Here is a 57,671-nt window from a genome sequence, read left to right as displayed (position 1 = left end):
TCGTCCCCGGTCCACTTCTCGAGCCGGCCCACCAGATCGGGGGCCACGTACATGACATACGCCTCGATCGTGTCCCATGCCTCTTCCCCTGAGACGACCAGTTTCGAGAAGTCCTCGTTGAAGACATCCCGTACCACCTTGATGGTGAGGTCGGGTTCGCCGTAGAGGAGCTCCGGGGCGAGGGTCTTCGTGGACGCCGAGGCACCCTCGATCTGCTCCCACTGGGACCGCAGCCGGTTGATATCGTGCGTCAGCTCTTCCTCGCTGGCGCCCTCCGCCGCCGTGCGGACGATGACCCCGGCGTTCTCGGGCAGCCGGTCCTTGAGGATGCGCTTGAGCCGGTTGCGCTCGACGTCGGGCAGCTTCCGGGAGATGCCGGTCATCGAACCGCCCGGAACGTACACCAGGTACCGCCCGGGAAGCGAGATCTGGCTGGTGAGCCGCGCTCCCTTGTGTCCTACGGGATCCTTGGTCACCTGTACCAGGACGGCGTCGCCCGACTTCAGGGCGAGTTCGATGCGGCGCGGCTGGCCGTCGAGGCCCGCGGCGTCCCAGTTCACCTCTCCGGCGTAGAGCACCGCGTTGCGCCCGCGTCCGATATCGACGAAGGCAGCCTCCATGCTGGGAAGCACGTTCTGGACCTTGCCCAGGTAGACGTTGCCGATCAGGGAGTCCTGCTGCGTCTTCGATACGAAGTGCTCAGCGAGGATTCCGTCCTCGAGCACTCCGATCTGGATCCTGTCGTCGCGCTGGCGGACCACCATCTGCCGGTCGACCGACTCGCGCCGTGCAAGGAACTCGGCCTCGGTGATGACCTGCCTGCGGCGCCCCGTGTCGCGGGATTCGCGCCGGCGCTGCTTCTTGGCTTCGAGGCGCGTCGAGCCCTTGACACTGGTGACCCTGTCCGACACCGGTTCACTGCTCTGCCGCGGTGCGCGCACACGCGTTACGGTGTTGGGCGGGTCATCGTCCTCGCCGCCTGTCAACTCCAGGTCCTGTTCACCCCGGCGGCGACGACGACGACGGCGTGACGTCACGCCGTTCGGCGACTCGTTCCCTGACCCGCGGTCGGAATCCCGGTCCTCCGACGCGTCGGTGTCGTCCCTGTCGGTGTCGTCCCTGTCGGTGTCGCTCCTGGCTGGAGCGTTCCTGTCGGAGCCATTGCTGTCGGAGGAAGTAGCGTCCGCGCTATCGGCCCGGCCCCGGCCCCTGCTGCGACGGCTTCGCCGCGGTTTGCGGCCCGAATCGTCGTCGCCGTCATTGTCGTCAATACCGTCCTCGGCAGGACCACCGGTGGGAGACGCCGCGACCTTGACGGGCTGCACGGCTGCAGTGAGGTCCGGAGCATGGAAGAGCAGTGACAGGGGCGACTCCGGCACGGCGAAGGGATTGGCGTGGGAGACCCGCGCCGGCTCTGCGCCCCGACCCGAACCGGTGGAAGGGTCCTGCGTGGCGGCGCCGGCACCATCCGGGGCAACGCCTCCGGGAACGGCGTCGGCGCTCGCGGCGCCGGCACCATCCGGGGCAACGCCTCCGGGAACGGCGTCAGCGGTCACGGCGGGGTCTTCCGACGATGCTTCGACGGAGGCCTGACCGGCGGCAGCACGGCGGCTGCGGGCCACCCTCCGGGTCCGGGTGGGCTTCTCGGCACCGGAGTCCACGTTTCCAGTGCTGTCGTCGTTACCGGCACCGGTCGTTTCGTCAGCGTTCGACTTCGGGGACGCAGCATCGGCGGACGCATCGGGCAGATTTCCCGGTTCGACGACGCTCACCGGCGCCGCCGGACCCGCTTCGGCCGTGGCAGCACGGCGACGGGTCCTCGGAGCCTTGGCCTTCGGGGCAGCGTCTGCACCGGCCGGCAGTGCGTCTGCCGGAGCGTCGGCTTCAGCGTGTGCCGGAGCGTCCGCCGGCGCCTCATCGGTCGCGGCCGAGTGCGATGAATCAGGCAGGTCGACGGCCGGCGCAGCACCGGCGTCGGCAGTCGACTCTCCCGCCGCTTCGACCGTGGGCTTGCGTGCACGGGAGGCCCGCTTGCGCGGTGCCGCTGGAACCGTGTCGTCAATGGCCTTTTCGTCCGCCGCGGGGCCGGTCGATGCCGGTCCGGTAGGCCCGGTATCCCCGGTCTGGGTGGGCTCGAGGGGTGTGGGCTGAAGAACAGCGGGCGGAGCGCCGGCCGGCGAGCTTGCCTTGCGCCTCACCCGTGGCGCCCTCTTCGCGGGGGTAGCGGTGCCGGCCTCCTGCGCGTCCGCCGTTGCCGGCCCTGATCCTCCTTCGAGTTCAAAGATCGGTTCGTTGATCTGTTCGCTTGGCTGCTGGTCAGTCTGGTTCATGGGTATGCGGCTCCAGCCCTTGCGGCGCCGGCCACATCCAAGCACCCTCGGGGGCAGTATGTCGGCCTGCCGCGGGCATCTTCCCCGAGGCGGTCCGGAAGTCGTTGTCATTGCCATCCGAGGTCGCACCGGCAATGGGGTGCGGCATCACTCGAAGACCAGTGGCGCTTTTCCAACTTGACCGTCGAAATGGACGGAGAATCTGCGAGGCGGATTCCCGGCAGCCAGCCCCGATTGGGAACTGATGATGCCGGGCGCATCGCCCGCAGAGCGGAAGCCTGTCACTGGACCAGCGGGGAAATGTGGGTTCCCCACCGACCACGGCAATTGTCTCACACCGGCATCGGGATCTCCGGTTAGGGCGATGTCAGAGCGTCGGGAACTGGCCGGTCGCCGGCGCTTCCTGCCCGGCCAGGGGCCGGGCGACAGGTACCTTGGTGCCCAGCACCTGCGCGACGACGTCGTGGGTCACCTGCTGTGCGGTCAGCCCCACACGCTTCAGTACCTGGCTTCGTGAGCCGTGGTCGAGGAATTCGACCGGGAGGCCCACTTCGTTGAGCGCTGTGTCCACTCCCGCCGACCGCATCTCCTGCCGGATGCGGGATCCGACGCCGCCCGCACGGACACCGTCCTCGATGACGATCACGATCCGGTGCTCCGCCGCCATGCTGATCACCGATCGGCGCACGGGCAGCACCCACCGCGGGTCGATCACCGTGGAGCTGATGCCCTGTGCTCCGAGGCGGTTCGACACGTCGAGGGCGAGCTCGCTCATGGCACCGACGCTGACGATCAGGACATCGTTCAGCCGAGAGCCGGCGGGGCGTCGGAACAGGACATCCACGCCGTCGTCGAGCCGTTCGATCGCCTCGACCTCGGCACCCACCGTGCCCTTCGAGTACCGCACCACGCTGGGTGCGTCGGAAATCTGCACGGCCTCCCGGAGTTCCTCGCGCAGCCGTGACGCGTCGCGCGGCGCGGCGAGGTGAAGTCCAGGCACTGCCTGCAGCAGCGACATGTCCCACATGCCGTGGTGGCTCGCGCCGTCGGGTCCGGTGACACCGGAGCGGTCGAGCACGATTGTGACCCCGGCCTTATGGAGGGCCACGTCCATGAGCAGCTGGTCGAAGGCCCGGTTCAGGAACGTCGCATAGAGGGCGATCACCGGATGGAGACCGCCGAAGGCCATGCCTGCCGCGCTGGTCAGAGCGTGCTGTTCGGCGATGCCGACGTCGAACACGCGGTCCGGGTGACGCGCAGCGAACCGGTGTAGTCCGACGGGGATGAGCATGGCGCCGGTGATGCCGACGACGTCGGGGCGTTCGTCCGCGATGTCGGCGATCTCGTTCGCGAACACCGACGTCCAGGATTGTTTGCCGGCGGCGTCGACGGGCTCACCGGTTTCGGGGTCGATGATGCCGACGGCGTGGAACTGGTCAGCCTCATGGGCCCGCGCGGGTGCGTACCCGTGGCCCTTTTCAGTGATCGTGTGCACGATGACCGGTCCCTCGTAATTTCGCGCAAGGTGGAGTGCCTGCTCCACGGCGCCGAGGTCGTGCCCGTCCACGGGTCCTACATACTTCATGCCGAGGTCCTCGAAGAGGCCCTGCGGGGCCCACCAGTCCTTGACGCCCTTCTTCATGGCGTGGAGGCTCTTGTAGCCGAATTCCCCGACCGGCCCGCCGTTCTGGAGGCGTCCCTTGAACCAGTCGAGGGTCCGCTCGTAGACGCGGTGCGTCCGCACGGAGTCGAGGGCCGGGCGCAACGACGCGAGGTAGTCGGCGACACCGCCGATGGTCGGAGCGTAGGAGCGGCCATTGTCGTTGACCACGATCACCACGCGGCGCCGCTTGTCCGCGGCGATGTTGTTGATGGCTTCCCAGGCCATGCCGCCGGTCAGGGCGCCGTCGCCCACGAGGACCACGGTGTAGCGGTCGCCCTCACCATTGAGGACGCGGGCACGGGAGATGCCGTCGGCCCAGGACAGGGACGACGACGCATGGGAGCTTTCAACGACGTCGTGCGCCGACTCCGCCCGTGAGGGGTAGCCGGAAAGGCCGCCCTCCTGGCGGAGCGTACTGAAATCCTGGCGACCGGTGACGAGCTTGTGCACATATGACTGGTGCCCGGTGTCGAAGATGACACTGTCGCGCGGAGAGTCGAAGACCCGGTGGATGCCGAGCGTCAGCTCGACCACCCCCAGATTCGGGCCGAGGTGCCCGCCGGTCCGGGACACGTTCGTCACGAGGAAGGTGCGGATCTCCTCGGCGAGGGCGGTGAGCTGATGCTCGGAAAGCCTGCTCAGGTCCTGCGGGCTGCGGATTGTTTCCAGAAGTCCCATCGGCGCCTCCTCCGTTTGTGGCCACGGCGGAGACTCCGCCGATCATCTGCATCAATGATTCGCGTTAACTCTAACGTTCGGCACCCCGGCAGGGTGCCATTGAATCCGCGCCCGACGTCGGAGGTCCTCCGACGCAGCTCGTTCAGGTATGCGACGCCGCCGGGCGCTTATCCTGCAGGCGGGCTCAGCACTGCGAAGGACTCCATGTGGTGCGTGTGCGGGTACAGGTCGAAAACCCTCAGCTGGTCGAGGGACCAGCCGCGGGCAAGGAACAGCCCGAGGTCCCTGGCGAACGATGCAGGGTCGCATGAGACGTAACCGACGGCGCGGGGTTTCGCCTCTGCAAGCTGCGCGACGACGCGCTTTCCCGCCCCCGCCCGTGGGGGGTCGAGGAGCACCACATCGAGAGGCCCCTCCCAGGAATCCAGCACGGTGTCCACCCGGCCCTCCACGATCGACACGTGGTCCTGTCCGTGGAGATTGCGGCGGGCGTCCTTGCTCGTGCCTGCGGATCCCTCCACCGAAAGGACCGATCCGCCGCCGCCGACAGCCGCCGCAAGCGGAACGGTGAAAAGCCCTGCCCCTGCATAAAGGTCGGCCACCTTCTCCCCCGGAGCAACCTGAAGGCCGGCCAGCACTGCATCCACCAGCACCGACGGCGCGCCACGGTGGATCTGCCAGAACCCGGCACCCGTCACCCGGTAGTCGGAATCGCCGACTCGCTCCTGCAGCCAGGTGCGCCCGGTGATGCGTTGCACACGCCCGGATTCGACGTCGAGCACTGCCACCGATGCGCCCTTGAGTTGCGCAGCGATGGCTGCAGGACGCCGGGCCGGCGTGCCGGCCGCGGGCACGAGGAGCACCAACGGCACCCCTCCCCCCGAGCCGGCCGCAACGTCGACGCGGTCCATTCCCGAGAAGTCGATCTTCCACAGCCCGAGCACGTTGATGGCGTCAACCGCAAGCGGCATCGAGGCGACGGGCACGAGGTCGTTGGACCGGTGGACGTGCATGGCGAGCCGGCCGGAGGCTGTGACTGCGAAGGCGGTGCGGGTACGCCAGCCGAGCCCATCGGGGGACTCGGCGGGTACGGCTTCCACCTCGACGGGCTGCTCGACTCCGGCGAGGCGCGACAGCTGCTCGGCGAAGATCTCACCCTTGAGTCGGCGCTGCTCCGCAAGGGCTATATGGCCGAACTCTGCCCCGCCCACCGGCGCCCTGTGACGGGCAGCACACTTGAGAGAGTCGGCCAGCGGCCAGGGGTGGACAACCCGGTGCGGCGAGGGCTCAAGGACCTCGACGGCGTCACCACGCCAGAAGCTGGCGTCGACGTCCTGCTCGGTCAGCCGGACCCGCACCGTCTCCCCCGGCAGCGCATGCCGGACGAAGACCACCCGCCCGTCGATCCGCGCCACGAAATGGCCGCCGTGCGCGGGGCGTTCAATCCGCGCTTCGAGCACCGGGGAACCGTCGAAGGGCAGGGAATCAGGGGCGGCCTGCTGCGGAGCTGGAGTGTCGGATATGGAAGTCATTGCCTCTACTTAAGGTTCTGGAAGTTCTGGGTGGCATCGGATGACGCCAGCTGCCAGGGGACGCTGGCCACCATCACTCCCGGAACGAAGTGGAGGCGTGTCTTGATGCGCAGTGCTGTCTGGTTGTGGACGAGCTGCTCCCACCATTTGCCCACCACGTACTCGGGGATGTACACGACGATGAGGTCCCGCGGGGAGTCCCTGCGCATCGTGCGGATGTATTCGAGGATGGGCGTGATGGTGTCGCGGTAGGGCGAGGCGAGAACCGTGATGGGAACGGGGATCTCGAATCTTTCCCAGTCCTCAAGGGTACGCCGTGTCTGCTCGGGGTCGACGTCCACGATGACGGCATCGAGCTTGGACGGGCGGGAGGCACGCGCGAAGGCGAGCGCCCGCAGCACGGGTTTGCGGACATGCGAGACGAGCAGGACGGCGTGGACGCGCGAAGGAAGCGCCCGGAGCCTCACGGCGTCATCGATGGCGAGCTCCTCCGCGACGGCGTCGTAGTGTCGCTTGATGCCGCGCATCGACACGAACAGCACAGCCATGGCCAGCAGGGCGATCCATGCACCGAACTCGAACTTCGTCACGAGGACCACCACCAGGACCGCCGCGGTGAGGACGAAGCCGAGCGTGTTGATGGCCCGTGACTTCTGCATCCGCCGCCGCTCGGGCTTGTCAACAGTGCTGCGCAGGTTTCGGGTCCAGTGTTTGATCAGCCCGAGCTGGCCAACGGTGAAGGAGACGAAGACGCCCACGATATAGAGCTGGACGAGCGCGGTGACGTCGGCCCGGAAAGCCAGGATGAGCACGGCCGCGCCAAGCCCGAGTGCCAGGATGCCATTGCTGAAGGTGAGGCGGTCGCCGCGCGTGCGCAACTGGCGGGGAAGGTAGCCGTCGGCCGCGAGGATCGATGCGAGGACCGGGAAGGCAGTGAACGCAGCGTGACCCGCGAGCAGGAGGACCAGGGCGGTCGCAGCGACAATGAGGTAGAAGGGCACGGAGTCGGCGGAGAACACGGTGGACGCGAGCTGGCTGAGAACCGGGTGCTGGATGTACTCCCCCGCGACGGGCCTGCCGTCCAGCAGGAGCTGCGCGGCCGGGTTCTGCACCACGTGGACCCTGGCGGCGTTGGCGAGGTAGATGACGCCCGCGAGCATGGCCGCTGACACGACTCCGAGCACGAGGAGCGTCGACGCGGCGTTCGGGCCTTTGGGTGCCTGGAAACTCGGCACATTGGAGCCCGGCCCCTCGACGCCGGTAAGCGCTGCCGCTCCGGCGGAGAAGGCCCGCAGTACCAGCAGTGCCCCCGCCAAGCCGACAAGACCGGCATCGAATGCCGGGTCCGGAATGATCTCGAACCTGGCGCTGGGGGCTTCCCGCAGGGTTCCGGCGAGCACCTGGACAAGACCTGTCAGGCACAGGCCGGCGACTGCTGCCAGGAAGATGTAGGTGGGAACGGCCCTCGCCCGCGCTCCGCCGACCGACCCCCTCAGGTTGAGAAGGACCAGGATCGCCACTCCCGCAATCGCGAGGGGCACCCGGAACTCTACGAGGCCCGGCGCCAGCGCCACGAAGTACTGTGCCGCTGCGGAGACGGATACCGTGACGGTCAGGACGTAGTCGACCATGAGGGCAGAGGCCACCGTGGCCCCGGCCCGCGGACCGAGGTTCCGTTTGGCGATCTCGTAGTCGCCGCCACCCGTCGGGTAGGCGCGCACTCCCTGCCGGTAGGACGCGATGACCACCAGCAGGACCACGATCACCGCCAGCCCGACCCACGGGGAAACGGCGACGGCGGCAACTCCGGCGAGGGCAAGAGTGAGGAGGATCTCGTCCGGTGCGTAGGCCACCGACGAGAAGGCATTGGCGGAGAACACCGGCATGGCCAGCCATCGCGGCAGGCTGCGCTGCCGCAGCCGGTCACTGGCGAACGGCTTGCCCACCAGCACCCGCTTGGCGGCCTCGAAAAAAGTCAGCACAGCCCACAGACTAGCGCGTTTGCGCCCGCTCCAACCCATTAGGCTTGAGGCAGGTGGCGCAGCCGGAACGGTCCGGATGGCCGCCGCACAACGCAGCAGACAGGGGTGCCCTCGGTGGCTCATTTCGTGATCATGGGATGCGGCAGGGTGGGCGTCAGCCTGGCTCATACGCTCGACGAGTCCGGCCATACGGTCGCCATCATCGACCAGGACGACCGCGCGTTCCGCCGGTTGCGAGGCTCCTTCGGGGGGAGGAGGGTCACCGGGGTGGGCTTCGACCGCGACACGCTCAAGCAGGCCGACATCGAGAAGGCCTATGCCTTCGCCGCCGTCTCCAGCGGCGACAATTCGAACATCCTGGCCACGCGGGTGGCCCGTGAGACCTTCCACGTGCCCCACGTGGTAGCGCGCATCTACGACCCGGGGCGTGCGGAGATCTACCAGCGCCTCGGCATCCCCACCGTCGCCGCGGTGCGTTGGAGCGCCGACCAGGTGCTGCGACGCATCCTGCCGGAGCAGAGCATCAACGGCGATTTCCGCGAGACCTCGGGCCGGCTGATCCTCGGTGAACTTGCTCTCGACGATGCCTGGCTGGGCCGTTCCCTCCGGGACATCGAGGCGGCCGGCGGTGTCCGCATTGCATACCTGACGCGCTTCGGCGAGGGCATTCTCCCGTCCGAGGAAACCAGCTACCAGCAGGGCGACATCCTCCACGCGATGATGAAGACGACGGCGACCGACGAGATTGCACGCGTGCTCGCCAAGGGACCGCAGGAGGAAGCCGAATGAGAGTGGTAATCGCCGGGGCGGGAAGTGTCGGGTCGTCCATCGCCCGGGAACTCCTGTCCAACAAACACGAGATCCTGATGATCGACGAGAAGCCCGAGGCGGTCGGGCGCAGCGGCCTCAAGGGCGCGACCTGGCTCATCGGCGACGCCTGCGAGCTCACGACGCTCAAGGACGCACGGTTGGACGAGGCGGACGTCGTGGTCTCCGCAACCGGTGATGACAAGGTAAACCTCGTGGTGTCGCTACTGGCCAAGAGTGAGTTCGGTGTAGGCCGCACCGTGGGGCGTGTCAATAATCCGAAGAACGACTGGATGTTCGACGATTCGTGGGGCGTCGACGTCGCTGTCAACACACCGCGCCTCATGACGGCGCTCGTTGAGGAAGCCGTGGAGATCGGCGACCTCGTGCGGCTTCTGACCCTGCAGGCCGGGGTGTCGTCGATCGTCGAGTTCACGGTGCCGCAGGACTCGCCGCTGGTGGGCCATACCGTGGGCTCCATCTCGCTCCCCGAGGACTGCGCTGTGGTGGCGATCCTGCGGGACGACGCCCCCATCACCCCGAGCCCGGACGACGTGGTGGAAGCCGGCGACGAAGTGTTCTTCCTTGCGGCGATAGCGGCGGAGGATGCGCTGCGCGTCGCTCTCTCGGCACGGGACGGAGCTCGGGACGGAGCACGGGAGGGAGCGCAGGAGGAGGACGCACCTGAGAGCGCGCCACCCGATCGCAGCGGTTCCTCAGCGGTGCTCTGACCGAACGGGTGGTTTGGAGATCAGCCACGCGAACCACAGCCCGAGGGCGTAGAGCGGCAGCCCCATGGCTACGCGCATCGATCCCAGTGCCGCGATGTTCTCCGCCAGGTACAGCGGAAGCTGCACTGCCAGCCGGAGGGCCAGCACCGCCACAAGGATCCAGGTTGCCGTCGCGTAGGCCCGGACGCGGCGGGAGTCCTTCCGCCATTCGGCCCCTTCACCGCGGAGGAAGCCGAACAGCAGCCCGGCGAAGGGCCAGCGAACCGCGATCGAGATGATCATGGCCACGATATAGGCGCCGTTGACGTAGAACCCGGGCAGGAAGAAGTCCTCGGCGTTTCCGGTGCGAAGCGCCACGAAGGCACAGATCGCCACGCCGATAAGTCCCGACAGTGCCTGGGTGAGGGGCTTGCGGGACACCAGTCGGATTCCCGAGAACACTGCGGCGGAGGCGAGCGCAGCGATGAGCGACACGGTGAGATCGCGGGTGATGGTGAAGAGCACGGTGAACAAGAGCCCGGGGATGACGCTCTCGGCGAGGCCCTGCTTGCCGCCGATCGAGGACAGCACGTCGATCTGCCCGGCGGCGTCGCGCTTGACGCCCGACTGGGCAGCGTACTGCGATGCGAAACCGGCGGCGCCGTGTTCACCGGTGCCGGGAACGCTTTCCGTGCTGTCGTGCTGGTTTTCATTGTCCGGGTTCTCGTCGTGCTGGTGCTTTTTCAACGCGTCGCGCCTGTCCACTAGTGTTCCTCCGGCCGTCCGATGATCTCGTAGCGGGGATTGTAGATGGTGGGGACCCCGTCCACCTGGCTCGCCATCCCTTCGAAGGCCAGCTCCACACCGGCCACGATCCCCGGCACGCGCCGCTGGCCCATCCAGACGAGCCGGATGCGCACCGCGGGCGAACCCGCACTGCCGGAGAGCTTTACGGTCGCCGCGAACTGGGGTGCGCTCGTCGTCGGCTGGATAGTCACGCGGTCGATGAAGCCGCGGCCGGCGAAGCGCCCCCTGGCCGCGGGAGCCGGCGAACCAGCGCGCGAGCGATGCGCCCCAACCCGCAAACCGGCCACCAATCTCTACCTGATCTCGGTGATCTCGGGGCCGCGCTCGAGGGGGTTGAGGTCCGGGCGGGCAGGTGCTTGCGGAGGCGGCGTCGTCTGCGCATCCTTGGGCAGCCGCAGCGGCAGGAGCTCCCGCGGGGGCAGCGGATGGTCGCCGCGCACCACCACGACGCTGCGGAAAAGCGCCTCGACGGGTGCCGCATTGTTGGCGTCGATCGCCGCGCGTCCTCCGAAGACACCCCGAAGGAACCATCGCGGACCGTCCACTCCGACGAATCGCGCCACACGGTGACCGGGCTGGCCGTCGGGCAGTTGCGCCGGCAGCTTCGCCATCAGTTCAGTGCCGAAGGTTCCGCTCTTCTCCTCGACGGTTCCGCCCTGTGACCCGACCGACCGTCCGATCTGCTCGCGGATGTCGTCCCAGATGCCTCCCGTGCGCGGAGCGGCGAACGCCTGCAGCTGGAGAGTGGATCCGTTGAGGTCCAGTGTCACGGCGATGACCCGCTTGGTTTTCTCCTCGACCTCCAACCGGAGCTGGAGGCCCTCTGCCGCACCGATGCGGAGCGCGCCGAGATCGATGTAGCCGTCGAGCGCTTCCTTCTCGGCGGAATCGAACGGCCCGCTGTCGCGAATGAATGCGGCACTGACCACTTCCGTCCCGGCGTCGGCCTTCACCGCGTCTCCAGCGTCAGCTGCCTGCCCATCGGCGGGTCCCGCAGCCGCCTCGTCCTGCTTGTTCTTCTTCAGGCGCCCAAAAACCATGAGTGGGTTCCTTTCCCTTGACGATTGTGTCCTCGATGCTGGGTGCACGCCATCCGGTGCGCACCATGAAACAGGGTGAAAGTCATGTCCGGCTGCTCTCGTCCCTCCGGAACCCGTCCTGTTCGGCGGGTGATCCGGTGCCCGCGGTGAACCCGCCCGTCGAACCGAATCCGCCCGTGCCCCTGACCGACTGCGGCAACTGGCTGACCTGCTGGAATTCGGCGCGGGCCACCCGTTGGATGACCAGTTGGGCAATGCGGTCGCCTCGGGAGAGATGAACGGTGTTGCCGCGGTCGGTGTTCAGCAGGCATACCTTGATCTCGCCGCGGTAACCTGCGTCCACGGTGCCGGGTGCGTTGACGATCGTGAGCCCGTGCCGCGCGGCGAGTCCCGAGCGGGGGTGGACGAAGCCTGCGTATCCCTCGGGCAGCGCGATGGCGACACCCGTGGGGACGAGGAGCCGCTCCCCCGGAGCGAGGGAAAGATCCACCCGGCTGCAAAGGTCCGCGCCGGCATCTCCGGGCGTGGCATAGGCCGGAACCTCGAGGCCGTCGTCGAGCATTCGAATCTGGACCGGCAGGTCCTCTTGTGTGTCAGGCACCAGCGTCTCCAACAATCGGGGGTCTAGGCAATCGGGTCTCATCACAGGTGGGGATTTTGCGCACCCCCAACTTTCGCTCCTCACCGCCGGAACACCCGGTCCGCCGGGACCGCGGCAGGTACAGGGAATTACTTTAGCCCCTTTGCCCTACCGTCGCCTGGTGGCCGGGATGAAACCCGCCGGAAAAGATGGAATGGTTGGAGCATGCCAAACGCCGCAGAAGGATCCGCCGACGTCGTTCTCTACGAGGAGAAGCTGTGGCCGTCCCCGTGGATCTGGCTGATAGCGGCGGGAGTCTCCAGCGCCGCGATCGTGACGTTCGCGCCGATCGACATCAGCATCGGCTACCTTGCCGCCGTAGTTCTGGCCGGAATCATCACGACCCTGCTCATCCTCTCCACCCCGCGCATCGCGGTGACACGCTCGACGCTGACGGTTGGACGGGCCACCATCGAGCGGCGCTACCTGGGATCCGTGGAGCTGTACCGGGGGGAGGACGCCACCCGCGAACGCGGCACTTCCCTCCACGGGCTGGCCTACCTGTGCATCCGGGGCTGGATCTCCCCGGTCGTGAAGATCGAGGTGGTCGATCCCGAGGACCGGACCCCCTACTGGCTCACCTCCACGCGGAAACCGGAGAAGCTGGTGGCGGCGCTGGCCTCCTGAGCGGGTTCCGCCGGCTCAGCCCCGACAATCCAGGCAGTAGAGCAAGCCACCTTCGTTTTCTGCGATCTGGGAGCGGTGCCGCACCAGGAAGCACGACGAGCACGTGAATTCGTCGGCCTGGGCCGCCAGGAACTCGACCACCGGTTCATCGCCCGACATGTCGGCGCCCGGCAACTCGAAGGAATCCGCTGCTGCAATCTCGTCCTCATCGATCACCGGGGACTGGTCTGTCATCAGTTTTCCTGCCGCCTTTCTTCTGTCCTGCCATTGGAGTCCAGCATTATTGTTCAGCATTTCTGCCGTAATCCACACCGTGGCGCCAGTTCCGCGCCACGCCACCGGGTGTAGTAGGAATGGGAGCCATTCAATGGCACAGTTTCACCTAGAGATAACTGTCGGCTGGAGGATTGAATGCAGGAGCTACGTCTGGTGGGCGTCCATGAGAATGGCGCACACCTGCTGCTCAGCGGCGACGAGGGCACTACTTTCCGCCTGCCGATCAACGAAGCGTTGAGGATCGCGAGCACACGGCCGTCGACCCGTGTTGCCCCCCTTCCTCCGACCAATGGACAGGCAGCCGTGCATCTCACCCCCAAGGACATCCAGGCACGCATCCGAAGCGGTGCAAGCGCCGAGGAAGTGGCCGCCGAATCGGGCCTCGAACTCGATCACGTCCTACGGTACGAGGGACCCATCCGCGCGGAGCGCGACTACATGGCGTACCTCGCCCAGCGCGTCGAAGTAGCTTCCCCCGTGCCCTTCCACGACGGGTACCGCTCCGCCTTCGGCAACAACCCGGCACAGCTCGGCGACATGGTCGCGTTCCGTCTACAGGCCTACGGGATCGACCCGGCCGGCGTCGACTGGGACTCGTGGAGGCGGGCCGACGGCGTGTGGCTCGTGGTGGCGCGCTTCGCGCTACCCGAAGGCAGCACGGTGTCCATCGGTGAGGACCCTCCCGCACAGTGGACCTTCAATCCGACGCGCCGCATCCTCACCAATGCGAACCGCTGGGCGCAGGTCCTCAGCGAGCTCGAACCGCTCGACGGGCCGCTTCCGGCGCGGCGGCTCAGCGCCGTCGCCGACCGCGTCTTCGACTTCGAAGCGGAGAAGGACGACGACGGCCCCACGGCGGGTTCCGACCCCGACGGTCTCCTTGACGTCCTGAGGTCCCGTCGCGGCCAGCGCCTCGGCGCTGACGAGGAGGGCGACGACGCACTGGCCGAACTCCTCACGAGGGGCAGCATCCCCGCCGCCCACCCGCGGAATGAAGCGGATGACCGCGACTCCGCGGACAACGCTCCGGACCACGCCGCCGCGGAGTCGATACCTGCCGGGCTCGGACTGGCCCCGGCGCTGCCGGCGGACGACGACAGCGGAACACGTCACGAGGACGGCAGCCCGAAACTGTACGACGGGGTCAGCGCAGATACACGCGAGATCAGCATCTTCGCCAGGCCGGCAGGATCGGGACGAGACGGCGGAAAATCCGTGTCGGGACCGGCCGCACAGGAAAGCCCGCACGATGAGGCAAAGCCTTCCGAGGAGCCGCAGACCCGGAAGAATCAGGGAGTGGCACCCGCTAGGACCGATGAGCCTGCGGACCGCCGCAACAAGCCCAAACGGTCAAGCGTCCCCAGCTGGGACCAGATCGTGTTCGGCACGAAGGGCGACTAGCGCTGGGCTGGGCAGCCGGGTATGGATCGGGAACCAGTGCTGGGGGACGGAGGTCCCCTTGCCCTCCATCGACCTGAACAGTGACGTCGGCGAATCCTTCGGCACCTGGATCCTGGGCGACGACGCCGCCGTGTTCCAGCACGTCTCCAGCGCCAACGTGGCCTGCGGCTTCCATGCCGGGGACCCCAGCACCATCGCGCGGACCTGCCGCGACGCCGTCGCTGCCGGAGTGACCATCGGCGCCCACGTGGGGTACCGGGATCTGGCCGGGTTCGGCCGGAGGTTCCTGGACTGCTCGGCCACGGAGCTCGCCGACGACGTCCTGTACCAGCTGGGCGCACTCCAGGCCCTCGCGCAGGCCGCAGGAGCCGGGATCAGATACGTGAAACCACACGGCGCGCTCTACAACACCATCGTCCACCACGAGATCCACGCCCAGGCGGTGGTCGACGCCGTCCACGCCTTCGACCCCGGACTGCCGCTGCTGCTCCTCCCCGAGGCCGTGGCACGCTCACGCGCCGAGGCAAGGGGCATGAGGGCGCTCTCCGAGGCCTTCGCCGACCGCGCCTACAACCCGGACGGTACCCTGGTCCCTCGTCAGGAGGACGGCGCCGTGCTGCACGACTCCCGGCAGATCGCGGACAACATGGTGCGCCTTGCTACCCAGGGACAGATCACCGCGCGGGACGGTTCGGTGTTCGACGTCCGCGCCGACAGCATCTGCGTGCATGGTGACACGCCCGGCGCGGTGGCGATGGCCGGCGCGGTGCGCACCGCACTCGAGGAAGCCGGTGTATCCGTTCGGAGCTTCGTGTGAGTAGCATCGCGGTGCGCTGGGCAGGCCCTCGGGCAGTCCTCGCGGAGGTTTCGACCCTCCCGGACGTGCTCGCCCTGCACCGGCGGCTCACCGCGCAGCCGCTGCCGGGGCAGCTCGACGCCGTAGCCGGCGCCCGAACGGTGCTGGTCCGTTTCTCCGGCCACGAGGCGGCGGTCTCCGCCGCTGCGGCCCTGCCGCACCTGGATCCTCCGACGTCCGGCCGGCCCGGCGGGCGCGAAGTGACGATCGAAGTAGTGTACGACGGCGTTGACCTCGACGAGGTCGGGCGGCTCACCGGCCTCGGCCGCGACGGCGTGATCAGCGCCCACACCGGCCAGCCGTGGAGCGGTGCGTTCGGCGGATTCGCCCCCGGCTTCACCTATCTGGTCGGGGAGGACCGGCGCCTGCACGTTCCGCGCCGCACCACCCCCCGTACCGCCGTTCCGGCGGGATCCGTAGCACTCGGCGGCGAGTTCTCCGCGATCTACCCGCGCCGGTCCCCCGGCGGCTGGCAGATCATCGGAACGACGGCGGCGCGGATGTGGGACCTGGAGCGGGAGCAGCCGGCCCTCGTCCGGCCCGGCGATACCGTGCGCTACCGGGCGGTCCGCGAACTGGCCGACCTCGGGAATTCCGCTACGCCATCGGGCAAGCGACGAGAACCCGCCGGGCCCGACGCCGGACTCGAGGTCGCGTCCGCCGGCCTGCTGTCCCTCCTGCAGGACCTCGGCCGCCCCGGCAACGGTGACCTCGGCGTCTCCCCGTCCGGTGCGGCGGACCAGCCGTCGGCACGCCAGGCCAACCGCCTCGTCGGCAACCAGGCCGGTGCGGCCGTCGTCGAGAACCTGCTGGGCGGGCTGTCGCTTCGGGCGCACGGCGACCAGGTGGTCGCCGTCACCGGCGCCCCGGTTCCGCTCCGCGTTTCGGGCCCGGGAACCCCGCGGAAGCCTGCCATGGGCCACCCCTTCGCACTGCTCGACGGTGACCTGCTCGCCCTCGGCACACCGACTGCAGGGCTTCGCAGCTATGTCGCAGTGCGCGGCGGGTTCGATGTCCTGCCGGTCCTCGGCAGCAGATCATCCGACACACTGTCCGGAATCGGGCCCGCTCCCCTGGCGCCGGGTGCGGTGCTTCCCGTCGGAGCCGTGCGGGGGCTCCCGCCCGTGGGTTCCCCCGAGGAGACGATGCTCCGTCTGGGTGCCGGGACCATGGAGCTGCGGATCACCCTCGGCCCGCGGAATGACTGGTTCACCGACCAGGCCATCAAGGCTCTCCTCACCCGGGAATGGAGGGTGACGAACCAGTCGAACCGCGTGGGCGTGCGCCTGGCGGTTTCGAGCACCGACCCCGCCCGGACGGAGGAGGCAGGAGTGCTGGAAAGGGCGCGGTCGGGGGAGCTACCCAGCGAGGGCACGGTGGTCGGGGCGCTCCAGGTTCCTCCCTCGGGGCAACCCGTCCTGTTCCTGGCGGACCAGCCGGTCACCGGTGGCTACCCGGTGATCGGTGTGGTGGCGGCCGAGGACGTCTCCCTCGCAGCCCAGCTGCCGCCAGGGCAGCTGGTCCGCTTTCTGCTCGTGGACCCGGCCACCCTGGCGCCTTCGGCAATGACGGCTGGGTAGCAGCGCAGGCAGTTCAGGCTGCCCCGAACGGCAGTGGCATCTCGTTACCCTGCAGTGACGGGACGGTCCGGGCGGTCTGCCTGCGCATATGGTGCCTGCGGCACAGGGTTTCGTAGCCGACCGACGTATCGGCGGCGCCCGGCCTGCCTCCGGATCCCGAGCTCGGGTGTCCGTAGGCCTGCATGCCGCCGTCCTCCTGCTGATCCACGTTGCCCACCACCATCTGGTCGCCCTCGACCACCATCACACCGTCCACGACCCTCGCGTTGTGCGTGGCGCGACGGCCGCACCAGCAGAGCGCTTCGACCTGCAGGACCTGAATTCGGTCGGCGAGCTCGATGAGGCGCTGCGACCCGGGGAAAAGGTGCGTGCGGAAATCGGATGTGATGCCGAAGGCGAAGACGTCGATCGTCATCTCATCGACGATCCTTGCCAGCTGGTCGATCTGCCGGCTCGTGTAGAACTGCGCTTCGTCGCAGATGAGGTAGTCGACGCGTGCACCGTTGGTCAGCCGGTCGGCGATCTCGGTCCAGAAGTTCGACCCGGGGCGCACCTCGACGGCGTCCACCTGAAGACCGAGGCGGCTGGAGATTATCGATTCCCCAGCGCGGTCATGGGAGCTGAACAGCACTCCCCGGCGCCCGCGTGCCCGATGATTGTGGTCCATCTGGAGAGCGAGCGTCGATTTTCCGCAGTCCATCGTTCTCGAGAAGAAGACCAGCTCAGCCACGGGAGGCGCCTGCCGTCCGGCCGGCACGGACCGCCGGCTGCAGCGGCTTGCCGGGCCGGGCGAGTGTCAGCAACGGCACCTCGCGCTCGGCTCGGGTCCAGGAGCCGTGCTGGCCCACCACTTCGCGGGCGGATTCCGAGGACCGGCGCGCATCGAACAGGGCGATCGGCTCCCGTGCGGCGATAAGCAGGTCCCCGATGCGGGGCAGGACGGTCGGAGCCACGGGTCCGAAGAACCCGCCGTTCACCGCCTCATCCCGTGTCAGCACCCACGCGGACTTTCCGTACGCTTCCTGCCACCGGGAGGAAAGCCCGTTCCGTCCGGCTGCATCGAGCCCCGGTTCACAGTACAGATGCACGAGCCGCGGCTCGCCCGCCGTATGCGCGATACCGTCCACCAGGGACTCCTGGGCCGAGAAGTCGAATCTCTTCGAAGGCTCGACGTCGACCATGCCGTGGTCGGCGGTGAGGAGGACGAGCGTGTCCGGCGGGACCTGCTTCACGAGGGAGCGCATGGCGAAATCGAGGTCCTCCAGGCGGCTCAGCCATTCGGCCGAGTTCGCGCCGTACCTGTGGCCGGCCTTGTCCAGATCATTGAGGTAGAAGTACATCAGCATCGACTCCGACCCGGCCAGCTGCTCCGCCGCGAGCCGGATCCGCGCCTGGACCGTGTTCCCTCCCGCGAAGCCGCCGCCGCGCAGGGCTGCCCTGGTCATCGGTGAGTCTGCGAACCGTGGCTGGCTGACCGTGAGGACCGGCAACTCCGCGGCGACCCGTTCGAAAACCGTGGGATGTGGCTGCCAGCGGAGGGGGTCCACCTGGTCATCCCATCGGCCCAGCATGTTGACCACTTTGTCCTGTGCCGGGTCGAGGACGTCGTACCCCACCATGCCGTGCTGACCCGGGGGCAGCCCGGTGCCGAGGCTCGCCAGCGAAGCCGCCGTCGTCGAGGGAAAGGCGGCGCTGAGGCGTTGCCCACCGTCCAGCTTCTGGCGCAGGAAAGGCGCGTGGCCCGCGTACTTCCTGAGCAGCGACAGTCCGAGGCCGTCCACCATCACCACGCACACCCGGCGTGCGGCGGGAAGCCCGAGGGCATTGGAGAACGTCTCGAGTCCCAACGCGGCAGCGGCACTGGTCAGTACCTCGGCAACCGTTCCCGTGCCGAAGGGAGGGGGCGGGGGCAGCGGCTCGTCGGCGTTCGAAGGCACCACGACTACCGCTGGTGGTGCGCACGCGTGAAGCGGCCGCCGAACCCTGGCTGGCGGCGTCCACCGGCGTCGGAGGTGAGGACCAGCCCACCGCCGGTCGAACTCGCGGTATTCACCTGGCGCAGGGCCCGGGCGAAGGACTTGGCGTTCTGCACGGCCTGCACGCCGTCGGCCTCGGCGCTGACCCGGAGCACGATGTCCTCCTGGGCGACGGTCCCGGTGTACCCGTGGTCGGCATCGCACTGGGCGTCTCCGCAGCTTGCGGGTCCCATGTCGAGGCGCTGGCCTCCGGACCAGGCGATGGCCAGGGTCATCTCGCGCGTCTGGTCGGACGGCTTGTAGTCCTGCGGCTGCGCGTAGAGGTAGCTGAGCACCACGGAGCGGATCTGGCTGACGGGCACCGATTCCGTGGAGATCTGGGCCATGACCTGCTCGCCTGTTTCGTCGAGCTGCTGGTCGTCCACATGGGTGATCACGAGCATGTCCTCGGTGAGGACCAGCACCGTGATGTGACGGTGGACTTCGGTGCGTTCGAAGTGGGTCTCGAGGTGAGCCACATGGGAGAGCGGCTCCCGGCCGTCAAGGGCGTCGTGGACCACGTCGGCGACCAGGCGCGGATAGAATCCGGCACGCTCAAGGGAGGAGTCGAGGTCGCGGCGCTGCGCGGAAAGCGAAGGGGTCATGACTCAAGCCTACCGGCGAGGCACCCTAGTCCCGCATCGCCCGGCGGGCACTGTCGGTGCGCTGTTGGGGATTGCCCACGTCAATACGGGCCCCAAGGATGGACAGCCCGGCGGTCGACACGAGTACCGGATTGAATTCCAGCAGCGCGATCTCCGGGTGGCGGTCCTTCAGCAGCGCAACCCGTGCGACGAGATCCTCGATGGCACCGACGTCGGCCGGCGGCAGGCCCTGGTAGCCGAACAGCCTCCGCGACGCCCGGGGGGTCCGCACGAGATCCGAGACGTCGACGGTGCTCAGCGGAGGAACGGCGTGGCCCCAGTCGTCGAGCAGGTTGACGGCGTCTCCGGCCATCCCGAAGGACACCACGGGGCCCAGGAGCGGATCCTCAATGGCCCGGAGCGTGCAGGCCTGTCCCGCCGGCACCATGGCCTGGATTTCCATGCCGAAGCTGCCGAAGGGCGCCAGGACCTTTTCCATCTGCCCGATGTTGTGCTCCAGCGCTGCCGGGGTATCGATGTTCAGCCGAACGCCACCGAGGTCCAGCCGGTGACGGAGGTGCTCGTCCATGGTTTTCAGCGCGACCGGCCACCCGAGCCTGTCGGCGGCCGCGACGGCCTCTTCCACGGACTCGAACCGCATCGCCGGTACCAGCTCGATGCCGTAGTGCATCATCAGCTCGGCGCTCTCGTCGGGCGCCAGGCGGGTCAGCCCGACACCGGTGACGCGGCGGAGGATCCCCGCGAGCTGAGCCGAGGCGGCGTCGGAATCGGTACCCTCGGGGTCGATGAACTCGCCGTGGTCCCGCACCCGCCACTGCGTGTACTTCGCCACCGCCCCCAGGGCAGCGAGGGCGGCTCCCGGGCTGGGGAAGCAGGGGATGCCGTGTTCGATGCCGTCGGGCTGCAGCCGCTGGTCCAGGACACCGGTGAAGGAAGCGACGACGGGCTTTCCCGCCCTCTCCCCGCAGCGTCGCAGGCATTCGGCGATCGCTTCGGCACTCAGGCCCCGCGCGGGCAGCGTGGTGACGACGGCGCCATTCACCGCGCCGTCAGCGAGCGCGGCGGAGACGGCGTCCTCGAGTGCCGGCAGGGCAACCGACATCCCAGTGTCCAGGTCGAGGTCGGTGACAAGCCGTGCAACCGTCAGGGACTGCGCCGCGACGGCGTCGGCCACCACCTTCCCCAAACCGGAGGAATTGCTGAAAACCGCGATGTTTGGTCCGTCCGGCAGCGGCTGGGAGGAGACGATCTGGGCCACATCCATGAGTTGCTCGGTCGTTTCGACCCGGATCACCCCGGACTGCCGGAGCATCGCATCGAGCGCTCCGCCCGGAGCCTGCGTGGTGCGGACGGCGTGGCCGGGCGGGAGTTGCAGCCCGGTGACGTCCGATTTCGCCACGATGACCGGTTTCGTCAGCGCCAGCCGGCGCGCGATGCGTGAGAACTTGCGCGGGTTACCGATGGACTCGAGGTACAGCCCCACTGCGCCGGTGGCGGCGTCGTCCTCCCAGTACTGCATGGCGTCGTTACCGGAGACGTCGGCACGGTTGCCCGCCGAGATCACCGAGGACAAGCCGAGCCCGCGGCGGCTCGCCGCGGCGAACAGCATCACGCCGAGGCCGGCGGACTGGCTGAACAGGGCCAGGTTCCCCCGGCTCGGGAGGGACGGGGCCATGGACGCATTCAGCCGCACCGCCGGATCCGTGTTGACGAGGCCCAACGACGCCGGCCCCACCACCCGCATGCCATGGGCCCGTGCACGGTGCACGAGTGCGCGCTGCTCGGCAATCCCTCGTCCGTCGTCGGCGTAGCCTGCGGTGGCGACGAGCAGTCCCTTCACACCGGCGGCGGCACACTGGTCCACCACGGCGTCCACCTGCTCGTGCGGCACGGCGATCACCGCGAGGTCGACGGGCTCGGGCACCTCGGCGAGGGTGGCATGCGAGAGCAGTCCGTGCAGTTCGAACGCTTCGTGGTTGACGGCGTACACCGTTCCGGTGAAACCACCCTCAACGAGGTTCTCCAGGAGCGCGTACCCTACGGTCCCCCACTCGCGGCTCGCACCGATGACGGCGATGGTCGACGGCGCCATCAGCTCGGCGACGCTGCGCGCCTCGGCGCGGTGCTCCCGCGCCTCCATGACCGCGCGCGATTTGGCGGTCTCGTCGATGTCGAAGCTCAACATCACCACGCCGTCGTCGAAATGCCGCTTCACCTCGTAGCCGGCCTCGGCGAAGACGGTGATCATCTTGCGGTTCTCGGGAAGCACCTCCGCGGAGAACCGCCGGATGCCGTTCTCACGCGCTGCGGCGGCCAGGTGTTCAAGGAGGATCGATCCGAGCCCGCGGCCCTGGTGGGAGTCCGACACGTTGAAGGCGACCTCGGCTTCCTGCGGGTCCTCGAGCCGGTCATAGCGCCCGATCCCAAGGATGTCGGAGCCCCGCGTGATGACGAAGGCCACGCGGTCGTGGTGGTCCACCTCGGTGAACCGCTTGAGCTCCCTGGTGCTCAGCTTGGCCTTGTAGGTGAAGAACCGGAGGTAGATTGAGTTCTGCGACTGGCTGACGTGGAAGGACTGCACGGCGTCGGCGTCGGAGGGTGAGATTGGCCTCAAGTGCCCGGTTCCGCCGTCCCGCAGGACGACATCCGCTTCCCAGTATTCGGGGTAATGTCCGTCGGCCGCCATAGACTCACCCTAGTGGGCATCGCCTGCGCGCGTCAGCGCCGGGCTGGATGTCCCGCCCCGGACCCACCGATCACGTTGAGGAAGCACCATTCCTATGGCAAGGCGCCAAACCACCGCACCGCCGGCAGATTTCACCGAGAAGATCATCGATATCGACGTCGAGGCGGAAATGCAGGATTCGTTCCTCGAATACGCCTATTCGGTGATCTACTCCCGGGCGCTGCCCGACGCCCGGGACGGCCTGAAGCCCGTGCAGCGCCGCATCCTCTACATGATGACCGACATGGGGCTGCGCCCCGACCGCGGGCATGTGAAGTCGGCCCGCGTGGTGGGCGAGGTCATGGGCAAGCTCCACCCCCACGGCGACACCGCCATCTACGACGCCATGGTGCGGATGGCCCAGGATTTCTCGCTCCGGCTTCCGCTCATCGACGGGCACGGCAACTTCGGCTCGCTCGACGACGGCCCGGCGGCCCCCCGGTACACGGAGGCCCGCCTCGCGGCTCCGGCCCTCACGATGACCAACCACCTCGACGAGGACGTCGTGGACTTCGTGCCGAACTACGACAACCAGCTGATGCAGCCCGAGGTGCTGCCCGCAGCGTTCCCCAACCTGCTCGTCAACGGCGCCAGCGGCATCGCCGTCGGCATGGCAACGAACATGGCTCCGCACAACCTCGGTGAGGTCATTGCGGCGGCACGCCACCTGATCACCAACCCGGATGCCGGGCTCGACGACATCCTCCGCTTCATTCCCGGCCCCGACCTGCCCAGCGGCGGGAAGATCGTCGGACTGACCGGCATCCGCGACGCCTACGCCACCGGCCGCGGTTCCTTCAAGACCCGCGCCACGGTGAAGGTGGAACAGCTTTCGGCACGCAGGACCGGCCTGGTGGTGACCGAACTCCCCTACACCGTGGGACCGGAAAAAGTGATCGAGCGGATCAAGGACGCCGTCACCTCGAAGAAGCTGCAGGGCATTTCGGACATCGTGGACCTGACGGACCGCATGCATGGCCTCCGGCTGGTCATCGAGCTCAAGAATGGCTTCAATCCCCATGCCGTCCTGGACCAGCTGTACCGCTACACGCCCATGGAGGACTCCTTCGGGATCAACAATGTGGCGCTGGTGGACGGACAGCCGCGCACACTCGGCCTCCTCGAACTCCTGCAGGTCTACATCTCCCACCGCATGCTGGTGGTGCGACGACGCACCGCGTACCGGTTGCAGCGTAAGCTCGACCGGCTGCACCTGGTGGAGGGCCTCCTGATCGCCCTGGTCGACATCGACGAGGTCATCCAGATCATCCGCTCCTCCGATGAGGTCGCAGCCGCACGCGAGCGGCTCATGTCCATCTACGACCTCTCCGAGATCCAGGCCAACTACATCCTTGAACTCCGTCTGCGGCAGCTCACCCGGTACTCACGGGTCGAGCTCGAGAAGGAACAGGAGCAGCTCCGGCTCGACATTGCCGAGCTCGAGGCCATCCTCGGCTCGGAGGGCCGCCTGCGGACCCTCGTCTCGGACGAGCTCGCCGCGATCTCGGAGCAGTTCGCCACGCCGAGACGCACCGTGCTGCTCGAATCGGAGGCCTCTGCTCCCGTGAGGGGATCGGCGTTGCCGGTCGCCGCAGGCAAAGGCGCCAGAGCCGTCCTGCCCCTCGAGATCGCCGACGACCCGTGCTGGGTCATCTTCTCCGCATCGGGCCAGCTTGCCCGGACCTCCGACCGGCAGCCGTTGAACGACGGCCAGCGCATCCGACATGACGCGTTCCGCTCCATCCTCCCCATCACCGCACGCGCCGAGATCGGGGCGTTGGCGTCCTCAGGCCGCATGATCCGGCTGCAGGTGATGGACCTGCCCGCCCTGCCGCCCACTGCGGGCATTCCGAACCTCGCTGGGGGCGTACCGGCGAGAGATTTCATCACCCTTCAGCGCGGGGAGACGCTGGTCGGGCTGGCACCGCTCGACGCCGTCCTCGCCCTGGGGACGGCGCGGGGAATCGTCAAGCGCGTGGTGCCCGAGTACCCGCTCAACCGCGACGACTGGGAGGTTATCTCCCTCAAGCCCAAGGACGAGGTGGTGGGCATGGCCGCGGCACTGGACGACGACCAGCTCGTGTTCGTCACACGCCAGGCGCAGCTGCTGCGCTTCAACGCCTCGGCGGTGCGGCCCCAGGGCCGTACCGCCGGTGGAGTGGCCGGCATCAAGCTCGCGGCCGACGATACCGTTCTCCACTTCGGTGCGGTGGCGGACGGAGCGACGGACGGGGTGGTGGTCACGATAGCCGTGCAGGGGGACGCACTGCCCGGCAGTTCACCCGGATCGGTGAAGGTCACGGAATTCGACGAATATCCCGCGAAGGGACGGGCCACCGCTGGGGTCCGCGCCCACCGGTTCCTCCGCGGCGAGGACCGCCTCTCCCTGGCATGGGCCGGCCCGGGGCCGGCGAAGGCGGCGGCCGCCAACGGGGTTGCCAGGGCGCTGCCCACTGAACACGGCCGACGCGACGGTTCCGGCATCGCCCTCACCCAGGAGATCGACGTCGTCGGACCCAGCCTGACGGGACTGATGCGGGCCGCCGCACCACCGCTGTCCACGGCGGCTGGGGACGGTTCCACCGGCTCAGGGCCCGCCGACGGACAGGACACCCTGCTGTAGCCGGGTATCTGCCGGGGGTCGGACGTCCCGCCATCGAGGGCTCCTGGCGGCAGGGCGCGCCGGCGGCGCCCTGGTCAGGGGACGGGCGCCACGAGCGGGAGGTCGAAGACGATCGAACGCTGTGTCGGCTCGTACCCCATCCGTTCATAGAGCCCGAGAGCTCCTGACGGGTTCTCCGTGTCCACGCCGAGCCCGGCATTGTCCATGCCGGCGGCCCGGTACCGTTTCATGGCCTCGGCGAGCAGGGCGGGTGCGAGTCCTCGCCCGCGCCACGTGCTGCGCACACCGAGTAGGTCGGTGTAACCCTCGGTATGGCCGAGGAGTTCCTTCGAATCGGGGTCATGGCTCGCGAGTTGGTAGGCGGCAACCTCACCCTTGGCGCGGTCCACGAGGGCCAGGCTCCAGTCCGGCCGGAACTCGGGGTGGCTGACCGTGAACTGCCACGACTCCTGGTCCCGCGGCTCGCTCCCCCAGTGATCCTGAAAGGCGTCATTGTGTGCGAGGCGTACCAGTTCGGAGATATTCCGGTCCGCTGCATCGGCGAAGCTGATCAGCTCGAGCTCGGGAGGAAACGGGAACTCGGGGATGGGCTGGTCCAGGGGCCGGGTCATCTCGGTGAAGTACCGCACGATCGAACTTCCGCTGCCCTCGAGCAGGGCAAGGTGCGACGCGTTGCGTTCCTCCACGTAGTTGCGAAGGACGCCGTCGGTCAGGCCGTTCTCCTGCAGCCGGACGGCGGAGCGCCACGCCTGCCAGCCGAAAATGGCCCGCCCGATGCCCTTCCTCCGCCACTCGGGATCCACGCCGCCAGACCCATGCACCAGGGAGGAGCCCCTGTTCATCGACACGCGTCCAAAAGCATGCAGGACGCCGTCGGGGCCGAACCCGGCGATGGTGTCCCTCCGTGCGTCGTTCTTCGACGCTCGGAGCGCCTGCTCGAGGTCGGCACGCTGCTCGACCCAGTCCGGCTCGTCCGCCGCCGCGATGCGTTGGGTCAGGGAGAGCCATGCGCCGATGTCGGAGTAGGCGAGGGGGCGCCACGACAGGATCGTGGGCAGCGCGGGGCGGGCCGCCGTGCCAGCACTGATGGTTCCGTCAGCAGGTTCCGGGGTGTCGATCGCGCTCATGCCTCCAGCGTATGGCAGGGTGCGGTGATCGCGGGTCGTCGCGTCGACTTCCCGCTGCAGGTGGTCCGCGCTTCAACGTCTGAAGGTCCGGGGTTGCCCCGGCGTTCGGTGACCATGGTTCTTCCGGATCCGGAAGAACGCATCCCTTCGAAGAATCCGCGTCGTCAGGGACTGTGCCCGTGCGCGAAGAGGCAAGGAGGCGTCGAGCCCGGAAGCGGCGTCGCCTGCCCGCGGGTCGCAGTTGTCCCCAGCGTGACGACGTCGTCGCAGGCCTGCCGCGCCAGCGGATCGGTTCCTCAGCACGGCAGTTACGGGCGCGACGGGGACGGCAGCCACCACGGCAAGTAGTTGCCGGCCGAGGGCCGCCGGGTGCAGCAGCGCCGTGGTGAGAAGGGCAGCGCAGCCGGTCAGAACGGCGGTCATGAAGGGAAGCACCGCGCGGAAAAGAGTTCCCTCAGCTCGTCAACATCCCCGATCAGGTGCTCGATATCACCAAAGGCGGCACGACCGCGGCACCGGGACGCTCTTCAGGAGGTCTTACGGCCCACGGGAGGGCAGGGCGCGGCCGTCGGCACGAAGAATGCGAGCAGCGCCTCCATGGCGAGCAGAGCGCCGAGGAGATCACCGACGAAACGGCTGTACTCACTCCAGGCCATGCCGACCTGGAACTCCTGCACCGGCCCGTCGCCACGCCGAGGCTGAAGTTGATGAGGAGTAGCTTCCCCCCGGAACTTCGTCATCCGGAGGTAGTGCTCGTGGCCGGTGCGGTGCCACAGCGTCTGCATAACTGCGACAAATAGCCCGAGCTCAATGGTCAGCGGGACCATGAGGAAGTGGTAGACAGTGGTGATTCCGAATTGCCAACGGGCAGTTTCCAAGGCTTCTATAGAACCCTTCCGAGCGCGCCTTACGTTGGCAATCCCAAACTTCTACAGCGTGTAGAAGGAAAGTTAGCCATTTTCTACGGAGAGTAGAAATCCCGGCCGTAAGCCTGTAAGTTAGGTTCATGAACTTTGCCTCCTGACCGGGGCGGATCCGGCCCGCCGGAAGCGTGAACTGCGAACTGATCGAAAAAAGAACAAGGAAGAACATGGCAACGCTCGGAGATCTCGAACGCACGGTGATGGAACTGCTGTGGGCCACGCCGGAGGCACTTACTGCAAACGAACTGCGGGACGCAATCGCCGAGGCACCGTCAGGCGAGACAGGTCGCGAACTGGCGGTCACCACGGTTCTCACCGTCCTCTCCCGGCTCGAGAAGAAGGGCCTGGTGGAACGCGAGCGGAACAGCCGACCCCACCGGTACAAGTCGGTCACCAGCCGCGAAGCCCACACAGCGGAGCTGATGCACGAGGTCCTCGTCACCGCGCCGGACCGGGAAGCGGTGCTTGCGCGCTTCATCGGCAGCGTCTCCGAAACGGAAGCACAGACACTCCGCAAGCTGCTCGGCGGCAGCTGACCCGCTCGTGTTCTGGGCGTCCTACCTGCTGGCTACGCTCGCGATCATCCTCGCATGGCCCGCGCCCATTGCGCTCTCCCGGGCAACGTGGCCGGCGCGCGCCCCGTTCACTGCCATGGTGCTCTGGCAATCGATAGCACTCGCCGGCGGCCTGTCCATGATCGGCGCAATGCTCGTGTGGGGTCTTGAGCCGCTCGGTGACAACCTCGTGTCGGCAGCCGGCGGTTTCTGGGACGTTGCCAGGAACCAGAGGCCGGCCGAGACACTCGGCGTCGTGCATGTCTTCGCGCTCAGCGCGGCTTTCCTCCTGGGCGCGCACCTGATTTTCACCCTGGTGCTGACCTTCGTTCGGATCCGGCGCCAGCGCCGCCGCCACCGGGACCTGCTCGGGCTGCTCAGTTCACCCGCGCTCGACAATCCCGCTACCCTCGTCATCAACCACCCGGTCCCGGTGGCCTATTGCCTTCCCGGCGGAGCCCGGTCGGTGACGGTACTGTCCGACGGCCTGCTCGATCTCCTGTCCCGCGAAGAGCTCGACGCCGTGCTCACCCACGAACGCGCCCACCTCCACCAGCGGCACCACCTGCTGCTCTGGGCCTTCGCCGCATGGCGCGCGGCGCTACCGTGGCTGCCGACCTCCCAGCTGGCGCAGCGCTCGGTCAACGAACTGATCGAGATGCTCGCGGATGACGAGGCGCTGAAGCACGTCAAGGAAGCCACACTGGTGCGCGCTATCGCCATCGTCGCCTCGGGGTCCCCTCCACCCGTGTCCGACGACGAATGGCAAACACCTCCGGAACCTCTGGCGCTCACGGCGCTACCGGCGTTCGACCCCGGGACCGCGAGCACCGTGGATGCGACGGCCCAGCGCCTTCGCAGGCTCCTGAGTCCCCTGCCGCCGCTGTCCATCCTGCAGCGCGGCACCGTCTTGGGCACGGCCGCCCTGTTGCTGACCGTGCCGCCCATCCTCCTGGTCGCGCCGGAGCTGCTGGGTTGAGTCAGGCGTCGATGCGTTCCCGGTCCAGGCCGGCCGCCCCCGCGACGATGAAGTCCTTCCGCGGTGCGACGTCGCTGCCCATCAGGAGATCGAACACGCGTTCGGCGGACTCCGCTTCCTGGATGCGGACGCGGCGCAGCGTCCGGTGGCGGGGGTCCATGGTGGTTTCCGCGAGCTGCCCCGCGTCCATCTCGCCGAGGCCCTTGTAGCGCTGGATAGGTTCCTTGAAGCGCTTGCCCGACTTCTCCATCGCCGCAAGGAGCCGGTGCAGTTCGTTCTCCGAGTAGGTGTAAACCATCTCATTGGGCTTGGATCCGGCGTTGATCACCTCGACGCGATGGAGCGGGGGTACCGCGGCATATACCCGGCCGGCGGTCACCAGGGGACGCATGTACCGGAAGAAGAGTGTCAGCAGGAGGGTGCGGATATGTGCGCCGTCGACATCTGCATCCGTCATCAGGATCACCTTGCCGTAGCGGCGCGCGTCGAGCTGGAAGCTGCGTCCTGAACCGGCGCCCACCACCTGGATCAGGGCCGCGCATTCGGCGTTGGACAGCATGTCCCCCACCGAGGCTTTCTGCACGTTCAGGATCTTGCCGCGAATGGGCAGTAGGGCCTGATAGTCCGAGGACCGCGCCAACTTCGCCGTACCGAGCGCACTGTCGCCCTCCACGATGAACAGTTCGGAACGCTCTGCATCATCAATCCGGCAGTCGGCGAGCTTGGAGGGCATCGAGGAGGTCTCCAGGGCATTCTTCCGCCGTTGGGTTTCTTTGTGCACGCGTGCCGAGATGCGGGACTTCATCTCGGCGACCACCTTCTCGAGAAGCATGGCCGACTGCGGTTTGTCGTGGCGAGCTGTCGAGTTGAGCCGGGTCTGGATCTCCTTCTCGACCACTTTCGCGACGATGGCCCGCACCGCGGATGTGCCGAGGATCTCCTTGGTCTGACCCTCGAACTGCGGCTCGGCGAGTCGCACGGTCAGGACGGCGGTCAGGCCGGCGAAAACGTCATCCTTCTCGATCTTGTCGCCGCCGGCCTTGAGCTTGCGCGCGTTTGCCTCGATGACCTTGCGGAAGGTCTTGAGGAGTGCCTGCTCGAAGCCGCTCTGATGTGTGCCGCCCTTCGGGGTGGCGATGATATTGACGTAGCTGCGCACCGTGGTTTCGTACCCGATGCCCCAGCGCAGCGCGATGTCGACATCGCACTCGCGCTCTACCTCAGTCATGTGGCTGTGCCCGCGCTCATCGAGTACTGGAACCGACTCCTTGAAACGGCCCGATCCATGAATCCGCCAGACGTCAGTCACTGCAGCGTCCGCGGCGAGGAACTCGGCGTATTCGGAGATGCCGCCGTCGTGCTGGAAAACCTCCTCCACCGGACCGGCTTCACCCGCGGAGCCCGGCAGCCTGCGATCGTCGCGGAGCGTGATGCGGAGCCCCGGCACCAGGAAGGAGGTCTGACGGGCCCGCGCCTGGAGCTCCTCGTAGGAGAATTTGGCGTCCTGAGTGAAGATCTGGCGGTCAGCCCAATAGCGGACCCGGGTTCCGGTGACACCCCGCTTGGCCGTACCAACCACTTCGAGGCGGGATTCATCGAGGAACGGCTGGAACTCGGCGGCGGGCGAGAGTGTCTTGCCGTCCTTGAACCGGCCGGGCTCTCCACGGCGGAATGACATCTTGTAGGTCTTGCTCCCGCGGTCCACGAAAACGTCCAGCCGTGCAGACAGGGCATTGACGACGCTCGCACCGACGCCGTGCAGGCCACCGGAGGCCGTGTAGGACCCACCGCCGAATTTGCCGCCCGCATGGAGCTTCGTGAAGACCACTTCGACTCCGCTGAGCCCGGTCTTCGGCTCGGCGTCGACGGGAATGCCCCGGCCGTCGTCGTGAATCTCCACCGAGCCGTCGGAGTGGAGGATGACCGTGATGCTCTGGCCGAAACCGGCAAGCGCCTCGTCGACGGAGTTGTCAATGATTTCCCATAGACAATGCATCAGGCCCCGGGAGTCCGTCGACCCGATGTACATGCCTGGCCTCTTACGAACGGCTTCGAGTCCCTCCAGGACTGAGAGGTGCCGTGCTGTGTAATCGGAACTTGGTGGGGCCACGGGTGGATGATCTCCTCGAGAAATGGGGGCATTGCGGTGCCGACGAGCGGCGTGTCGTATCAACACCCAGTTTATGACCCGGCTCCCCCAAGCCCGGACAGGCTGGCCGGTCCCCCGCCCGACCGGCTGGTTCGCTGGTACGCCCGGAGCGAAAGGACACCCAGCCGAGGAAGGATCAGCAACGAATGATGGTTATATGGGAAGACGATCCACACGAGGAGGCATTCATGTCCACTGCAGTAGCAACACGCGAACTAACCGCCCTGGACCGCTGCGACCGCTGCGGCGCCCAGGCCTACGTTCGGGCAGTCCTTCAGACCTCCGGTGGCGAGCTTCTCTTCTGCGGCCATCACGCGCGGGCGGTCGAGTCGAACCTCAAGCCGCTCACGTCGGAATGGCAGGACGAGACCCAGCGGCTTCATGAGAAGCCTGCGGTTATTGCCTAGCAGCAAGCAACAGGCTGGCAGCAGGGCCCCGACAGCTCCGGTGTACAGCCGGCCGGAATGACGGAACCGCATCAACTACTGAAGGCCCCCTCGTATCGAGGGGGCCTTCAGTAGTTGATGCTCCAGTTGATTTTTCTCCTGACGGAAATGAGGCAGCACCGGACTGGCGGAGGTGAACCTGAACCCTAGTCCAGGTAGTCCCGGAGCACCTGCGACCGCGAGGGGTGACGCAGCTTGGACATCGTCTTCGATTCGATCTGGCGAATCCGCTCGCGGGTTACGCCGTAGACCTTACCGATCTCGTCCAGAGTTTTCGGCTGTCCATCGGTCAGGCCGAACCGCATGGCGACCACCCCGGCCTCGCGTTCCGAGAGGGTGTCGAGCACCGAATGGAGCTGCTCCTGGAGCAGGGTGAAACTCACCGCGTCCGCCGGGACCACTGCCTCGGAATCCTCGATGAGGTCGCCGAACTCGGAGTCACCGTCCTCGCCGAGGGGCGTGTGCAGCGAGATCGGCTCGCGGCCGTACTTCTGGACCTCGACGACCTTTTCCGGCGTCATGTCGAGCTCGAGGGCCAGTTCCTCGGGAGTGGGCTCACGCCCGAGGTCCTGCAGCATCTGCCGCTGGACCCGAGCGAGCTTGTTGATGACCTCGACCATGTGGACCGGAATACGGATGGTCCTCGCCTGGTCGGCCATGGCACGGGTGATGGCCTGGCGGATCCACCACGTGGCGTAGGTGGAGAACTTGAAGCCCTTCGTGTAGTCGAACTTCTCGACTGCGCGGATGAGCCCCAGGTTCCCTTCCTGGATGAGGTCCAGGAAAAGCATGCCGCGTCCGGTGTAACGCTTCGCCAATGACACCACGAGGCGGAGGTTGGCCTCAAGGAGGTGGTTCTTTGCGCGCTTCCCGTCGTGGATGACCCATTCGAGTTCCCTGCGGAGCTTGGAGTCCATCCCCGGATTTGCGTTGATCTTGTCCTCGGCGAACAGGCCGGCCTCGATGCGAAGCGCAAGATCCACTTCCTGCTCCGCGTTGAGGAGGGCAACCTTGCCGATCTGCTTGAGGTAGTCCTTGACAGGGTCGGCCGTGGCACCGGCTGAAACCACCTGCTGCGCGGGGGCATCGTCGTCGTCCGCGTCAGAGTAGACGAATCCGGTGGTCGAGCCGGTTTCGGCCTCGGCGACCTCGGGCTTGATCTCTTCGGCCTCCGGCTCGGCCTGTGGATCCGCAACGGCATCCAGCGCCTCGTCTGGGCTCAGGGCAGCGGTTGAAGCCTTCACCGGCGTCTTGGCGGAGGCGGCCTTCTTGGGCGCTGCCCGACGCTTGGTGGTGGTGGAACCGGTTTCGACCGAAACCGGTGCTGCTGTCTTCTTGACCGACACAGAGAACCTTTCATACGGCGGTGTGCGGTGCCGTCAAGGGGACAACACCACTATGACCCTGTCAAGTCCGTAGCTTCTTCCAATGGCATCGGTCAGGCGGGGTTCCTTATTGAAACCCGCCTTCTGCCTGCGCTATTCCCGCCACCTGCAGCTTTCCAGGTTTCAGCGGTACTGCGCAGTCCTCCAATTGGTGCACGGACCCGACCGGGTCTCAACCTTTATTGTCGCACGAGATGACCGCGCCCTGGAAATCTCGAGGGTCGGGCTCCCGGGTTTTTCACCTCACCCCGCCTGCCGGTACGGCGCCGCCCACGCCGAGCTGCGTTTCCTCGCCCATGCAGGCATTCCACCCCTGGAAATCAGTTCGGAAAGGAGTCTTGCCAGGCGGTAATCGGGCGCAGCCTCCTCTGCCTCCGCGAGGTGCACGCAGGCGCGTGAGCCCCGCCCCCGTGCGAATTCGATCCACGCCAGCATCGAGCACAATGCGGCCTTCCCCTCGCCGGTCGAAACTGGGGAAAGCCTCGTCAGTAGTGCGTGCACGGCGTCGACCCTGTTCCAGAGGATCGCACCCTCGTAACTCCCTGACAGCAATTCGCTGAGCCGAAGTGCGTCCGCCCTCGAGGACGGCGCATCCCAGACGGACGCATCACGGACTCTGCCGTTCGGCCGAAGGGTTCCGAGCGCAGGTGCCACCGGTGGCGCTGCCGGATATCGTTCCTCGAGCAGCGCGCAGGCCCGGGCTCCACGGACTGCGCTCGCAAGACCCAGGCAGCTGCTGACGAGGAGGAAATCCCGGATCGTCTTCGAGCCCAGGCTGGCCAGAAGGAAGCCTGCGACGCGGGGCTGTTCACTGCAGTCAGGGGGTAGCGGCAGGCCGATTACCGCTTCCCAGACCTCGACTGTTGCGCGGAACTGGCCTCCTTCCAGCCACCGGCCCTCACAGAGCGCAGCGTACTCAGAACAGGCCAGCGTCACGTTCGCCGTCGTCTGCGGAATCGGCGCGGCGGCTGCTGCCAAGTGGACTGCCGCGCCGACCGACGAGGCGAATGAACTGCCTTCGTAGATGAGCTCGGCATTCAGCGCGCTGTCGGCCACCGACTCCAGTGGGTGTCCCGGCCAGGGGCAGCACTGCGGATCTGCACAGAAGTAGTCGCGCCAGGTCGAGGGTGAGACGAGCCAACCGTCGCGCAGGTGGAGGCCCGCAGTTTCCAGGGCGGAACCGAGGGCTTTCACCACCGTTCCGTACGGTGGGTCGTCGGGCCGCTCCCATCCTGCGGCAGTGTAGAGCACCATCAGGGAACCGTCAGCCGTATCGTCGGAACTGAGGAATGAACACACTCCGTCGGCGAACGCCGCTGCGTTTCCGTCCGCATTCGGGAGGTCCACCCGGAGGGTGGCACCGACCCGTCTGCCGGTCATGGTCATGACGACGAGGCTCTCGAACGGAACGAACCCGAGGGCATGAGGTACATAGGACAGGATATCTGCCGGCGAGGTGATGCTGAGGGGCGAAGGAGAGGTGGTCATGCCCCGACCCTCCTCCGCCGGCACCGCTTGAGACAGCGGGCACTGCCCTATGTGGATACTTCGGTGCAGGAGGCAGGACGATCCGCTCGCGACGCCGGGAAATTCCGGCTCAGGACTGTCCCTGGCGCCCACCGTCCGGCGGCTCCGGGAGCCGACGCCGGGCTTTCTCCCGTCTCCGCCGAGCCCGCTCCCGCGCGACGGCCTGCCGGATCGGCGGGACAACGACGCCCTGGGCCGCGAGCTGCCGCCGGACCCTCCGCCGGGCGACGAGCATGGCGCCGACACCCAGCGCAAGGAACACCAGCTGGGTTGCGAGCGCGAGCCGGAACGAGGCCAGCGAGTACAGCCTGCCTTCCGAGAAACCCGAAGCCAGCAGGATGTCGAGGACCACTCCGATGACGTACATCGATACGAGCGACGCAGCGAAGCCGCCGATGTTGACGATGCCGGTCGCGGTGCCGACCCGCGTGGAAGGGTTGAAGGTTCGGGCGAAATCGAAGGCGATCATCGACCCTGGACCGCCGATTGCCAGCGCCACGACGAGCAGCGCCAGGAGCCAGTACGGTGCAGGGCCGGCATGCAGGAGCACCAGGAGCCAGCCGAGCGTGATAGCCACTGCAATGGCCAGCACCATGGTGGACCTCCGCAACGGGTGGCGCGCCACGTAACGTCCGAGGATAGGACCGCAGATAATCCCGACAGCCACGAAAAGCGTCATCAGTACTGACGCCGCACCTTCCTCCACCCCTTCGGCGCTGACGAGGTAGGGGTAACCCCACATCAGGACGAAGACCGTGCCGGGGAATTGGATGGTGAAGTGGGACCACAGTCCCAGGCGGGTACCGGGCTGCCGCCAGGCTTCGGCAAGTGAGACGCCGGTCTGCCGAAGCGTGGGAGGGACCCCTCCGCTCTTCCGCTGCGGGCTGTCGCGGATCAGGGCCAGGGCCAGCACGAAAGCGAGGAGGGAAAGCGACGACGCCGCCAGGAACGCGGCCGTCCAGCCGAACGTCGAAAGGACAGCCACGAAGGGTACGACCGACATGATCTGGCCGAGCTGGCCGATGATGCCGGTCCACTGGGTCAGGACCGGAATCCTGCGCGGTTCGAACCACGCCGGGAGCAGCCGGAGCACCGAGATGAAGGTGGTGGCGTCACCGGCACCCACCAGAAGCCTCCCCACAATGCCGGCGCCCACGGAATCGGCGAAAGCCAACTGCAGCTGCCCGAGCATCATCAGCAGGGCGCCGCCCACGATGAGGGCACGCGATCCCCAGCGGTCCACCAGCACCCCGACGGGGATCTGCAGTGCTGCGTAGACCAGCAGCTGCACCACGGTGAAAACCGCCAGCTGTGACGCCGTTGCACCGAACCGCTCGGTCGCCTCGATCCCCGCCACACCGAAGGTGGTCCGCTGGGTCACCGCAACGAGGTAGGCGCAGACGCCCGCAGCCCACACTACATACGCACGATGGTTACGGGATCCGCTCACCTGCCCATTATTCAACGCACGGGGCCGTCTTCCGCACCGCCGTCGTCGTCCGTCGCACCCGGGATGTCCGACTCGTTCGCCGCTTCCCAGAGAAGCGTCGATTCCTCTTCCGCCCGGGGACTTGCAAGATAGGCCTCGACGGCGGCACCGAGCTCCTCGGCACTGGCCAGTTCGCTGTTCTCCTTCACGAGGAGGGATCTGCGCTCGGTGCTTCCGGCATGTTCGTCGTACTTCCGCTCGAGATTCGTCACCACTGACTGCACCTCGGAGGATCCATCGACCTGCCGAGCTATCTGGCGCTCGACATCGCGACCGGTTTCCCGCAACCGGTCGGTGGGGAGCATGAGTCCGGCTGAGGCCCCGAGATATTCAAGGCCGGCGACCGCGGCGGGCGGATACTCAGCCTCCGCGAGGTAATGGGGGACGTGCACCACGTGCCCGACGACGTCGTGCCCGGCTTCGATGAGCCTCAGCTCCAGCAGGTGGCCGATCGAGGCCTGCAGTTCGGCCGTTGGCCGCCAGGCGTTCATCCCGTCGATGAGGTCCGGGCGATTCCCGTGCACGGTGACACCGATGGGCCGCGTGTGCGGAACGGGCATCGGAATGGCGTGGATCCAGGACAGCAGCGGGATTTCGAGCTCCTCGACGATGAGCAGGACGGCGCTGATGAAACGCTCCCACTGCAGGTCGGGCTCGAAACCGGTCAGCAGCAGGAAGGGCTCACCGAGTCCGTCATACAACCGGTGAAGCTCAAGGCGGGGCGGCTGGTAATCGGTCAGGTGGTCTTCGGCGAAGGTGATCCGCGGGCGCCGGTTGCGGTAGTCGATCAACTGGTCGGCGTCGAACACGGCCACGGTCTCGGAGGCGAGGATCTCGAGCAGCTCTTCGCTGACCTGCGACACGACGTGCCCGGCGTCGACGAACCCGCTCAGGCTCGCCAGTAGCGGCAGCCCTCGCAGCGCGGAGTCATCGTAGATTTCCGCATTGACATTGAACAGTGTCCGTGGCTCCAGCATTGCTTTCTCCCTGCCTCCCTGCACCTGCCGCGCCCGGCGGCAGTCAAGTGATAGGACGCCCACGGCGCCCATAGTTACCTAACGCCCGGAACGACCCGTTTCATTCCGTGCCCTCGCGGCGCGCCCGCCGTTTCCGGCCGGCGGAAGTCCACCAACGACAAGAGACTACGATCGGAAGGACAGCCCACGCCCGATCCTGGAAAATCCGCGGGCACCCATCCGGAAATGAGGAAGCAGCTTCGTGATCAAAGCAAGCGAACTTAACCTGACAGCCGCGTCGAAGGACCTGAGGAAGATTCCCAGCGACGCGTTGGTGATCGGTGTGGCCAAGGGACCTGACGGGCCCGTCCTTCTCGGTTCCGCCCTGCCCGCAAAAGCCGCCAGGGCACTCAATGATTCGCTTTCGGTTCTGGGAATCACCGGTGCCGCGGATGAGGTACGGCGCCTTCCGGGATTGCCCGAGACCGGCGCTGACTCCCTGGTCCTGACGGGCGTGGGACGGGCTCAACCCGGACATGGCCTTCCGGCGGAGACCCTGCGGCGGGCCGCCGGTGCCGCCATCCGCCAGCTCGCGGGAGTCGAGACGGTCGTCGTCGCCCTTCCCTCCCCCTCCGTCGCCGAAGCGGCTGCCGTCGCCGAGGGCGCCGCCCTGGGTGCCTACGCTTATGAGGGCTACCGGTCGGGAATCGGGGCGGACGGTACTGCAGCACCGAAAGAGGACACGGGCGCGGTCAAGAACGTGGTCGTGTACTGCGAGTGCGCGCAGGATCCCACTCTGCCGGACGCCCTGCGGCGTGCCACGGTGCTGGGCAGGAACGTGAATGCCACGCGATCGCTGGTGAACCAGCCGCCGAGCCACCTCTACCCTGAGACGTTCGCCCAGGCCGCCAAGGACCTCGCGAAGGGTCTCCCGGTCAAGGTCACAGTGATGGACGAGAAAAGGCTCGAGCGCGACGGTTACGGCGGAATCCTGGGCGTCGGCAAGGGATCGTCCCGGCCGCCCCGGATGGTCAAGGTGGAATACTCCCCTGCCAAGTTCCAGGTCCACCTGGCCCTGGTCGGCAAGGGCATCACCTTCGACTCGGGCGGACTGTCCCTCAAGCCGGCAGCCGGCATGCAGACCATGAAGCTCGACATGGCAGGTGCCGCGGTCGTCCTGAACACCCTCCTTGCTGTTGCCGAACTCGGCCTTCCCGCCAAGATCACGGCATGGCTGTGCCTCGCCGAGAACATGCCTTCGGGCACAGCCCAACGGCCCGAGGACGTCCTGACCATCTTCGGGGGCCGCACTGTGGAGGTCCTCAACACCGACGCGGAGGGGCGCCTCGTCCTCGCCGACGGCCTCGCCGCCGCCAGCGAGGAAGCTCCGGACGCGATCATCGACATCGCCACCCTGACGGGCGCCCAGATGATCGCCTTGGGCAATCGCGTATCGGGAGTGATGGGCGACGACGGAGTGCGCGACGCCGTCAAGGCCGCAGCGGACCGCGCCGGAGAGCAGTTCTGGCCGATGCCGCTCCCCGAGGAGCTCCGCGCGAGCCTCGACTCGCAGGTGGCCGATATCGCGAACATCGGCGAACGCAACGGCGGGATGATGACCGCCGCGGTCTTCCTGCGCGAATTCGTGGGCCAGGTGGACGGGGAGAAAATCCCGTGGGCCCACCTGGACATCGCGGGGCCCGCGTTCAACGAGGGTTCGGCGTACGGCTATACCCCGAAGTCGGGAACCGGCGTCGGTGTCCGGACGCTGCTCGCCTACATCGAGGACGTCCTCGCCCGGGCAGCCTAGGAACAGCACGGTACGGCCACCTGGAGCTGCCGGGCACGAAGACCTGCAGCTCCAGAGGGTTACCCAGGTGATGCTGGCCACACTGGAGGCCCGGAATTCGGTTCCCATGTGGATGCAGCATCGATGTGGGGATAGGGTGAAACCTGATCGCCTGGCGCTTGGCCAGAATCACCGACCGACGCGCTCACGTGCGTCACAGATCACGCGAGGGAGCGTCAAAGTGGCCGAAACGGCACCTGCGCAAGAATTCGACATCCTGGTACTCGGTGGGGGAAGCGGTGGCTATGCCGCGGCACTTCGTGCCGTGCAGCTCGGCCAGACCGTCGGCCTGATCGAGAAGGGCAAACTGGGCGGCACCTGCCTCCACAACGGCTGCATCCCCACGAAGGCGCTGCTGCACTCGGCCGAAATCGCCGACGGGGCCCGCGACGCCGCGAAATACGGCGTCAAAGCATCCTTCGACTCCATCGACATGCCGGCCGTGAACGCGTACAAGGACGGCATCATCGCCGGCAAGTACCGCGGGCTGCAGGGGCTCATCAAGTCCAAGGGCATCACCGTCATCGAAGGCGCAGGCAAACTCACCTCCCAGAACACGGTCGAGGTCAACGGCACCTCCTACGCCGGCAAGAACATCATCCTGGCAACGGGTTCCTTCTCCAAGTCGCTGCCCGGCCTCGAAATCGGCGGCAAGATCATCACCTCGGACCAGGCCCTGACCATGGAATTCGTCCCCAAGAGCGTGATCATCCTCGGCGGCGGCGTCATCGGCTGCGAGTTCGCCTCGGTATGGACTTCGTTCGGCGTCGACGTCACCATCATCGAGGCGCTGCCCTCCCTGGTGCCGAACGAGGACGCCTCGATCGTCAAGGGCTTCGAGCGGGCGTTCAAGAAGCGCGGAATCAAGTTCAACACCGGCACACGGTTCAAGGGCGTCGAGCAGAACGACGACGGCGTGAAGGCGACCCTCGAGGACGGCAAGACCTTCGAGGCGGACCTGATGCTCGTCGCCGTCGGCCGCGGTCCCGTCACGGACGGCCTCGGCTACGAGGAAGCCGGACTCAACATGGACCGCGGCTACGTTCTCACCAACGAGCGCCTCCACACGGGCGTGGGCAACATCTACGCCGTCGGCGACATCGTGCCCGGCCTCCAGCTGGCCCACCGCGGGTTCCAACAGGGCATCTTCGTCGCCGAGGAGATCGCCGGGCTGAAGCCGGTGATCGTCGAGGACATCAACATCCCCAAGGTGACCTACAGCGATCCTGAAATCGCGTCCGTCGGCTACACCGAGAAGGCCGCCCGCGAAAAGCTCGGCGACGATCGCGTGGAGACCGTCGAGTACAACCTCGCCGGCAACGGCAAGAGCTCCATCATCGGCACCGGCGGCCTCGTGAAGGTCGTGCGGGAGAAGGAAGGACCGATCGTGGGCATCCACATGCTCGGGAGCCGGATGGGCGAGCAGATCGGCGAGGCGCAGCTCATCGTGAACTGGGAGGCATACCCCGAGGACGTAGCTCAACTCATCCACGCACACCCCACCCAGAACGAGGCCCTCGGCGAAGCGCACCTGGCCCTCGCCGGCAAACCCCTCCACGGCTAAGCCGTCCCCCGCCCACCCGCTCCCGGTCGGGTGCGGGTGGACTAAGCTCGCAGATAATGCACCACAGCAACCTCAGCTGATCCGGCACCGCTGGTCGCCCAGCTGCCAAGGATCGAACTAAATAAGGAGAAACGGGGACACTATGTCTGAATCCGTGAACTTACCCGCTCTCGGTGAAAGCGTCACTGAGGGCACCGTGACGCGATGGCTCAAGCAGGTCGGTGACCGCGTCGAGGTCGACGAGCCGCTGCTGGAGGTTTCGACCGACAAGGTCGACACCGAAATTCCCTCACCGATCGCAGGAGTCATCGAGGAGATCCTCGTCGCTGAGGACGAGACCGCCGAGGTAGGCGCTCCCCTGGTCCGGATCGGCGATGGTTCAGGCGGATCCCGTGGAGGTGAATCGGACGACGCAGCGCCCGAGGAAGCCCCCGCACAGGCCGAAGCCGCACCTGCTGCAGCGCCCGCAGCGGAAGAGCAGGCTCCGGCCCCGCAGGAAACCGCCGCGGGATCCTCAACGGACAGCGGCAGCTCCGAGGGCACAGAGGTGACGCTTCCCGCGCTGGGCGAGAGTGTCACCGAGGGAACGGTGACGCGCTGGCTCAAGGCCGTCGGCGACGACGTCGAGGTTGATGAGCCGTTGCTCGAGGTTTCGACCGACAAGGTAGACACCGAGATCCCGTCCCCCGTTGCCGGAAAGCTCCAGGAGATCCGGGTCAACGAGGACGAGACAGCCGAGGTGGGTGCAGTGCTCGCCGTCATCGGCTCGGGCCCCTCCGCCCCTGCGAAGGCCGAGGCCGGGTCAGGGGAACCGGTCGCGGCAGCACCGGCCGAAGAACGCAGCGATGCGCCCACGGAAAAGCCCGGAGCCGACAAGGAAGCCCAGCGCCCAAGCTCGACGTCGGAGCGCGATGAGCAGCGGGTGCAGGAAGCTCCGGCTGCCAAGGAAGCCCCGGCAGCACCGTCGGAAGTGCCCGCGAAGTCCTCCGAGCCTGGAACCGACAGCTCCTCCGACGCTTCGGCCTATGTCACTCCCCTGGTGCGGAAGCTCGCCAACCAAAGCAAGGTGGACCTGGCGTCGGTCAAGGGAACCGGTGTCGGCGGCCGCATCCGCAAGCAGGACGTCCTGGATGCAGCAGAAGCCCAGAGGGCAGAGGAAGCGGCGCCCGTCGCACCCGCTCCGTCCGATGCATCCGCTCCGCAGCAGCCTGCAGCTCCTGCCCCCGCCGTCGCCGAGCCCTCGAAGCTGCGTGGCACCGTGGAAAAGGCACCTCGGATCCGCCAGACCATCGCCAAGCGCATGCGGGAATCACTCGAGGTCTCGGCACAGCTGACCCAGGTCATCGAGGTCGACATGACCCGTGTGGCACGCCTGCGCACTGCGGCGAAATCCACCTTCCAGGCGCAGAACGGCGCGAAGCTGACCTTCCTGCCCTTCATCTCCAAGGCGGTGACTGAGGCCTTGAAGCAGCACGCGAAGCTGAATGCCTCGTTCGACGAGGAAAAGAAGGAAGTGACCTACCACGACGCCGAGCACCTCGCCATCGCGGTGGATACCGAGAAGGGCCTCCTGGTTCCGGTTATCCGGGATGCGGGAAACCTCAACCTGGGCGGTCTGGCGAAGAAGATCGCCGATGTCGGTGCACGCACCCGCAGCGGGAAGATCGGACCCGACGAACTGTCGGGCGGAACCTTCACCATCACCAATATCGGCTCGGTGGGAGCACTGTTCGACACTCCCATCATCAACCAGCCGCAGGTCGGCATCCTCGGTACTGGGGCGATCGTCAAGCGCCCCGTGGTCATGACCGACGCAGACGGCGAGGACACCATCGCCATCCGCTCCATGATGTACCTCAGCCTGACCTACGACCACCGACTGGTGGACGGCGCCGATGCGGGACGTTTCCTGCAGACGCTCAAATTCCGGCTCGAAGCCGGCGCGTTCGAGGCCGACCTCGGCCTGTAGGGAAGTACCAGCAGTACCTTTCCATCCTGTCAACGCAAGGAGAAAACATGGCTACCGTTCGTAAAGCCCACGCTGTCTGGTCGGGTGACCTTCCTACCGGTTCCGGCCAGGTGACCCTCGATTCATCGGGTCTCGGGACCTATGACGTCACCTGGAAGGCCCGCGCAGAAGAGTCGGGCGGAAAGACGAGTCCGGAGGAACTCATCGCTGCTGCCCACTCGGCCTGCTTCTCGATGGCGTTCAGCCTAGCGCTGAGCGAAGAGGGCAAGACCCCTGACCGACTCGAGACGCATGCCGAGGTCGACTTCGTGCCGGGTAAGGGCATCACTGCCATCCGCCTGACGCTCAGCGCGCGCGTCCCCGGCCTGTCCGAGGATGACTTCCAGCGCCTCGCCAATGACGCGAAGGAAGGGTGCCCGGTGTCGCAGGCACTTGCCGCGGTGAAGGACATCTCCCTCTCGGCGACTCTGGAGTCGTAGGGACCACGCCTTACGAAAGCGGGCCCGGAGCTGGAATCCGGGCCCGCTTTCCGCTGTCCGGCCGCCGCGCCCGCAGAACCACACCACGCACGGAAGTATTTGCCGTTTTCCGGATGGCGTGCGGAGTGGTTCGATGGTTCCATGCGCATCCTCATCGCCGGAGCATCCGGCACCATCGGCACGGCACTGGTCCAGCAGCTCAGCGGAGCCCACGACGTCCACCGGCTCGTCCGGCGTAAGCCGGCCAACCCGGACGAAAGTTACTGGGATCCGTCGCGCGGAGAGATCGACCAATCGGCGATAGAGGACGCCGACGCGGTGGTGAATCTCTCCGGTGCCGGTATCGCCGGAGGGCTGTGGACACGCAGCTACAAGGAACTCCTCTACTCCTCGAGGCTCAAGCCCACCAGGACGCTGGTCGATGCGATGGTACGCGCGAAAAATGCGCCCGCCGTATTCATCAGCCAGTCAGCCTCCGGCTATTACGGGGACCGCGGGGACGAGGTGCTGACCGAGTCTTCGTCCTCGGGTGCGACGATCCTCGCCGACATCTGCCGCCGGTGGGAAGCCGAAGCACACCGGGCGCCGTCACCGGTTCGAGTAGTCACTCCCCGCACGGGCATCGTGATGACCAGGGGCGGAGGGGCACTGCCCAAGCTCCTGCTTCCGCTCCGCCTGTACGGCGGCGGACCCATCGGTTCCGGGCAGCAATGGTGGCCCTGGATTACCATGACCGACCAGGTGCGGGCCATGGAATTCCTGTTGACTGCTCCGATCGAGGGCCCCGTAAATCTCGGGGCGCCAGAACCGGCCCAGGTCGGCACCATCGTCGCGGACCTGGGGAATGCACTGCACAGACCGAGCACACTGCGGATTCCCGAGAAGATGCTGAAAGTCCTGGGTGGCCGTCTGGCCTATGAATTGCTGCTCGTCAGTGCGCGGATGGAACCGCGCGTTCTCACCAGTGCCGGGTTCACCTTCGAGCAATCCACTTCCAGGGACCTTGCCGACTGGGTCCGCGCCTCACTGGCCACCTAGCCTCTCCGGCCGCCCGCTTGCGGGTTCACCGGCGGACCGTTCGTCCCCCGCTGGTTCATGCACCGAGTAGATTTTCCAGCCGCCGCCGTCGTTCCGGAGCACGAACACGAGGTCCTGGATTTCGGCGGGCATCCACACGGAGACCGGCGTGCCGTCGTCCCTGACGCGGGTGTAGCCGGAGACGGCGGCCCGCGCGGCAATCGAGGCCGCGTCCGGTTCTCCTGTTCCGTCGACCGGAATGCCGGCCTCCCTGCCTTCCGCGGGTGAGCCAGTAGCGTCGCCCAGCCGCTCGGCGTCCTCGATGGTGATTCGAAGGCCGTCAAGCCGCCTGCCCGCTTCCGACAGAGCCGACACGGCTTCGGCGTCGGCCGACATCGCCGGCGAGTCCGCCACATTGACGACATCCAAGAGGGATGGATCAGCTTCCGTGAATGCGGAGGCACGAACCGTGGCGAGAGCCGTCAGCGCCACGAGCGGATCCGTGGAACCGAGGTCGGCCGGAAGACTGGCCGGCACCGGATCCATCGGCTTTCCCGCTGAAGGACCACTTCCGGGGCCGGTTGTGGGGCCGGCTGCTGGGCCGGTTGTGGGGCCGGCTGCGGGGCCGGTTGTGGGGCCGGCTGCGGGGCCGGTTGTGGGGCCGGTTGTGGGGCCGGCTGCGGGGCCGGTTGGCGGACTGATCGGAAGGCCGGTCGGCGGGCCGGGCGTCAGAAAGGGGATACCGAGCGCCATCCCTCCCAGTAGCAGCAGGGCACCGGCTCCGCCACCGATGATTCCGCGGATCGATGGGCCGCCCCCGCCACTCAGTCCCCTGGCATTCCTTCCTGCTGTCCTGCCGGGAGTTCGTGCGGCTGCCCGGTTCGCGCGTCGTCGCCTGCCGATGTCCTTGTTCTGGACATTCCGCCGCGTTCTCAGTTGCGGAAGGACACTCTCGTGGACCGAGCCGACGAGGTCGACCGGCAGCGGCGTTCCGGAACCCAGGACGACTTCGGCGAATTCGGCTGCGGAGGGCCGCTGCAGATCCTCTTCCGAAAGCCCCGCTTCGATGAGCTCCATCAGCTGGACCGGAACCCCGGGAATGAGAAGCGACAACGGAGCCCGTTCGACGGACGGCCCTGGCACACGCCCAGTCAGCGTGAACCAGGCCACCGCGGCGAGGGCGAAGACATCCACCCCCGTATCGAGCTCCGGTCCGCCAGCGCTGGTTCCCGAATGCCTCCCCCGGCTGGTAGCGGGCCCGGAAAAGCCGGGCGTGCCGAAGACGGCACCTGTGTCCTCCCCCAGCAGGCGCCCCACCCCGAGATCGCTGAGGAGCGGTTTACCCTCGGCAGCGAAGAGGATATTACCGGGTGAGACATCTCCGTGCGCTGCCCCCTCGGAATGCAGGTAGGCCAGAGCCTGCGCGACGGGAGCAAGGACGGTGATGGCTTCACCAACCGGCAGCGGACCCCGGCTAGCGACAAGCTGCAGCAGTGAACCGCCCGGAGCGTAGTCCAGGCGGACGGCGGGGCCCTGGTCAGTGAGCATGAACTCATGTACCCGAATCAGGTGCTCGTGCGCGAATCGCTGCAGCAGTCTCAGTTCACGGTCCGCGGTGGTCCCGGCCCCGCCGGAGTCCTGAACGCCACCTTCCGCTGACGTTCCAGGGCGGGACATGACGGCAATGCGGTCGGCATCGAAAGTGCTCGTCACCTTGAGGGCGAAGGGCTCCCCGGTGACGATGCTCTCGACGAGCCACACGACGGCGCTTCCCCCCGTCCCGAGCAGACGTCCCGTTCGGAATCCTGCAATCCGCGGCGGCAGGAAGCCGTTGCCATCCCCGCCGTCGACGTCGCGCGCAATTCCCGTGGAATAGTCCATGAGGTCAGTTCTAGCCCACCCCCGAACGCCCCGGACGGTTATCCACAGGCATTCCGCCACCGTCCCGGGGTCTACCCTTGAGATATGACTCTTGAGCTCTCGCGGGTTGGGTTCTCCCCACATCTCATCGGCTACGAAGACGGCTGGAGCCGCCAGCAGCAGCTGCACGCCGCCGTCGTGAACGGCAGCGCACCCAGTACCGTCCTGCTGCTTGAGCACGCGGCCGTATATACGGCCGGCAAGCGGACCGAGGACCACGAGCGGCCCCTCGACGGAACGCCCGTCGTGCCTGCGGACCGCGGCGGGAAACTCACCTGGCATGGGCCCGGCCAGCTCGTCGGCTACCCGATCCTCGCGCTGCCTGAGCCGACGAAAGTTGCCGGGTACGTCGATATCCTCGAGGAGATAATAATCACTGTTCTGAAGGACTACGGGGTGCAGGGCATTCGCGTCGAAGGCCGGTCCGGGGTGTGGATCGAGGCGGACGGGGGACGCCCGGAACGGAAGATCGCCGCCGTCGGAATCCGCGTCAAACGCAGGGTGACGATGCACGGCTTCGCCGTCAATTGCAGCAATGACCTTGCACCATTCCAGCAGATCGTCCCCTGCGGAATCGCCGACGCCGGTGTTACGACCATCTCCGCCGAGACCGGGCGGACTGTCACTCCGCTCGATATCGTTTCGCGTATTGAAGACGAACTGCGTAAGAATGAATCATTATTGGTTCTCGACGAGGCAGCCCGTGCTCGCCTCGTCGGGGCAGCTAACCGAGCTGGGTCGTACCAGCCGGAAGGAGCTTTCCTGTGAGTCTCGCCCCCGAAGGCCGACGCATGCTGCGCATCGAAGCGCGTAACGCCGAGACGCCCGTCGAGCGCAAACCGGACTGGATCAAGGCCAAGGTCAATATCGGTCCCGAGTTCGTTGCGATGAAGAACCTGGTCAAGAAGGAAGGCCTTCACACCGTGTGTGAGGAAGCCGGCTGCCCCAACATCTTCGAGTGCTGGGAGGACCGCGAGGCAACGTTCCTCATCGGTGGTTCCGAGTGCACCCGCCGCTGCGATTTCTGCCAGATCGACACAGGTAAGCCCCAGCCGCTGGATCGGAGCGAGCCGTTCAAGGTGGCGCAGTCCGTGAAGTCGATGAACCTCCGCTACGCCACCGTCACCGGAGTGGCGCGGGACGATCTTCCCGACGAGGGCGTCTGGCTCTACGCCGAGACCATCCGCCAGATCCACAGCATGAATCCCGGCACGGGAGTCGAGATCCTCATTCCGGACTTCTCCGGCCGCCCCGAACACATCGCGGCAATCTGCGATGCGGCTCCTGAGGTTTTCGCCCACAACGTGGAGACGGTACCGCGAATCTTCAAGAAGATCCGACCCGCGTTCCGCTACCAACGCTCGCTCGACGTCATTACGCAGGGCCGGGACCTCGGAATGGTGACGAAGTCGAACCTGATTCTCGGCATGGGCGAGACCCGGGCGGAAATCTCCGAAGCCCTCCGTGACCTGCATGCTGCCGGCTGTGACCTCATCACCATCAACCAGTACCTTCGCCCGAGCGAGCGGCATCTCCCTGTCGACCGCTGGGTGAAGCCCGGAGAGTTCGTCGACCTGCGGAACGAGGCCGAGGAGATCGGATTCCTTGGCGTCATGGCTGGTCCGCTGGTGCGCTCCTCCTACCGTGCCGGCAGGCTATGGGCCGGCGCGATGCGCAAGAAGGGCCTCGAGTTGCCCCCCGAACTTGCGCACATTGAAGATTCCGGTTCAACTTTGCAGGAAGCATCCACCCTCCTCGCAGGCTGAAGTGCTGCCCGTCGCTGCCAGCGGTACCCGACCGCGAGACCGTGGCCATCGCGTAGGATTGTAGAACTATGTCGCACAGCACTGAGTCCTCCTCCCCCGCGCCTAAACGGCGTCTGTTCTCCCGCAAGCCCAAGGCCGCGAAAGGGCCGAAGAAAACCGGGCGGATGAAGCAGATCGTCGAAGTATTCAAGATGACGCGCCGGAACGACCCCAGTGTCGTGTGGTTCATGCTGCTGGCGTTCGTGGGAATCGTGGCCGTCGGCCTGCTGATCGGCGTGCTGATCCAGAACGTCATCACGCTCCTCCTCATTTCCCTGCCGCTCGCCTTCCTTGCCGCGGTTTTCATCCTCTCGCGGAAAGCAGAACGCGCTGCCTTCTCCCAGATCGAAGGAAAGCCGGGAGCAGCCGGCGCTGCGCTCAGCGTGTTGCGCAGGGGGTGGATCCTCCAGGAGCAGCCGGTTGCGGTCAATCCCCGCACCCAGGATGCGGTGTTCCGCGTCATCGGACGACCGGGAATCATCCTCGTGTCCGAGGGTCCTTCGGCACGCGTCAAGCAGCTCGTGGACGGCGAACGCCGCAAGATGAGCCGGATCGTCCCCAATGTGCGGGTCCATGTCCTCGAGACCGGACGGGATAAGGGGCAGGTGGCCCTTGCCAAGGTTCCGAAAACCATCCAGAAGCTCAAGAAGTCACTCACGAAGCAGGAAGTCCATGCCGTCGACAAGCGGCTCGCCGCACTCGGCACGAAACTTCCGATCCCCAAGGGTGTCGATCCCTTCAAGGCACGGCCGGACCGTAAGGCGATGCGCGGGCGCTAGGGGTCCGTTCTCCAACCAGCGGGCGCCGGGGGTCCCTTCTCGGCCCAGCGAACGCTGGGGGTTCGTTCTCGAACCAGCTGCACTAAATGCGGACGAGCGCCGTTCCGCGTGCCCGATCGTGAAGTCCGCGCTGATCGACGTCGAAGATGAGTGCCGGGACCACCAGGCACACGAGGACCGCGCGGACAGTGGCGGTCGGATATCCCGCCGGCCGGCCGTCGAGGGTCTGCACCTGCATGCGAAATACCCGGTGACCGATGCTGTAGCCGAAGAAGCCCACGAGCAGGACCTGTTCGACGAAAAAGATCAGCAGGGTCGCCAGACCGTCCCAGTTGAAGAACGCGGCAGAAACCAGCGAGCACAATGCCCAGTCAACGGCGATCGCCCCGATCCGTGGTCCCAGCCGCGCGATCGACCCCGGCCCGCCCTGCGGGCGCCCGAGGCGTTGCCCCGGCCATGCGGAGCCGCCCGCAGGTGGTGGGCCGTTCAACCAGGATCCGACATCGTTTCTATTGACCACCCTTCAAGATTACTGCGGGTCGAGGCGCCTGCCGTGCGCCGGAAAGCCGGGCACCTGCGCCATCGGACGCTTTAGGGATAGGCTCGAAGGACACCGAAGTACTCCCACCGGCCAGGAAACGAGCCGGAAACAAAGCCGACACCGGCGGGTAACCGTGCGCGCCTACAGTTGGAACAAGTTGCCGGCAGCACTCCGTGCGGCCCGATCACCCCACAGCCATGCGTAAGGAGCATAAATCGATGTTCAAGAATGCGGACGAAGTCCTCAAATACATCGTTGACGAAGAGGTCAAGTTCGTCGACGTCCGATTCACCGACCTACCCGGGGTGCAGCAGCACTTCAACGTGCCGGCGAAGTCGGTCGACGCTGACTTCTTTGTTCACGGCCAATTGTTCGACGGCTCCTCCATCCGCGGCTTCCAGGGCATCGCCGAGTCGGACATGCAGCTGATCCCGGACGTCACCACCGCGTTCATCGATCCCTTCCGGACCGAGAAGACCCTCGCCCTGAACTTCTCGATCGTCAACCCGCGTACCGGTGATCCTTACCACCGCGACCCGCGCGGCGTGGCGGAACGGGCCGAGGCCTACCTGGCGTCCACCGGCATCGCGGATACCGCCTTCTTCGCCCCCGAGGCTGAATTCTTCATCTTCGACAACGTCCAGTACGAGTCCTCACCGCAGGGCAGCTTCTACAAGGTCGACTCGATCGAAGCGCCCTGGAACAGCGGCCGCGAGGAAATCGGCGGGAACCTCGGCAACAAGACACCGTTCAAGGGCGGCTACTTCCCCGTCTCCCCCGTCGACAAGCAGGCGGACCTTCGCGACGCGATCTGTGTGGAGCTGGACAAGGCGGGCCTTGAGGTCGAGCGCTCGCACCATGAGGTGGGCGGCGCAGGCCAGGCCGAGATCAACTACAAATTCACCACGATGACCCACGCTGCCGACGACCTGCAGAAGTTCAAGTACATCGTCAAGAACGTCTCCGATGCATGGGGCAAGTCGGCCACGTTCATGCCCAAGCCGGTCTTCGGTGATAACGGCTCGGGCATGCACTGCCACCAGTCACTGTGGAGCGACGGTGTTCCGCTCTTCTACGACGAGAAGGGTTACGCCGGCCTCTCCGACATGGCCCGCTGGTATATCGGTGGCCTGTTGAAGCACGCCTCTGCGGTTTTGGCGTTCACCAACCCGACGGTCAACTCGTACCGCCGCCTCGTCAAGGGCTTCGAGGCTCCGGTCAACATGGTCTATTCCCAGGGCAACCGCTCCGCCGGCATCCGCATCCCGATCACCGGTTCCAACCCCAAGGCGAAGCGCATCGAGTTCCGCGCGCCGGACCCCTCCTCCAACCCGTACCTCGCCTTCGCTGCGCAGCTCATGGCCGGGCTGGACGGAATCAAGAACCGCATCGAGCCGGCCGACCCGATCGACAAGGACCTCTACGAGCTTCCTGCCGAAGAGGCCAAGGATATCCAGAAGGCTCCCGGTTCCCTCGAGGAGGCCCTGCTGGCCCTCGAAGCCGACAACGAGTTCCTGCAGGCCGGCGGCGTCTTCACCCAGGACCTGATCGACACCTGGGTGGACTACAAGCGCGAGATGGAGATCCGTCCGCTGTCGCTGCGCCCGAACCCCTACGAGTTCGAGCTGTACTACGGCGTCTGATCCATCGCTTTCCTGCGGAACGGCACCCACCCGCCTGTGGGTTCGAGCGGTCGCTGCAACTCCCGGATTCCGGGGGTTGCAGCGACCGCCTCGTCGTTAAGGTGATTGCTCCCCAGGTCAGGCAGAGGACGGACCGGCTTCCGGGTGCCGCATTACCAGCATTCAAGGAGGCGGACGCCGCGAACCAAGTTCCGTCGACCGGACTGTGCGGCGATGGCCGCCATTGGGCATTTCCCCAGCCTGGCGCCGCAAGACACGCCGATTATCAAGGACCTTTGTCGTCAAGGGCAGGGAATCCGATGCGCCGCCACCAGCGCTGCCGCTCTGGGGCCGGCGAACCACACGCGACCTCCTGGTCGCCCAGCGCAACCTGCCGTCAGTATCCGTAGAAGTGGCGCTCGAATACCGCGCGGCTCCGGCGGGTCAGCTTCAGGTAGTCCTCCTCGAGCCGCGCTCCGCTCTCGGGCCCGTACCCGCACCACCGCGCCACTGCCTCGAGGTCACGACGGGAGGAGGGCAGGAGGTCCGAACTGCGGCCGGTCCAAATGACGTTCGCCGCCCGGATACGGGTGGCAAGGGACCAGCTTCGCCGGAGGGTCTCGAGGTCCTCCCGAGGCAATAGTTCCGCGTTTCCCAGAGCGTCGAGGGCCTCGAGCGTCGACGCCGTCTTCAGGATCGGGACGGCGTGCGTATGCCGGAGCTGCAGGAGCTGGACCAGCCATTCGACGTCGCTCAGGGCCCCGCGACCGAGCTTCAGGTGACGTGATGGATCGGCACCGCGCGGCAGACGCTCCGCTTCCACCCGGGCCTTGATCCGGCGGATCTCCCGAAGGTCCGTATCGGACAACTCGGCGGGATAGCGAATGGGATCGATCAGCGCGAGGAAGTCCAGGGCGAGCGCGTCATCTCCGGCGAGCGGCCGCGCACGAAGCAGTGCCTGGGCCTCCCAGATCAGCGACCACCGCTTGTAGTACTCCCGGAATGATTCCAGTGACCGCACCATCGGCCCCTGCTTGCCCTCCGGCCGCAGGGCGGCGTCGATCTCCAGCACCCGCTCCGCGAGAACGGGCGGCTTGCAGGGCTGGGTCAGAAGCGCCGCGAGCTGCGTGACCACCTTCTCGGCCTGCTGCTGGGCGGCGGCGGCGTCAGCGCCCGGGTGCGGCCGGTGGACGTACATGACGTCGGCGTCGGACCCGTAGGTGATCTCCCGGCCGCCCTGGCGCCCCATGGCCATCACGACGACGTCGGTCACGCGCTCCTCGGTAGTGTAGACGGCCTTTTCCGCGACGTGCAGCGCCCCGAGTACGGCCGCCCGATCGGCATCGGAGAGTGCTCGGCCGACCTCGGGCTGGGTCAGCAGTCCCGCGCTGTCGGCGATCGCGATCCGGAGGAGTTCGCGGCGGCGGATCAGCCGGATGAGCCGCATCGCCTCCAACGGCTCCGGGTGGCGGGACATCTTCGACTGGATTTCCTGCCATTGCGTGTCGAAGCTGTCAGGGGTCAGCTCACTGTCGGACCCGAGCCACTTGGTCGATTCGGGCGAGACCTCGAGCAGGTCGGTGATGAACCGGCTGCTCGAAAGAACAGCGCAGAGCCGTTCAGCGGCGGCTTTCGAGTCCCGCAGCATCCCGAGGTACCAGTGGCTCTCCCCGAGCGACTCGCTGAGCCGCCGGAAGCCCAGCAGTCCGGCGTCGGGATCGACGCCGTCGGCGAACCAGGCCAGCAGGATCGGCAGGAGCTGGCGCTGGAGCACAGCCCGGCGCCGAATTCCGCCGGTAAGGGCCTCGATGTGCCGCATCGCACCCTTCGGATCCGAATAGCCGAGCGCCGCGAGCCGCGCCTGTGCCGCTTCCGGGGTGAGCTGGACATCCTCGGCGCTCAGGTTCGCAGCCGTGTTGAGGAGCGGTCGGTAGAAGATCGAATCGTGCAGGCGCCGGACCAGGCGCTTGGTGCGCTGCCATTTCTCGAGCAGTCCCTGGGCGCTGGGGCGCACGTTCACCAGCGCACCCTCCGACGAACGCGCCAGTGCGCGGAGGGCCGCCTCGTCGTCGTCTTTCGGCATCAGGTGCGTGCGGCGCATCCGGGTCAGCTGAAGGCGGTGCTCGAGGACGCGGAGGTAGCGGTAGGCGTCGTCGAAGTCCATCGCATCCGAGCGCCCGATGTAGCCGCCGGCACTGAGCGCTCTGATGGCGCCCACGGTGTCCCGCACCCGCAGGCTGGTATCGACCCGCCCGTGCACGAGCTGGAGCAGTTGGACGGTGAATTCGATGTCGCGGAGGCCACCGGGCCCCAGCTTGAGCTGTCGGGCCTCCTCGCTGCGAGGGATATTCTCCGTCACCCTCCGCCGCATGGCCCGCACCGCCTCGACGAAGCCGTCGCGCTGGGAGGAAGCCCAGACAAGCGGCGCGATGCCCTCTTCGTAACGGCGGCCCAGCCCAGGGTCACCCGCCACCGCACGGGCTTTCAGGAGCGCCTGGAACTCCCACATCTGCGCCCATCGTGCGTAGTAGCTCAGGTGGGACTCGAGTGTTCGGACCAGCGGACCATCCCGGCCCTCGGGGCGCAGGTTCGCATCGACCTCCCAGAGGGCCGGTTCGACCCCCGGCGAATAAACTCCGCGGGAGATTCCGGACGCGAGGAAGGTGCCGATTCGGGTGGCCTGCGCTTCATCCAGTCCTGGTGCATCGACAACGTAGATGACGTCGACGTCGGAGATGTAGTTCAGCTCACCGGCGCCGCACTTGCCCATCGCAATCACTGCGAGCTGCACCTTCGCGACGTCGTCGGGATCGTGGGTCGAGCCCGCTTCCCGGCGTGCGACAGCGAGGGACGCCTCGAGCGCCGCGGCTGCGAGGTCCGCAAGTTCCCTGCCGACCGAGGGCAGGTGGTCGACAGGTGAGGGAGCCGACAGGTCACGCACGGCCAGGTCCGTCAGGTGCCGCCGGTATGTCATCCGCAGGCGCTGGTGCGCCTCGGTTCCGGTGATTCCCGCTATGGGGTTGTCATCCCCGGGATCGGCTTCGACGGCTTCCAGGAGGGAGGCCCGCAGAGCCCGGTCATCGACCGGCGGCATACGCGCGGTAGGTGGTCGAACGACGTCGAGGTGCTCCGGGTGGCGCATGAGGAACTCGCCGAGTGCCTCGGACGCCCCGAGGAGACGGAACAGTGCGGTGCAGCGCGCGGTGTCTCCCGTGATGAGGGACACCGCTTCCGGGTGGGCGGCCAGCAGCCGGACGCAGGACTGCAGGGCGAGATCGGGACTGGCGGAGGACCCCAGGGCGCCGAACAGGATTTCCTCGTCGATCCCGTCGAGTTCCGGGGCGGCGAGGAAGCGCCTGCTCTGCTCGAGGTCCGCGAACCCGGAGCTGATCAGTTTCCCGTTGGAGCTCGTTCCACCGGCTCCCTGGGCGCGTGCCGTTAGAGGATCCCCAGGTTGCGGCGAAGCTCGTACGGAGTCACCTGGATGCGGTAGTCATGCCACTCGGCACGCTTGTTCCGCAGGAAATTCTCGAAGACCTTCTCCCCCAGGATCTCGGCGACCAGTTCGGATTCCTCCATGGCCCGCGTTGCATCATGGAGGCTGGCAGGAAGGGGGTCGTGGCCCATGGCGCGCCGCTCGGCTGCAGTGAGGCTCCAGACGTCGTCCTCGGCGCCCTGCGGCAGTTCGTACTCCTCCTGGATGCCCTTCAGTCCCGCGCCGAGCAGCACTGAATACGCCAGGTAGGGGTTGCTGGCCGAGTCGATGCCGCGGTACTCGATCCGGGCGGACTGGCCCTTGTTCGGCTTGTACAGGGGTACGCGCACCAGGGCGGAGCGGTTGTTGTGGCCCCAGGAGAGGTAACTGGGAGCTTCTCCCCCGCCCCACAGGCGCTTGTAGGAGTTCACGAACTGGTTGGTGACGGCAGTGAACTCCGGGGCGTGGCGCAGGATCCCCGCGATGAACTGCCGTGCGGTGCGCGAGAGCTGGAACTCGGCTCCTGCCTCGAAGAAAGCGTTGGTGTCGCCCTCGAACAGCGAGAAGTGGGTGTGCATGCCCGAGCCGGGGTGCTCCGAGAACGGTTTCGGCATGAAGGTGGCGTAGCTGTTCTGGGTCAACGCCACTTCCTTGATGATGGTCCGGAACGTCATGATGTTGTCCGCGGTCTGGAGCGCATCGGCATAGCGCAGGTCGATCTCGTTCTGGCCGGGGCCGGCCTCGTGGTGACTGAACTCCACGGAGATGCCCACTGATTCGAGCATGGCGACGGCGGTGCGCCGGAAATCCTGGGCGACACCTCCCGGGACGTGGTCGAAGTAGCCGGCCTGGTCCACCGGGACGGGCTGGCCATCGGGTCCGAGCTCGTCCGATTCAAGGAGGTAGAACTCGATCTCCGGGTGGGTGTAGCAGGTGAACCCCATGTCGGCCGCCGTGGCGAGCGTCTTCTTCAGCACGCCGCGCGGATCGGCCGTGGAGGGCTGCCCGTCGGGGGTCAGGATGTCGCAGAACATCCGTGAAGTCTGTTCCTTGTCGCCGCGCCAGGGCAGGATCTGGAAGGTCGAGGGGTCAGGCTGCGCCAGCATATCCGACTCGAAGACGCGCGCAAGGCCTTCGATCGACGAGCCATCGAACCCGAGGCCCTCCTCGAACGCACCCTCGACCTCAGCCGGGGCCAGCGCCACGGACTTCAGTGAACCGACGACGTCGGTGAACCACAGCCGGACAAAGCGCACGTCCCGCTCCTCGATGGTGCGCAGTACAAATTCCTGCTGCCGATCCATGAACAACCCACTTTTCTGCCGCTTCCACGGCGCTTCGATCCAATCTTCACTCTAGCGACAGCGGACAGCGAATCCCCTCCACCGGACCGGACCATTATGACGCCCGGATGTTACGGCGGGGTAACCTGCCTGGAATGCAGGAACCTTACCGTTCCAGTCCTCCGCTAGGCTCTCGACTATGACCTCCGCCGAGAACTCCGCCGAGATTCCAGCGCCGTACGGCGTGGGCGATGCCGCGCCGTCCGCTGATCCGCAGCAAACCACGTCCGGTCCCCGAAGAATCCGCACCCATCACCTTCAGCAGGCGAAGGCCGAGGGCAGGCGGTTCGCGATGCTCACTGCCTATGACCAGTACGCCGCCCAGCTCTTCGACGAGGCCGGAATCGAGGTGCTGCTCGTCGGGGATTCGGCGGCCAACAACGTGCTGGGGCACACCACCACGCTGCCGATCACCCTGGATGAGATGATCCTTTTCTCCCGGGCCGTCAGCACCGCAGCCAGGCACGCGCTGGTGGTCGCAGACCTTCCCTTCGGCAGCTACGAAGTCTCCCCCGAACAGGCGGTGCAGTCCGCCGTCCGGCTCCTCAAGGAGGGCCTCGTCCACGCGGTCAAGATGGAGGGCGGCGCCGAGTACGCCGAAACGGTGCGGGCGCTGGTCAAGGCAGGCATCCCCGTCATGGCCCACATCGGCTTCACCCCGCAGAGCGAGCATGCGCTCGGCGGCTACCGGGTGCAGGGCCGCGGCGATGCTTCCCAGCGGATCCTCGACGACGCCGTCACGCTCGCCGAGGCCGGAGCGTTCAGCATCCTCATGGAGATGGTGCCGGCACAGGCGGCGGCCGACGTCGACGCCGTCGTGCCGGTGCCCACGATCGGTATCGGCGCGGGAGCATCCACCACCGGCCAGGTGCTGGTGTGGCAGGATATGGCCGGTCTCCGCGGCGGAAAGCAGGCACGGTTCGTGAAGCAGTATGCCGATCTCCGGAGCGTCCTCTCCAGCGCCGCACGGACCTATGCCGAGGAGGTCCGGTCCGGTGTTTTCCCCGGCCCGGAGCACTCCTTCTAGCTGCTCGGTCCCTTTCACGGAAGTTCAGTCGTCTTCGGCGTCCCACGCCTTGTTCCGCTGCTCAACCTTCTCGAGTGCCTTCTCCGCCTCTGCCCGCGTTTCATAGGGGCCGATGAGCTGTGACCAGTCGGACTGCGCGTCGACCTCCACCTCGTGGGTGCGGACGTTGAACCAGTATTCGCTCATGTTGCTCCTTGGACGTATTTCGCTTCGTCATGCCGGCCTCGCCTATAGGATCAAGGGTATGCCTTCCTCTGCAGCTGCACCCGCTGGAATCCTTGAACGCGGCACCGTGAGCCCCCAGCGGCCCGTGCCGAAGGACATCGTCCGTCCCGAATATGTGGGACGCACCGCTCCAGCGAAATTCACGGGTTCCGAGGTCAAAAGCGCTGGAACCATCGAAAGGATCCGGCGCGCCAGCAAGGTCGCCGCGCAGGCCATCGTGGAAGTCGGAGCACACGCGGTACCGGGAGTCACCACCGACGAATTGGACCGGGTGGGGCACGAGTTCCTCCTCGACCACGGCGCGTACCCCTCCACGCTCGGGTACCGCGGATTCCCGAAGTCCCTGTGTTCGTCCTTGAACGAGGTGATCTGCCACGGCATCCCCGACTCCACGGTGGTGCGGGACGGTGACATCCTCAACATTGACATCACCGCCTACCTCGACGGGGTGCATGGTGACACCAATTACACCTTCCTCATCGGCGACGTCGATGAGGAGTCCCGGCTCCTGGTCGAGCGCACGCAGGAGTCGCTCAACCGGGCCATCCGCGCGGTGGCGCCGGGGCGTGAAATAAATGTCATAGGCCGCGCCATCGAGTCCTACGCGCGCCGGTTCGGTTATGGTGTTGTGCGTGACTTCACCGGGCACGGGGTCGGCGAGGCGTTCCACACGGGGCTGATCATCCCCCACTACGACGCCGCGCCCGCCTACAACCGCGTCATCGAGCCCGGAATGGTGTTCACCATCGAACCGATGCTCACGCTCGGCACCATCGAGTGGGACATGTGGCCGGACGACTGGACCGTCGTCACGAAGGACCGCAAGCGCACCGCGCAATTCGAGCACACTTTGCTGGTGACCGACCGCGGCGCAGAAATCCTGACCAAGCCCTAGTAGCCACTCCCGGCTCCGTTCCCTCAGCCCGACCCCGCAGTCCGACGAATCCCCTCGGCCCACAACCGACTACCGACCTCTGGAGAATAATGCCCAAGGACACCGAGAAGAAAAAACCCGGCAAGAAGACGATGCCCGCCACCGTCATCGGTGTCGACATCGGAGGCACGGGCATCAAGGGCGGCATCGTCAACCTTGAAAAGGGCGTGGTCGTGGGGGAACGCTTCCGCATTCCGACGCCGAAGCCCTCCACACCCGAGGCCGTGGCCGCTGTTGTGGCCGAGATTGTGAAGGAACTCAGCTCACGGCCGGAAGGGCCGTCGGAGGACGTGCCTGTCGGAGTGACCTTCCCCGCCATCATCCAGCACGGAGTGGCGCGCTCGGCGGCGAACGTCGACAAGAGCTGGGTCGACACCGACGTTGATGCCCTCTTCACGAGGGTCCTCGGGCGGGATGTGCACGTGATCAACGACGCCGACGCCGCCGGTCTCGCCGAGGTCCGCTACGGCGCGGGCAAGGGCAAGCTGGGCACGGTCCTGGTCATCACGCTGGGCACCGGGATCGGCTCCGCGTTCATCTTCGACGGCCGGCTCGTCCCCAACGTGGAACTCGGCCACCTCGAAATCGACGGCCATGATGCCGAGACCAAGGCGTCGGCCGTCGCCCGCGAGCGTGACGGCATCGGATGGGACGAATACACAGTCCGGCTCCAGCGGTACTTCTCGCATG

The 57,671-nt window shown here is 66.8% G+C and carries 48 protein-coding genes (2 of these 48 cut by a window edge); 22 read left to right on the top strand and 26 right to left on the bottom strand.

Translation table 11 applies throughout. The annotated features are described in order from the left end of the window. The 4 genes from IWX65_RS10030 to IWX65_RS10015 all read right to left on the bottom strand — a co-directional run. Window positions 1-2,330, bottom strand: the 5' portion of a protein-coding gene (locus tag IWX65_RS10030; protein WP_196882541.1) for an Rne/Rng family ribonuclease. 1,339 nt of this gene lie to the left of the window's left edge; 2,330 of the gene's 3,669 nt are visible here — the first part of the coding sequence; its start codon is at window positions 2,328-2,330; its stop codon lies off the left edge, out of view. Between the two features lie 367 nt (window positions 2,331-2,697). Beyond that, window positions 2,698-4,671 carry a 1-deoxy-D-xylulose-5-phosphate synthase gene (gene dxs, locus IWX65_RS10025; RefSeq protein WP_196882540.1) on the bottom strand — a complete coding sequence of 658 codons (1,974 nt, stop codon included), beginning with the start codon at window positions 4,669-4,671 and terminating at the stop codon, window positions 2,698-2,700. 167 nt (window positions 4,672-4,838) lie between these two features. Continuing rightward, complete coding sequence (locus IWX65_RS10020) at window positions 4,839-6,203, bottom strand: class I SAM-dependent RNA methyltransferase (RefSeq protein WP_196882539.1); 1,365 nt, start codon at window positions 6,201-6,203, stop codon at window positions 4,839-4,841. Window positions 6,204-6,208: 5 nt separating this feature from the next. Next, on the bottom strand, window positions 6,209-8,185 hold the full coding sequence (locus IWX65_RS10015; protein ID WP_334683793.1) for an APC family permease: 1,977 nt from the start codon (window positions 8,183-8,185) through the stop codon (window positions 6,209-6,211). A 114-nt stretch (window positions 8,186-8,299) separates the two neighbouring features. Between IWX65_RS10015 and IWX65_RS10010 the strand changes: the two genes are divergently transcribed. Both IWX65_RS10010 and IWX65_RS10005 read left to right on the top strand, forming a co-directional pair. Then, window positions 8,300-8,974, top strand: coding sequence for a potassium channel family protein (locus IWX65_RS10010; protein ID WP_196882538.1), 675 nt, complete (start codon window positions 8,300-8,302; stop codon window positions 8,972-8,974). Continuing rightward, window positions 8,971-9,723, top strand: coding sequence for a potassium channel family protein (locus IWX65_RS10005; protein ID WP_196882537.1), 753 nt, complete (start codon window positions 8,971-8,973; stop codon window positions 9,721-9,723). The genes IWX65_RS10010 and IWX65_RS10005 overlap by 4 nt, the downstream gene beginning before the upstream one ends. Here the strand turns inward: IWX65_RS10005 and IWX65_RS10000 are convergent. The 4 genes from IWX65_RS10000 to dut all read right to left on the bottom strand — a co-directional run bounded on the left by IWX65_RS10000 (window position 9,709) and on the right by dut (window position 12,192). Further along, window positions 9,709-10,467, bottom strand: a complete 759-nt coding sequence (locus tag IWX65_RS10000; protein WP_334683792.1) for a DUF3159 domain-containing protein — start codon at window positions 10,465-10,467, stop codon at window positions 9,709-9,711. The two genes, IWX65_RS10005 and IWX65_RS10000, sit on opposite strands and share 15 nt — an antisense overlap. Next, on the bottom strand, window positions 10,467-10,700 hold the full coding sequence (locus IWX65_RS09995) for a hypothetical protein (RefSeq protein ID WP_196882536.1): 234 nt from the start codon (window positions 10,698-10,700) through the stop codon (window positions 10,467-10,469). The genes IWX65_RS10000 and IWX65_RS09995 overlap by 1 nt, the downstream gene beginning before the upstream one ends. Window positions 10,701-10,802: 102 nt before the next feature. Further along, window positions 10,803-11,549 (bottom strand): DUF3710 domain-containing protein, encoded by a 747-nt coding sequence (locus tag IWX65_RS09990; RefSeq protein ID WP_196882535.1) that lies wholly within the window; start codon window positions 11,547-11,549, stop codon window positions 10,803-10,805. Window positions 11,550-11,631: 82 nt separating this feature from the next. After that, window positions 11,632-12,192, bottom strand: coding sequence for a dUTP diphosphatase (gene dut / locus IWX65_RS09985; RefSeq protein ID WP_196882573.1), 561 nt, complete (start codon window positions 12,190-12,192; stop codon window positions 11,632-11,634). A gap of 162 nt (window positions 12,193-12,354) precedes the next feature. On the opposite strand from dut, the gene IWX65_RS09980 reads away from it, so the two are divergent. Next, window positions 12,355-12,816: a DUF3093 domain-containing protein gene (locus tag IWX65_RS09980; RefSeq protein ID WP_196882533.1), complete on the top strand. Its 462-nt coding sequence runs from the start codon at window positions 12,355-12,357 to the stop codon at window positions 12,814-12,816. A 15-nt stretch (window positions 12,817-12,831) separates the two neighbouring features. Here the strand turns inward: IWX65_RS09980 and IWX65_RS09975 are convergent, their stop codons facing one another. After that, the gene (locus tag IWX65_RS09975) at window positions 12,832-13,110 is read right to left on the bottom strand and encodes a DUF4193 family protein (RefSeq protein ID WP_196882571.1); all 279 of its coding nucleotides are present in this window, start codon (window positions 13,108-13,110) and stop codon (window positions 12,832-12,834) included. Between the two features lie 117 nt (window positions 13,111-13,227). Here IWX65_RS09975 and sepH point away from each other — a divergent pair, with 117 nt between their 5' ends. Genes sepH through IWX65_RS09960 form a run of 3 tightly spaced genes read left to right on the top strand, consistent with a single transcriptional unit; the run spans window position 13,228 to window position 16,929 of the window. Further along, window positions 13,228-14,493 (top strand): septation protein SepH, encoded by a 1,266-nt coding sequence (sepH, locus tag IWX65_RS09970; RefSeq protein ID WP_196882531.1) that lies wholly within the window; start codon window positions 13,228-13,230, stop codon window positions 14,491-14,493. Window positions 14,494-14,551: 58 nt separating this feature from the next. After that, complete coding sequence (locus IWX65_RS09965; RefSeq protein ID WP_196882529.1) at window positions 14,552-15,310, top strand: LamB/YcsF family protein; 759 nt, start codon at window positions 14,552-14,554, stop codon at window positions 15,308-15,310. Continuing rightward, window positions 15,307-16,929: a 5-oxoprolinase/urea amidolyase family protein gene (locus tag IWX65_RS09960; RefSeq protein WP_196882527.1), complete on the top strand. Its 1,623-nt coding sequence runs from the start codon at window positions 15,307-15,309 to the stop codon at window positions 16,927-16,929. Before IWX65_RS09965 ends, IWX65_RS09960 begins: the two co-directional genes overlap by 4 nt. Before the next feature lie 13 nt (window positions 16,930-16,942). Here IWX65_RS09960 and IWX65_RS09955 read toward each other — a convergent pair whose 3' ends face one another. The 4 genes from IWX65_RS09955 to IWX65_RS09940 are packed head-to-tail and all read right to left on the bottom strand — an operon-like array spanning window position 16,943 to window position 22,235. Next, window positions 16,943-17,659 (bottom strand): thymidine kinase, encoded by a 717-nt coding sequence (locus IWX65_RS09955; protein ID WP_196882525.1) that lies wholly within the window; start codon window positions 17,657-17,659, stop codon window positions 16,943-16,945. Continuing rightward, entirely contained in the window at window positions 17,652-18,869 is a 1,218-nt protein-coding gene (locus IWX65_RS09950; protein WP_196882523.1) for an alkaline phosphatase family protein, read from the bottom strand. The genes IWX65_RS09955 and IWX65_RS09950 overlap by 8 nt, the downstream gene beginning before the upstream one ends. A 2-nt stretch (window positions 18,870-18,871) precedes the next feature. Then, on the bottom strand, window positions 18,872-19,549 hold the full coding sequence (locus tag IWX65_RS09945) for a DUF5998 family protein (protein ID WP_196882521.1): 678 nt from the start codon (window positions 19,547-19,549) through the stop codon (window positions 18,872-18,874). 25 nt (window positions 19,550-19,574) lie between these two features. Continuing rightward, window positions 19,575-22,235: a bifunctional acetate--CoA ligase family protein/GNAT family N-acetyltransferase gene (locus IWX65_RS09940; RefSeq protein ID WP_196882519.1), complete on the bottom strand. Its 2,661-nt coding sequence runs from the start codon at window positions 22,233-22,235 to the stop codon at window positions 19,575-19,577. A gap of 94 nt (window positions 22,236-22,329) precedes the next feature. On the opposite strand from IWX65_RS09940, the gene IWX65_RS09935 reads away from it, so the two are divergent. Beyond that, on the top strand, window positions 22,330-24,897 hold the full coding sequence (locus IWX65_RS09935) for a DNA gyrase/topoisomerase IV subunit A (RefSeq protein WP_196882517.1): 2,568 nt from the start codon (window positions 22,330-22,332) through the stop codon (window positions 24,895-24,897). Window positions 24,898-24,971: 74 nt separating this feature from the next. Here IWX65_RS09935 and IWX65_RS09930 read toward each other — a convergent pair whose 3' ends face one another. From IWX65_RS09930 to IWX65_RS09920, 3 genes are all read right to left on the bottom strand, one after another. Then, window positions 24,972-26,024 carry a GNAT family N-acetyltransferase gene (locus IWX65_RS09930; protein WP_196882515.1) on the bottom strand — a complete coding sequence of 351 codons (1,053 nt, stop codon included), beginning with the start codon at window positions 26,022-26,024 and terminating at the stop codon, window positions 24,972-24,974. Window positions 26,025-26,096: 72 nt separating this feature from the next. Continuing rightward, a complete protein-coding gene (locus tag IWX65_RS09925; protein WP_196882514.1) occupies window positions 26,097-26,447 on the bottom strand; it encodes a hypothetical protein in 351 nt (116 codons plus the stop codon). 104 nt (window positions 26,448-26,551) lie between these two features. After that, window positions 26,552-26,902, bottom strand: a complete 351-nt coding sequence (locus tag IWX65_RS09920; protein WP_196882513.1) for a cytochrome ubiquinol oxidase subunit I — start codon at window positions 26,900-26,902, stop codon at window positions 26,552-26,554. Between the two features lie 212 nt (window positions 26,903-27,114). Between IWX65_RS09920 and IWX65_RS09915 the strand changes: the two genes are divergently transcribed. Both IWX65_RS09915 and IWX65_RS09910 read left to right on the top strand, forming a co-directional pair. Then, window positions 27,115-27,483 carry a BlaI/MecI/CopY family transcriptional regulator gene (locus IWX65_RS09915; protein WP_196882512.1) on the top strand — a complete coding sequence of 123 codons (369 nt, stop codon included), beginning with the start codon at window positions 27,115-27,117 and terminating at the stop codon, window positions 27,481-27,483. A 7-nt stretch (window positions 27,484-27,490) separates the two neighbouring features. After that, window positions 27,491-28,480 (top strand): M48 family metalloprotease, encoded by a 990-nt coding sequence (locus IWX65_RS09910; protein WP_196882511.1) that lies wholly within the window; start codon window positions 27,491-27,493, stop codon window positions 28,478-28,480. A 1-nt stretch (window position 28,481) separates the two neighbouring features. Here IWX65_RS09910 and IWX65_RS09905 read toward each other — a convergent pair whose 3' ends face one another. Continuing rightward, window positions 28,482-30,590 carry a DNA gyrase/topoisomerase IV subunit B gene (locus tag IWX65_RS09905; RefSeq protein WP_196882510.1) on the bottom strand — a complete coding sequence of 703 codons (2,109 nt, stop codon included), beginning with the start codon at window positions 30,588-30,590 and terminating at the stop codon, window positions 28,482-28,484. A 227-nt stretch (window positions 30,591-30,817) separates the two neighbouring features. On the opposite strand from IWX65_RS09905, the gene IWX65_RS09900 reads away from it, so the two are divergent. After that, window positions 30,818-31,036, top strand: coding sequence for a DUF7455 domain-containing protein (locus IWX65_RS09900; protein ID WP_196882509.1), 219 nt, complete (start codon window positions 30,818-30,820; stop codon window positions 31,034-31,036). Window positions 31,037-31,221: 185 nt separating this feature from the next. Here IWX65_RS09900 and IWX65_RS09895 read toward each other — a convergent pair whose 3' ends face one another. The 4 genes from IWX65_RS09895 to IWX65_RS09880 all read right to left on the bottom strand — a co-directional run bounded on the left by IWX65_RS09895 (window position 31,222) and on the right by IWX65_RS09880 (window position 36,453). Further along, window positions 31,222-32,421 (bottom strand): RNA polymerase sigma factor, encoded by a 1,200-nt coding sequence (locus IWX65_RS09895; RefSeq protein WP_334683790.1) that lies wholly within the window; start codon window positions 32,419-32,421, stop codon window positions 31,222-31,224. Between the two features lie 282 nt (window positions 32,422-32,703). Continuing rightward, complete coding sequence (locus tag IWX65_RS09890) at window positions 32,704-33,948, bottom strand: DUF4192 domain-containing protein (protein WP_196882507.1); 1,245 nt, start codon at window positions 33,946-33,948, stop codon at window positions 32,704-32,706. Between the two features lie 109 nt (window positions 33,949-34,057). Next, on the bottom strand, window positions 34,058-35,437 hold the full coding sequence (locus tag IWX65_RS09885) for an MFS transporter (RefSeq protein ID WP_196882505.1): 1,380 nt from the start codon (window positions 35,435-35,437) through the stop codon (window positions 34,058-34,060). 11 nt (window positions 35,438-35,448) lie between these two features. Beyond that, window positions 35,449-36,453, bottom strand: a complete 1,005-nt coding sequence (locus IWX65_RS09880; protein WP_196882503.1) for a proteasome assembly chaperone family protein — start codon at window positions 36,451-36,453, stop codon at window positions 35,449-35,451. A 241-nt stretch (window positions 36,454-36,694) separates the two neighbouring features. Here IWX65_RS09880 and IWX65_RS09875 point away from each other — a divergent pair, with 241 nt between their 5' ends. The 5 genes from IWX65_RS09875 to IWX65_RS09855 all read left to right on the top strand — a co-directional run bounded on the left by IWX65_RS09875 (window position 36,695) and on the right by IWX65_RS09855 (window position 43,331). Then, window positions 36,695-38,242, top strand: coding sequence for a leucyl aminopeptidase (locus IWX65_RS09875; protein ID WP_196882500.1), 1,548 nt, complete (start codon window positions 36,695-36,697; stop codon window positions 38,240-38,242). 220 nt (window positions 38,243-38,462) lie between these two features. Next, the gene (gene lpdA / locus IWX65_RS09870; protein WP_196882498.1) at window positions 38,463-39,845 is read left to right on the top strand and encodes a dihydrolipoyl dehydrogenase; all 1,383 of its coding nucleotides are present in this window, start codon (window positions 38,463-38,465) and stop codon (window positions 39,843-39,845) included. A 142-nt stretch (window positions 39,846-39,987) separates the two neighbouring features. Then, window positions 39,988-41,814: a 2-oxoglutarate dehydrogenase, E2 component, dihydrolipoamide succinyltransferase gene (gene sucB / locus IWX65_RS09865; RefSeq protein ID WP_196882497.1), complete on the top strand. Its 1,827-nt coding sequence runs from the start codon at window positions 39,988-39,990 to the stop codon at window positions 41,812-41,814. 47 nt (window positions 41,815-41,861) lie between these two features. Beyond that, the gene (locus IWX65_RS09860) at window positions 41,862-42,293 is read left to right on the top strand and encodes an OsmC family protein (protein ID WP_196882496.1); all 432 of its coding nucleotides are present in this window, start codon (window positions 41,862-41,864) and stop codon (window positions 42,291-42,293) included. Between the two features lie 141 nt (window positions 42,294-42,434). Next, window positions 42,435-43,331, top strand: a complete 897-nt coding sequence (locus IWX65_RS09855) for a TIGR01777 family oxidoreductase (protein ID WP_196882495.1) — start codon at window positions 42,435-42,437, stop codon at window positions 43,329-43,331. On the opposite strand, the gene IWX65_RS09850 is transcribed toward IWX65_RS09855, so the two are convergent. Beyond that, complete coding sequence (locus tag IWX65_RS09850; RefSeq protein WP_196882494.1) at window positions 43,317-45,191, bottom strand: serine/threonine-protein kinase; 1,875 nt, start codon at window positions 45,189-45,191, stop codon at window positions 43,317-43,319. The two genes, IWX65_RS09855 and IWX65_RS09850, sit on opposite strands and share 15 nt — an antisense overlap. An 84-nt stretch (window positions 45,192-45,275) precedes the next feature. Between IWX65_RS09850 and lipB the strand changes: the two genes are divergently transcribed. From lipB to IWX65_RS09835, 3 genes are all read left to right on the top strand, one after another. Next, window positions 45,276-45,998 (top strand): lipoyl(octanoyl) transferase LipB, encoded by a 723-nt coding sequence (lipB, locus tag IWX65_RS09845; protein WP_196882493.1) that lies wholly within the window; start codon window positions 45,276-45,278, stop codon window positions 45,996-45,998. Continuing rightward, window positions 45,995-46,996, top strand: coding sequence for a lipoyl synthase (lipA, locus tag IWX65_RS09840; RefSeq protein WP_196882492.1), 1,002 nt, complete (start codon window positions 45,995-45,997; stop codon window positions 46,994-46,996). The genes lipB and lipA overlap by 4 nt, the downstream gene beginning before the upstream one ends. 68 nt (window positions 46,997-47,064) lie before the next feature. Beyond that, window positions 47,065-47,814 (top strand): DUF4191 domain-containing protein, encoded by a 750-nt coding sequence (locus IWX65_RS09835; RefSeq protein ID WP_196882489.1) that lies wholly within the window; start codon window positions 47,065-47,067, stop codon window positions 47,812-47,814. Between the two features lie 82 nt (window positions 47,815-47,896). Here IWX65_RS09835 and IWX65_RS09830 read toward each other — a convergent pair whose 3' ends face one another. Next, window positions 47,897-48,334, bottom strand: coding sequence for an RDD family protein (locus IWX65_RS09830; protein ID WP_196882488.1), 438 nt, complete (start codon window positions 48,332-48,334; stop codon window positions 47,897-47,899). Window positions 48,335-48,573: 239 nt separating this feature from the next. Between IWX65_RS09830 and glnA the strand changes: the two genes are divergently transcribed. Beyond that, the gene (glnA, locus tag IWX65_RS09825) at window positions 48,574-49,998 is read left to right on the top strand and encodes a type I glutamate--ammonia ligase (RefSeq protein ID WP_196882485.1); all 1,425 of its coding nucleotides are present in this window, start codon (window positions 48,574-48,576) and stop codon (window positions 49,996-49,998) included. Window positions 49,999-50,374: 376 nt separating this feature from the next. Here glnA and IWX65_RS09820 read toward each other — a convergent pair whose 3' ends face one another. Then, on the bottom strand, window positions 50,375-53,371 hold the full coding sequence (locus IWX65_RS09820; protein ID WP_196882567.1) for a bifunctional [glutamine synthetase] adenylyltransferase/[glutamine synthetase]-adenylyl-L-tyrosine phosphorylase: 2,997 nt from the start codon (window positions 53,369-53,371) through the stop codon (window positions 50,375-50,377). 44 nt (window positions 53,372-53,415) lie between these two features. Beyond that, window positions 53,416-54,756: a glutamine synthetase family protein gene (locus IWX65_RS09815; protein ID WP_196882483.1), complete on the bottom strand. Its 1,341-nt coding sequence runs from the start codon at window positions 54,754-54,756 to the stop codon at window positions 53,416-53,418. A gap of 178 nt (window positions 54,757-54,934) precedes the next feature. Between IWX65_RS09815 and panB the strand changes: the two genes are divergently transcribed. Then, a complete protein-coding gene (panB, locus tag IWX65_RS09810; protein WP_196882481.1) occupies window positions 54,935-55,822 on the top strand; it encodes a 3-methyl-2-oxobutanoate hydroxymethyltransferase in 888 nt (295 codons plus the stop codon). Between the two features lie 24 nt (window positions 55,823-55,846). On the opposite strand, the gene IWX65_RS09805 is transcribed toward panB, so the two are convergent. Beyond that, on the bottom strand, window positions 55,847-56,008 hold the full coding sequence (locus IWX65_RS09805; RefSeq protein ID WP_196822563.1) for an SPOR domain-containing protein: 162 nt from the start codon (window positions 56,006-56,008) through the stop codon (window positions 55,847-55,849). A gap of 58 nt (window positions 56,009-56,066) precedes the next feature. On the opposite strand from IWX65_RS09805, the gene map reads away from it, so the two are divergent. Both map and ppgK read left to right on the top strand, forming a co-directional pair. Further along, window positions 56,067-56,942, top strand: coding sequence for a type I methionyl aminopeptidase (map, locus tag IWX65_RS09800; protein WP_196882479.1), 876 nt, complete (start codon window positions 56,067-56,069; stop codon window positions 56,940-56,942). Between the two features lie 89 nt (window positions 56,943-57,031). Continuing rightward, window positions 57,032-57,671, top strand: partial view of a polyphosphate--glucose phosphotransferase gene (gene ppgK / locus IWX65_RS09795; RefSeq protein WP_196882478.1) — the 5' portion only. Its footprint extends 182 nt past the window's final position; 640 of the gene's 822 nt are visible here — the first part of the coding sequence; the start codon lies at window positions 57,032-57,034; the stop codon falls past the right edge of the window.

The organism is Arthrobacter sp. CAN_A214, from assembly GCF_015751955.1.
Lineage (GTDB): Bacteria > Actinomycetota > Actinomycetes > Actinomycetales > Micrococcaceae > Arthrobacter_D.
This window is presented reverse-complemented; position numbering and strand designations above follow the sequence as displayed.

Excerpts from the sequence above, each read along its gene's own strand:
- IWX65_RS09880 (WP_196882503.1), bottom strand. The coding sequence starts at position 36,453 with ATGCTGGAGCCACGGACACTGTTCAATGTCAATGCGGAAATCTACGAT.
- IWX65_RS09935 (WP_196882517.1), top strand. The coding sequence starts at position 22,330 with ATGGCAAGGCGCCAAACCACCGCACCGCCGGCAGATTTCACCGAGAAG.
- IWX65_RS09900 (WP_196882509.1), top strand. The coding sequence starts at position 30,818 with ATGTCCACTGCAGTAGCAACACGCGAACTAACCGCCCTGGACCGCTGC.
- IWX65_RS09925 (WP_196882514.1), bottom strand. The coding sequence starts at position 26,447 with ATGACCGCCGTTCTGACCGGCTGCGCTGCCCTTCTCACCACGGCGCTG.
- IWX65_RS09930 (WP_196882515.1), bottom strand. The coding sequence starts at position 26,024 with ATGAGCGCGATCGACACCCCGGAACCTGCTGACGGAACCATCAGTGCT.
- IWX65_RS09805 (WP_196822563.1), bottom strand. The coding sequence starts at position 56,008 with ATGAGCGAATACTGGTTCAACGTCCGCACCCACGAGGTGGAGGTCGAC.
- IWX65_RS09855 (WP_196882495.1), top strand. The coding sequence starts at position 42,435 with ATGCGCATCCTCATCGCCGGAGCATCCGGCACCATCGGCACGGCACTG.
- IWX65_RS09835 (WP_196882489.1), top strand. The coding sequence starts at position 47,065 with ATGTCGCACAGCACTGAGTCCTCCTCCCCCGCGCCTAAACGGCGTCTG.
- IWX65_RS09945 (WP_196882521.1), bottom strand. The coding sequence starts at position 19,549 with ATGACCCCTTCGCTTTCCGCGCAGCGCCGCGACCTCGACTCCTCCCTT.
- map (WP_196882479.1), top strand. The coding sequence starts at position 56,067 with ATGCCTTCCTCTGCAGCTGCACCCGCTGGAATCCTTGAACGCGGCACC.
- IWX65_RS09980 (WP_196882533.1), top strand. The coding sequence starts at position 12,355 with ATGCCAAACGCCGCAGAAGGATCCGCCGACGTCGTTCTCTACGAGGAG.
- IWX65_RS09890 (WP_196882507.1), bottom strand. The coding sequence starts at position 33,948 with ATGACCACCTCTCCTTCGCCCCTCAGCATCACCTCGCCGGCAGATATC.
- IWX65_RS09850 (WP_196882494.1), bottom strand. The coding sequence starts at position 45,191 with ATGGACTATTCCACGGGAATTGCGCGCGACGTCGACGGCGGGGATGGC.
- IWX65_RS09940 (WP_196882519.1), bottom strand. The coding sequence starts at position 22,235 with ATGGCGGCCGACGGACATTACCCCGAATACTGGGAAGCGGATGTCGTC.
- IWX65_RS09860 (WP_196882496.1), top strand. The coding sequence starts at position 41,862 with ATGGCTACCGTTCGTAAAGCCCACGCTGTCTGGTCGGGTGACCTTCCT.
- IWX65_RS09815 (WP_196882483.1), bottom strand. The coding sequence starts at position 54,756 with ATGGATCGGCAGCAGGAATTTGTACTGCGCACCATCGAGGAGCGGGAC.
- IWX65_RS09915 (WP_196882512.1), top strand. The coding sequence starts at position 27,115 with ATGGCAACGCTCGGAGATCTCGAACGCACGGTGATGGAACTGCTGTGG.
- IWX65_RS09990 (WP_196882535.1), bottom strand. The coding sequence starts at position 11,549 with ATGGTTTTTGGGCGCCTGAAGAAGAACAAGCAGGACGAGGCGGCTGCG.
- sepH (WP_196882531.1), top strand. The coding sequence starts at position 13,228 with ATGCAGGAGCTACGTCTGGTGGGCGTCCATGAGAATGGCGCACACCTG.
- dxs (WP_196882540.1), bottom strand. The coding sequence starts at position 4,671 with ATGGGACTTCTGGAAACAATCCGCAGCCCGCAGGACCTGAGCAGGCTT.
- sucB (WP_196882497.1), top strand. The coding sequence starts at position 39,988 with ATGTCTGAATCCGTGAACTTACCCGCTCTCGGTGAAAGCGTCACTGAG.
- IWX65_RS10020 (WP_196882539.1), bottom strand. The coding sequence starts at position 6,203 with ATGACTTCCATATCCGACACTCCAGCTCCGCAGCAGGCCGCCCCTGAT.
- lipB (WP_196882493.1), top strand. The coding sequence starts at position 45,276 with ATGACTCTTGAGCTCTCGCGGGTTGGGTTCTCCCCACATCTCATCGGC.
- IWX65_RS09975 (WP_196882571.1), bottom strand. The coding sequence starts at position 13,110 with ATGCTGAACAATAATGCTGGACTCCAATGGCAGGACAGAAGAAAGGCG.
- panB (WP_196882481.1), top strand. The coding sequence starts at position 54,935 with ATGACCTCCGCCGAGAACTCCGCCGAGATTCCAGCGCCGTACGGCGTG.
- dut (WP_196882573.1), bottom strand. The coding sequence starts at position 12,192 with ATGAGACCCGATTGCCTAGACCCCCGATTGTTGGAGACGCTGGTGCCT.
- glnA (WP_196882485.1), top strand. The coding sequence starts at position 48,574 with ATGTTCAAGAATGCGGACGAAGTCCTCAAATACATCGTTGACGAAGAG.
- IWX65_RS10005 (WP_196882537.1), top strand. The coding sequence starts at position 8,971 with ATGAGAGTGGTAATCGCCGGGGCGGGAAGTGTCGGGTCGTCCATCGCC.